This window comes from Xanthocytophaga flava (assembly GCF_030068545.1).
Taxonomy (GTDB): domain Bacteria; phylum Bacteroidota; class Bacteroidia; order Cytophagales; family 172606-1; genus Xanthocytophaga; species Xanthocytophaga flava.
Genome location: NZ_JASJOR010000031.1, coordinates 1 through 57,671, shown reverse-complemented (window position 1 = coordinate 57,671; position 57,671 = coordinate 1). Strand labels below are relative to the sequence as shown.

The window sequence follows — 57,671 nt, the reverse complement described above, 5'->3', positions numbered from 1 at the left end:
GGCAGGATATTGCGCCACAGATAGGACGAGGTTGGATTACCATGTTGAAAAACGATGGGATCTCCTTTTCCCTCATCAATGTAAGCCATTCGATAACCATTAATCTCAAGGTATTTTTTTTCAGCAAATGGCTGTTCGTGCGTTCTATTCAGAATCCTCAAGTCTCTCCCTTCGGGAGTGGATTTGCTATTTGCTTCTGCCGTATGCTTTTCCATACTATTAGTATTTGAGTTGTTTTTTAATAAAATACCTTCGTTTATAAATGCAACATTGAAGGTTGACTTAGCAAAGCTACGGCAGGAGCATGCGGCAAAAAATGAAATAAATTAATAAATTACGTTGAACTACTTCAACTTTTCTTCCGATCAGCCAAACTGCTGCTACCGGGTAAGGGCATGCAGATTGAATATTCCAAACAAATTCAGGTGTGCATTTTAGCTTTGGGCAAGCTTAGGGAGGCTAATCTAAAAGCAATTATTGCGTTGGGGAGCCCACAGAACAGGAAAGCGGTACAAATAGGTAGTTGTACCACTATATCGAATCCGAATGGCCTTAGCCTTTCTTTTTCAACTCCTCTACATCCTACATTTGATTAACACTCTTGAATTTGGTGACATAAATTCGGGATAAATCATGTTTGTATTTAAATTCATAAAGGATTTTAAAAATTTAATAGGTAGTATAAGACTTGTAAAAGTATGCAGTCTTCTGTCTGCATAAAACAGGAGAATAATTTGTCAATACTTGCAGATTTAAAGAGGCCTGGGTAGCTAAAAGGAAAGGTTAGTATGTGGAAACAAGCTAGAAAGCGGGAAGAAAGAGAGTAAATGTAGCCCCCTTACCTACTTCACTACTTGCCATGATTGTTCCGCCATGATTAGTGACTACTTTCTCACAGATAGCTAATCCAATTCCTGTTCCGCTGTAATCCTGTTTACTGTGTAAGCGCTGAAACATCTGAAAGATCCGTTCGGCATACTCAGGCTCAAATCCAATTCCATTGTCAGACACCTCAATCCGGTGATAGTGTTGAGGGTTTTGTTTGCCATGGCGGTTTATTCTACCTAAAATAGGTAAGTTCGAAGCCGAAATCAGCTGATACTTCACTTCTATGAAAGGGGCTACATTTGGGTTGTGAAACTTGAGTGCATTCGAAAGCAGATTCTGAAACAATTGTGCTAACTGGGAAGCATCCCCCTCAATAACGGGTAAAGAGTCCACCAGAATACGGGCTTTGGTTTCTTCCATGCGTAGTTCCAGCTCAACAAGAACTGAATTGATCACCTGATTTAAGGAAACAGGTTCGAAACTGTCTTTTTGAGTCGAGATTTTTGAGAAGGTAAGTAGATCTCTGATCAGAATCGACATCCGGTTAGCTGCCGATTGCATGCGTTGCAGGAATTGAATGCCTTCGCCTAACTGAGCACCATACTGGCTTTGCAGCAGATTGCCAAAGGATTGCACCTTTCGAAGGGGCTCTTGCAGATCATGGCTGGCAATCGCTGCAAACTGCTCCAGATTTTTATTGGAACGAGCCAGCAATTGATTGGCTTCCAAGAGATCTTCGTTGGAATTTTTCAAATCCGTTAGCAAGTGTTCCTGCTGTTGCTGCAGCTTTTTGACAGAAGTAAAGTCATGAAAGGTAACGAGCAAATCCTCATCGAGCTTCCTGGTCGATACATCCATCCAAACATCGAACTCTTCGGTCAGATAATTCTGTTCAAAACGGATCGGTTCTCCGGTATGCCATACCTGACAATACTTTTCAAATACACCATTGCTAAAATACACTGGAAAACATTCTCCATGAAGCCTGCCTATAAGTTGGTTTATATGACTGGAGGCATAGCTGGCAAGTGCTTTATTGACAGTTTTAAAACGGAAATCAATAATAGTGCCTGCCTGATTTGTTCCCATCTCAATATTTCCTTCCTGACTCCAAACCGGCTTGGCTAGAAAGATGCCGGTTTGGGTGCTATCAATGACAGTTTGCAACTGAACGGCTGAGGCTTCAAGTGAGAGCTTGTCACGCCTGCTTTCGGTAATATCAATAAAAGTCTGAACCAACCCGTTTTCGCCTAACGGAGCAATGGAAAGATGAAACCATCCCTGAAAAGCGTCTCTTTTGTAGTAAAATTCCGTTTGGGCAGCTTTACCACTTTCAAGCACCTGGCAGTTAATCTGGAAGAGTTCTGAATCAAGAATACCAGGAAAAACTGTTGAGTATTTTTTGCCTTCTGCTGCTTGCTGACTGATACCTAATATACGGCTAAAGGATTTATTAACTTTGATAATTTCAAAGTCAACCACTTCACCTTCAGTATTCTTTACGGCATGATAGGCAAAGATGCCATTTTGAGAGGCATCCAATATACTATCGAGCAACAGAGTCTGCTGCTGGTTGATTTGCTCTTGTAACTTGGTTTGGGAAATGTCAATATAATTGAGTAGATATCCATCTGCAAATTTAACAAAAGAATAGGCTATCCACTTTTTCAGATGGATAGAATAATATTCCAGGTATTGGTTTTTTCCCTGCTCGACAACCTGACAGCAAATGTCAAAAAAATGAGAAGTACCCTGACGCAATTCAATTAATTCTCTGACTGAATAGGTATAAAGTTCTTCTAATGTAAACCCTGTAATTTCGGAGCATTACCGATCTTCATTCTAAAATCAACTATTTCTCCTTTTGTATCCCGGACTGATTCATAAAGAGCAGCTCCATAAGGAGAATGTGCCATCAGATTATTCAAAAGCTCTGCCTGCTGTTCTTTTTCCATCTGAGCTTTTACCAGTTCGGTACGGTCACGGGTAATGCTTAAAACGCCATTATTAACCTTACTTCGCTGTACATTAAAATGCCGGTCCAACAAAGGACTGTGATAGGTAAACTCACTATGCTCTCCACTATTCCATACTTGCAAACACTGTTCAAAAATACGACTTCGGGAAACGGTGTCCATTAATGGTGTTTCCAATACAGAAGAATGCAATACCTGCTCCCTGTTTGCATTCAGAATGCGACAGGCGGCAGCATTGCAATAGGCTACCTGAAAATCAGTTATTATACGTAAATCGTTTCCTACAAGTATATTTGTTACACCAGCTGAGTCTGTGCTGTCAATGGATATGTTGAACTGGTGAACAGTCTGATTAGGAAAAGGCTTAGGTTGCGGATCACTATTCTGAGTGCTATTTAGGTCCGCATGGGAAGAAGTAGAAAGCATACCAGGCTGATCCTGCTTATTTCCATTCAACCCCGAAAAAACAGGTATAAACCAGACTACTGAATCAGGCTGATTATCAAAAAGCTGTGAAATTAATAATTCGTTTTGGTACTCGGAATACATCATCTTATCTTCGATCATTTTATCTTTGTTCATCACATGTAGTTATAAAATGGTAGAATAAGGTTTCCTTGAATGCAGTTTGATCTCAGACCACAGATCTCAGACCATAATTCAGATAAGAATAGGATAAGATACTATTAAAGCATCCGGCAACCCTGTTCTGAAGAAATAAACCGGGCAATAATAAAAAATCGTGCTCTTTATTGCTAAACTTCCCTGCCTGTTTGTTGCCCTATCATACTATCTTATCATGCTGCCTTATCCATTTTACCAGTATGTTTACCCCATACTGATAGCCATTCACTTAGCATTCAACCAATAAAACTATAACTTGTTCAAATCTTTTGATAAACAGGTCTGCAAAGAAACAGAATTACTATACTTTGTTTACTAATAGATAAATAAGTAAGATAGTATTTTACGAATAAAAATAAGGATAAGTTCCATCTATTAACATATCTTCTAGCAATGTATCTTCTGTGCTGTGTGCCTAGGATGAATGGGAGGATATTCTATACAGAGGGAGGATATTTTATACAGAGGCAAGACCTGGCGATACTAGTTTTTTTCAACAAAAGCTCTTATCTTCTCAACACTCATTCGATCGTTCAAACGCTCAGAATAATGAACCTGCTCAATAATGAGGCCTTCAGATAAAAGGAATTCAGCAGGCATTGTATTAAAAGCCCCTCCTTCAGCCATCGCATGTAATGGCACACCCAGAGAAGAGGCTTTAAAAGCTGTTTGTACAAAAGAAGAAATATGACTCATGGTTGCTTTATAGGTGGAAGGCTCGAGTCCATAGGCACTGTACCATCTTTTTTCAGGGTCAGAAATCAAAGGGATTGGGGAGATTTCTTTGTGGAAAATACTTTGTAACAAGATATTTTCTGGCGATTCAAAGAAAAAAATCATTTCAAGACATTTTTCGAGCAATTCTTCTCTTACTTTCAACAGTTTATGAACTCTAATATTACAAAACGGACATCCGGCATGTCGGAAAAAGCCAATAAATACTTTTTTATCCTTATACTCTTCCAGATCTATCATTCTTCCGTAAATATCTTTTAATCTAAATACAGGCTCAGAAAGACTTTGTATTAATTTCATTGACTTTTTAGTTTACATTATCTAAGTATTAATACTTAAATATACTTAGCAGGTAACTTAAGAATCAAAAGGTTAGATTAGTATAGCCGATCGGCATTGAAGATTAGCATAGGAGATTAACTATAAGTAGGAATCAAGTAGTGAATCGGAATCTGTCATTATGTAACCTGTCATTATGGAACTTACCACTTACAAAGCCTGAGCGTATCTGGTTGAAAAGTAGGAGTATAGTTTATAAGTCAGCATATAGCGCTATCGAAGGATCACACATATAAAAATATAGTGTAGAATCACACTTTTACTACAGGACATTCTACAGGTAAAAACAGCGTAAAGGTAGCTCCCTGTCCCTTCTGGCTTGAAGCAATAATAGCACCATGATGGTTAAGAACTACTTTCTGGCAAATGGCAAGTCCGATACCAGTCCCCTCATATTCGTTTTTACCGTGTAAGCGCTGGAATACCTGGAAGATCCGCTCGGCATACTCAGCTTCAAAACCAATCCCATTATCTGAAACTGCGATGAGGTGATAGAAATGCGAGCTGTGTGCTATTCGTAGGGAAACCGGAAGCTCTTCTTTTGTAACCTTTTGGTAGTGAATAGTAATATGAGGCGGTATATCCTTATGGGAGAATTTTAATGAATTACTCAACAGGTTGAGAAACAACTGTTCAAGTTGTGAACTATCGCCTGTTATTACAGGTAACGGATCAATCTGAATTTGGGCAGCAGTTTCTTCGATCCGAAGTTCGAGGTGCGTTAAGACATGGTTTAGTACTTGATCTAAAGCCACCCGGCCCTGTGGCTGTTGAGAAGCAGTTAACCTGGATAAAGTAAGCAGGTCTTTTATCAGCGTCGACATGCGATTGGCGGCTGATTGCATCCGTTCCAGAAGAGAGGTACCCTCACCTAATGCCTCACTGTATTTGATTTTGAGCGTATGAGCGAAAACCTGAATCTTGCGAAGTGGCTCCTGCAGGTCATGTGAGGCAACATAAGCAAAGCGTTCCAGTTCAGTATTGGAATAATGTAATCTTTCATTGGTAATAAGTAGTTCTTCATTGGTAGTTTGTAGTTCCTCATTGGTGTGAGCCAGTTGTTGATTGGTATGAGCCAGTTCGTCATTGGTCTGCTGAAGCTGCTCATTTAGGAGGGTAAGCTGGCTTTCATATCCCTCTCTTTTCTGAAGCAGATATTTTATCACCGTAAAGGTTAACAAGACAATGAGTACTTAGGATATAATAATCCAATAAATACTGTATTGTGCTTTTAAAATTGATTGGTCCAGCTCCCTGGTTCGTATACCGAGCAATCGATGTTCTTCCTGTTCAAAGATAAAAAGCAAACGTTTGATCAGATCCATTCTTTGTTTTCCCACTTTGGATTGATAAAACTCATTCATTTTTTCAGGGTGTGTATTGGTTAGTTCAATTCCTTGCACGGTAACCTCTATTTTTTTTTGAACAGCTTGCCGAATAGCCGGAATCCTGGCCTGCTGGGTAGGATTATCTCTTGTAAGACTTTCCAGTCTGATGATGGAATACTCCACCGAATCAATCCCTTGGAAGTAGGCTTCCAGATAGGTACTATCTTTCGTTAACGAGTATCCTCTCTGCCCGCTTTCAGCATCTTTGAGTAACGATAAAACAGTTTCAGTAGTTAATAGGACCTGATGGGTATGGTTGACCCATTTACTTTTATCAATAAGCAGTTGCATGCTTTGGTAAGCTAATAGTCCGGTTAGCAAAAGCACCAAGGCGCCTGTCAGGTAAGCTATAAAAAAAGTGATGCGAAGTTTTTGATCTTTCTGAGCCATAACCTTTGTAAAATTACCGCCTCCAATACCTTCTTTCAACCAAAACACGGGTAAGGAAGCCGTTATCATTGGGTCCCTGTTAAACCCATGCCATGTCAAACATCCATTTAAAGTGGTACATGTATGATAAGGATCAACTCCAATACAGTAATATGTTCACATGGATTGATAAGTAATACAAGCCTGTCTTTAAAATTCAAGTCTGGCTATTCACACATTACTATATTCAGCGTATCCGTTATTGATTGTACTCGTTTGACAAACTGCCTGAACCTGGTGCTTAGCCAAATGGACACTAAAAATTCACAAGGAAGGGGCGATTCTATTCTTTATTGTACACTAACATATCCATATTGTACACTAACGTATCAATAGTCAGTCAAACCAACTCGTCATACAACAGATTGCGTTCCTTCAATCTATAATCATGTTTTTTATCATAATCATGCTTCTATTACCGTTTTTATATGTTTGTGTAGAGCTAAACCGCCGGATTCCCAGGAAAAAGCCCGTATCAGTAAGTTAGTCAATGGAGATATGTTGATGAATCGCATGGAGACAATAGCATTAAATTCGAACAACCATTTTCTGATATTCGAAAAAAATCATTCCTTTATTTTTGAATTGGCTTCAAGTCCGATACCTTGGCCAAACGAGTATCCCTGAATCTGCTTTTTTTGGTGTGTAATCTCAATTTTGGTCTATAGGTCATTTAGAAAGCTAGAAAGCTTGATACCTTGGTTAAAATCACTCTAGCAAAGAGTTCTTTTTCGAGATCATGTTCTTTTTGTGGTAATGGGGATTGATACAAGCCTGCTGGTAATCGTTTTGTATTGTCCTGTTAACCGCTTCTTATCAGGCATACCGTTCAATACGTACGGTAGTGGTTGTATTTCCGCAAAAAATACCTCAATAGACCGACTATGTTTTTTCAATTGGTCTCACACAAAAAAATTATTCTTTCGTAAGCATATAATACGAGAATAGTATGGTAGTGGCATTTGATAATTGTTCAATCAATCCGTCACAAAGACTCTCTTTTGGAATTGGTTCTTGCCAGCAGATGGCTAAGGATACATGGCAGAATGGGTGGATTGGTTGCGTTTTTATTGACCCCGTATCCGTGTCCTTAAAGGACGAGGTGAGAATCGCTGCCCGGAATAGTTTCCGACAGCGATTCTGCATTGGAAATCAGGCCTTAACAGGCTGGGTAGCCGGTTCGAAAAACTTTTTAAGCAGCATCAGTGCCCGCGAGTCGGATTGAGCCTGCCCGGTCAGCAATTGTTTGAAGGTCTGCTTGTCCTGGCTGGTGATATCGGTCCTAAAGGCAAGCTCATTATGGGAAATGGCTTTTGTAGCCATATGCCAGCTTGGGAAAGCCCGCTCGGAAACAGGTCCATAGCAGATCATACGGACTTGCTCGTGTCGCGGGTCGGTTTTGATCTGGTCATACAGGCTCAGAATCGTCTTTGCATCCCCTTCCAGATACTGAATAAAGTTTGTTTCCGAATAGAGCAGTACCCCGGTTATGTCCAGGGGAGCATTGTTTTGCTGGCATGAGGCCACTATTTTTTCAATCTCGGCAGTGGTACAATTATTTTTTCGCGTGGAAACGTAAACCAATTGTGATAACATAAGAATGTAAAGGATATAAGTTTAAATAGATTAAAATTGTCAGTCAGGAAAACTGCAGGTAAAGACCACTACGGACAGAGAACAATGATAAAGAATGCAATCAGCATTGCATTCTTTTAGTTGAATACAGCAAACCAGCTATAGGTAACTATATATAGCTAGTAATAAGCGCAAGAGTAATTAGCCACAAGGAAAGAATAACCGCTGGCCGGGCACGGCGTTGTGACTGATCAGTATGCGGCTAACCAAGCACACGATAAAAGTTGTTCTAGCTTTGCAAGCGCATGTTTCCAAGGTATGCAAGAATAGTTCAGAAGCTAAAAGCTATCGATGATAGAAGCCTGGCGACGTAGTGGTCAAACCCCAAAAAAGCAACTACCTGGACTTCCCAAATTACTATTTGATCACTATTTTTTTAAATCTTTAGCCAAAGGAGAGGTTACTATAGTTCCTGACTCTTTAAAAATGTCACTTAACATAATCACATTTATAAAACTTAAATAGATTTCGTTCACAGGTTTCCATAATAAACTGGCCTGAAACCTCTAATATCCAGGTAGGATGATTCCATAGATATACCTGCTCTTTGCGCTCTGGAGACAGGTACGAATAGAAAATCACGCCCGGAAGAATTTCTGCTGGACTACTTTCTACTGGATTGTTCATTTACTTGTGCTGAATCAGAGATTTATAGGTGTTAATCATTTATTTATCTGTGTTAATCGTTTATCTGTGCAAATACGTACTGCCAAGGATAGCACCTTTGGCAAAAGTGGTGTTTAACGTATTTATTTCCTCTTGAGTAAATACAATATCCATCGCTGCTATATTCTCCACAAGGCGCGACTCATACTTACTAAAGGCATAATCGTATCTGATTGCTGATTGACTCAGGCAATTGCAAGCTGTGCCAGTGTACTACCTTTGGTATGGGATATTTGTTTTAAAACCTCCACTTTTTTCAGGTTATCAATCAGGTTTTCACCTTGAAAACGGGAGAAGTTCTGGCGGTAATCGTTTTCTGCAAGGGGAGCTTTCATCTGACCAGTGACCTTTATGAAAGATAGCTCCGAATTTTACGCTGATAAAGGCCTGATCCCGTCTTCCTTTAATGACTTTGCCTACCAGTAGTTCATTATGACCTGCTCCATAAAAATCTCCTGTGTTTAAAAATGTAATACCATAGTCAATGCTTTATGGATAGTCGCAATACTTTCGGTCTGATCCGGTGTGGGGCCACCCCAGATAGAAGACATACGCATACAACCTAAGCCAAGTTTAGATACGAATGGACCTTTTTGTCCCAATTGATTTTTTACCATGTTTTTCACCATATACCTTTTTTTAAGGTTACAAAGATCGAACGTGAAAACTTAACCCGGTTTCGTGTATAGCTCAGATATTTTTCTTCTATAGATCATTGTTGGTTGATCATCTTTGGTTACTCAACTCCGTTCACTGCAGCTTTGCTCTTATTGTGTTGTTTTTTCGAGTATAATCTTCTGTATTATTGGAATCTTTGCCCAGATTAAAATCACTTGCATATGCTTACCATTCCGATTGTAAACCTGTTCATTGTGAAAATCAATGGCTTTTTTATTAATAAGCATATTTAACAGCAAATATGCCTCCCACTTTCATTATCAATTTCTCCCGTTTTCCTTTTTTTCCCCTTTTGTTGCCATCTCACGGGAGAAATATTTAGCATATTAAATGTATTCGTTTTCTTTTGTTTTTTAACTTTATTTCACATATTTGGCCTACTAAACTCTGCACTATGCCAAAAAAGCAAAATATCTCCAATCAGACTGATCAATCCCTCACTCCTATTGAAAAAATTCTGGCAATCCAGGATAACAAACAGGATAAAAATCATTCGGTAGGCGATCAGCATCAGATCGATACCGTTCGCCTGACCGTTGAACTGGATGCTGACCTGGATTATTTCATCAAACAAATTGCCTGGTTTGATCGTAAGTTTGAAAAGGAGGTCATTAACCACATAGTTCGCGAATACAAACGCATTCATGGCTCAAAATATGAGCATATACAACTGACAAGCTATCAACCCAAAAGAGGAGCTGCCAGAGGCACGCGGAAAAAGAAAGAAGACTAAACTGCTGTAGAGTAAAACTTGTGGATCAGGCTTACTCATACCAGTTTCTTAATACTATGATTTCTACATCCCTAAGGGACAATGTGAATAGACAGAAAAGGCCTTTCAGGTCACCTTCCAAAGGTCTCTAACGTGTAATCTCTCCCAGTGTATTTACTACTGACATCATTACTAACGCACATAAAGCCGGAAGCTATACTTTATTACTGACGTTATACTCATCCAAAATTTGGCTATAAACCTCTGACAAGGCACACGCCAAAGCTCATTTAGTATAAATTCATAATGATTTTTTGATTCTACCTACCGCTTTTCTGATTTATTCTCCTAGAAAGCTTGCCTTACAGTAAAAAAGCTCTTTGCAGGCCAACTGACTATATCCTGGCTGACTCTCATGTTTTGTGTATAGTGTTAATGTGACATAGAGCCAACACCTCTCCCCTACCCTATTGTTTTCTTAATTTGTTTTGGATCCGTTTTGGCTAAATTGTTTGGTAAGATAGTCAAGCTCCTGCTGTTACGACCCTTATGCTGACTTAGCTGCTCCAATCTATAATCAGTACTTAGTTTGTCAGGTTACACTGTTAAGACTTTGTTTCAGATTTACCAAACCACTGATTGCAGTCTATAGATCGCCAGACACAAAATATTGACATTGAGTAGATAAACTCATTTATCTATCCTGCGGTGCAGATTGGTAATTATTAAATAGTATTATTTATTACACATAATTTTTAATTACTGTAAATCAATAACTTATATAATATAATATATTTTCATATATATAAAATACTTATAATAAATCCTTTTATAAAGATTTATTATAACTTCTAGCTATAGTAAATATTGTAGCTATAGTAAATATTGTAGAAACGTGAGTCATAATAATTCATACCTACTCAAGGTAACTTAATTGGTGAATTACTTTTGACTCATATTCAAAATTTTGTGAAATTTGCTATCTTCGTGTATTTTCTCCTAGTAGGTTCGTGGTTTTTCTCCTAGTATATTAATGGATATAGATCTGCTAATAGAGTTGATAAATCAATATAAAACTATCGTAAGGTAGTATATAGCCTTCTACGCTATATTTAATTGAGAATGATAATTCGAATTGATACTAGGAGAAAAACCACGAACCTTTATTCGGTAATAAAACAAGTTGAAGAACATAGAAAAAAGAGTCTGTAGACTTTAAGATCTATAATTAATTTCATAATTAAAGTAAAAAAAATATTCCAACCAGTTTGCATATTCTGATTTATATTACTAATAATTAATAGCTAGAACAACTGGGAGAAAAACCACGAGCCTACTAGGAGAAAATACACGAATAAATGGCTCATATTAAGAGCAATTATAGCATTAATACGAATGAAGGGTAAACAATCTCAGAACAGAGTGACAATATAACCAACTAGTAATCAAAATGTTAAATCAGGCAATTTTGTATAATATTTCTTTACTGAAGCAGTTTTATACCTTTTTTTCACTTATACAAATTTTTTCTGTTCGTGGAATCTCTCCCAGTAGCTTATTTTACAATATCATTTTACTAAGTGGATTAACGACTTTTTTGTTGATCTAAAACTCCTTTTCTTTTAAGTAGATTCTAATTTACTCATTTCAAGAAGGTTACAATATATATAATACCTCTCTCAACTTATTTATTCACCTATTTTCTATTTATAGGCATAAGGGGGGACGCTCGCAAAAAGGGGGGATTCTAAACCTAGTTAGATTTTTTCTTCAAATTTAAATATGACTTCGTGGTTTTTCTCCCAGTTGATATTCTTTTTTGTCCAAATAACCTTTTTGTTAAAACTAAGTTAGTCTAGTTTTTTTCTATTTTATCTAATTAAGACCGGTTAACTAACTGATAATTAATTACTTACCGTGTTGTTCTAGGAGAAAAACCACGAAGAAATAGGAGAAAAACCACGACCTGCTTATATATACTAGGAGAAAATACACGTTTAACTAGGAGAAAAACCACGAGTTGATTTATTAGACTGGGATAAATTCCACGAACTAGGAGGAAAACCACGAAATACTGGGAGAAAATACACGATGGTTTTGTTCTTTTTCCATCTCTTTAACCTAAAAGCTTTATTGTTTCGTGGATTCTCTCCCAGTAGAAGACAAGTAGACAAGCATACTATCTAAAATTTTATAATAAGAAGCTGTCTTAAAATATCTGGAAACAAAAAAAGGCATTGAAAAAAGTTGAATTTTGTCGTGACCAAACTCCAAAAAACAACTAGCCAGTATCTTCATCAAAGAAAAAATAAAAGAAGCTTTTACTTACTAAGGCTTGTTGGGAAATCTTACGAACGATAAACTTTGACAAACCATATTTGTTGTATATAGTTATATCATTAAATAGCTTAAGTGAATATCTCTATTATAGTACTAGACAATTTTGATTAGGTTGGATTTTTTAGGAGTAATCTGTTCTAAATAGGTTCTGAAAACACCTACTGATCCGACCTTCTCCTTGAGTCGATATAATCCATCTCGAAAGATAGACACAGCCCGATAGGTAGTTCCATTGGAATAGCGAATCTGACGAACGGTCTCCTTTTTCTGTTGTAAAATACCTTGTTGAATAGCTAAAATATAGACCACAATTACAAACGCAATCAGTAACCGAATTTTGTTTGTATCCTGAAAGGCGACTTGTTCCAGATTGAATCCGTTGGTCTTCGCCATATGCGGAAGCCATAAATGTTTGAAACAATATTCGATTTTCCATCGCTTGCGATAATACTGTTTTCCCACTCGTTTCTTTCGTAATGTATTGGTTAGCCAATAGACAAGTGACTCTTTTTCACTCTGATTCCTACTAGAATTCCTGCTTTGATTGCGATAAATTTCTAATCGATAGGAGTGCTCCCTTAAGGTAAACAGCTTATGTGCATAGCCTTTCTTGAGCGCTTTTTTTTCTAATTTTTCATAGGACTCTCCCTGTAAATCAATCCAGTTCTGGTAGATCCCTTTTCGTAAGCGAATCACAAAGTCAATCTGGTTTTTACTCAGAAAATCAAACCAGTCCTTGCCAATAAATTCCCGATCAGCCACTAATAGCTTGCCTTTCATATCAATGATAGCCAGGCTTTTACGCATGAAATTGATGCGTTCTTTCTCACTAAGTACACCTTTGTGGGTATAGATGCGAAAGTAAACTGGAACGGCTACTCCTTTTACCTCAACGGCTAAGACCAACACATGTAAGGGATATTGACCAATCTTCCATTCAGTAGAATCCAAAAAAAATGCTCGACTTTTCCCTTTACCAGACTTAATGCCCACACAAGCAAATCGATAAATAAGCGAGTAGATCCATAGCGCTCAAAAATGCGAAGCAAGCGTTTATAATGGGTATGACGCGATACATCTGTTTTTGCAGTCAGTAGAGAAAGTTCATCTTTGATTTTATACAAGCTTACACTACGAGCGGAAAGAATGCCACTTAAGAGCAATTCTACATTTTTTAGAGTAGATTTTGGGTATTTCCCTTTCAATCGACTAAGTTTGGATAATAGAGTCATCTGGAGTTTTTTGTTTGTTTGGTCACTGCAAATTTCTCCTTTTTGACTCTATTTTTTTACCCTTTTTATAATTTGTCTACTAGTATTTATCTCTATATGAAAATCATTACTTAGAATTTATATAAAGTAGTTGCTTGGAATGAATAAAACATGAACCCCGATGTTGATCAAATCAACTACATTGGCTCTACTGGAAACTTTTTGAGTAAACTATAGGCATATAAAAGATTACATCTTTTCATTCGAATTAGAGATAGCAGATGTTGTAAGATTTAAACAATTTCTGCAAAAAAAAGAGTACTGGGAATTTTTTGTTTTTATTTTTCCTAGTATTTCTTTACTTTAGCTCCATGGAACAGCAGTTAGAAATTTTTTCTGCCAAACCCAAGGAGGTTCGCCAGCATAATAATCTCATTTTTGCTCCTTTTGCCATGGGGAGTGTAGAAAGCAAAATCTTTATTTCGATGCTTGAGCGCATTAACCGGACAGATACTGAATTTCCTTTATGGCGCATACCACTTTCTGAAATTTTACCACGTAAGGATGGTGATAGTTATGAACATTTGAAAAAAGCTGCTGTTGCTTTAAAATCACAGGTGATTGATATTGCACCTGTTGATCCCATGAACCCAAACAGGAAGCGATTCCGTCTTCGTTCTATTGTTGATAAGTGTGACCATGATAGTGGTACGGGATTTCTTCTATGCCAATTTCACCCCGATGTAAAAGAATATCTACTTAATCTGATTGATAATTATACCCCTGCAGATTTAGCTACACTCAAAATGTTTAAAGATGAACGTACTGTACGTTTTTATTGGATGCTTCGTGCACGATTTCGCTACGAAGAATCACGTATGGCAAAAACCAGTACCGTTTCAGAGACAGTTAAGATCCAGATTACGGTTGAAGAATGTCGTAATTGTTTGCTTAAGGATATCAAGTCTTATCCCAATCCTAAAGATATTAAGCGTCATATTCTTGAAAAAGTTGTTAAGCCTGAGATTGATAAAACAGATTGTGCTTTTGAATTTGGTGACCCTGTCAAACAGGGAAATAAGACTTTAGCGTGGACATTTATCCGTCGAAGTGGTTCGGTAACTGTTTTGCCACTTGAGCCTTTACGAATTTCTGCAAAACTTATTGAAGCTTTGGAGGGAATGCCACTTGACAGTAAAGGTATACGCCGTATTTCAGATGCTTTATGTATGGATACAGATGGTTTTGAAGCCTCTGAGGCATTTGTATGGTTCTTATTACATAAACTAACTACCTCAAAGGATAAAGACAAGATAGCCTCTCCGGGTGGGCAGTTAATTCGGTGGATTGAAGATCGTAAATTCAAAACTGAATTTTTGAAAAAGACTAAAACCCCCTCCTCCCCTACCCCATCATCTGAAATTGTAACATATTCAGAAACAGAATTGATTGAGATGCATCAAAATGCAATGAAACGTAAACGTACTTCATTGGACTTTGCTTCCTGGGTTAAAGAAATTTATCTGGATAATGGATTTGAAAGACAAAAGATTGATAATGTTTGGTTTGTTGTCAAAGAAAAATAGAATTCTCTAAACGATACATAAGTCATTGAGTTTAACTTTTGGGCTATGTACTATATAAACTTTGCTTTCATTTATAGTCAAGTCTTGAAAAGTCTTAGATTGTCCGGCGATACATATCTATCCATAGATATACTGCTGCACTGATTCTTATCAAATTATCTACTGATTTCTCCTGAGAAACTGTATGTTCTCCCATCAAAATCTGTGCATTTTCCAGTACTGTAAGTAATCGTTTACGTACCAAACAAGTTAATGACTGATCCGGAGCCAAAGCAAAGCCACTGATGGTCTCACAAGCTACCCAGATAAGAGATCGCAAGGTGATAGGTGCATGGGCATCCGCTAGTGAAGGAGTAAGCTTCTCAATTTCTTCCAGTATAGCTATTAATGCCTTTTGGCTATCTAAAGTAGAAAGAGGGGTATGGGGTGTATTCATAGATTTTTACAGTTCAATATTCATACACACATCAGTATATAATTAGACAAGCAAAGCTAGACACTTACTCTATTTGTTGTCTTGCTCTTTCATTATTAAGTCTACCTCTTGTGTATTGTGAAATGTAAAAAATAATGCCATTATCATAATACACTTACGAATTATTCTATGAAACACAGGCTAATTTGTGATTATGGAATATAAATATATAACGTATTGATAATGATTGGATTGTCAAAAGTATATTCAATTAAGATAAAAGAACCTCCCATGAGTAATGCTCTTTTATTTTCGTTCTTGTTTTGAATAATCTTTTACAATGCAGTTTTTGTATGTTGTTGGATGACTGAATGTTATGTGTAGCCTTAATTACACACCTAACATTCACATGAGGTCAATCTTAGAGCTTCTTAATAGAACACAACCCAATAAGTGTATCCTCCATTCTCATGAAAAAAAACGGGGTAAATAATATATGGATAGATGTTCATATACAATCCGGCACAAAACTCGTTTCGTGCCGGATTGTATATTTATTGTTTTGATGAGTATTCATTCTTATTTTTCTTTAACAAGAAATACATCTAATTCCTGTAAAGCAATAGTAAAACCTTCCTGAAAGCCAAATTGTAATATACTTTCCAGATCTTCCAGTTTGTCGTAACTGATCTCAATAGTGACTTTTGTTGTATTATCTGCTTCAGTAAATGCATTTGTCCAAAGAGATCTGGGTAAACTTGTGTTTACTGTTCCTTGTTCATCACAGAATCCATCCTGCGCCGAAAATTTCTGGTAAGGAGTGATTTGTTTATAGTCAGTTCTTGCCCATTCTTTCTCTCCTTCGGGTCCAACCATCGCATACAACCAGTAGCCTCCTTCCTGAAATTCCATAGATTTTGTAACAGCTTTCCAAGGTTTGGGAGCCCACCACTGATCCAGTAATTTGCTGTCTGTCCACGCTGCCCACACTTTATTGAGTGGTGCATCAAATGTGCGTTTTACATGAATTTTATTCTGATCTTTGTCGACTGTAAAGTCCATCAAAAGCGCATTTTTCATAGATTATCAGATTTAATATTGAATAATACTTCTTCGAGCTGGGTAAAACGCTGATTTAGTAATGATTTAAATTGTTCAAATCCCATGTCCTGGATCTTTGCCGGGTTCACTAAATACTAGATTTCCGTACCTATTGCTTTTGTTCGAGTAATTCACATTCTGTCAGAATCTGAATATGTTTTATAATAGCCTGCCTGCTACTACTATCAAAATGCTCAATAATAGCATTAGGTGTTATTGCCTATACCGATAGTAAGAATAAAATAGCGGGCCTTGTTAGATCAGCAATGGCCTGGAAAATATCTCGGCTTATACTGTAAGTATATTTGCAACTAATTGATTGCGAACCAATAAAAGTAACCCATCGGTTGTAAGTGGAATTACAAAAAAAACTATAGATATCCAGTGAGGCTTACTAATAGAAAGAAACCATTAGGATACTTTTTATACACAGATTTTTCACCATTTGAAACATCTGAAGTATAGGTAATCGCATCATTTACCAGAATAGGCCGATACCCAATACCCAATCCTACTATAGTTGATGAGGCAATTCTATAGGATGAGTTAATTACTGGTTCAAGAGCTATGTAATTAACCTGTTCACTTTCAAAACTATGCTGTTTTCCATCATATTTCAGAAAGCCCCATCCTGTTAGTAATTGTATACTAGTGGAAAACCTTTGTTGTTGATAAATAGTATATTCTAGTTCAGCACCCACACAATTAATAAACAGTCGTGGCTGATCGCTGAATCCCGTTAAGGTAGCTTCTGCTTTAAATGAATTAAAATAGAAGGAATGGTAAATAGATAATGCAGCACTTAGTCGTGAATGAAATACTCTCCCTACTTTAATACCACTTAACATAGTATTATTACTTTGTAAATGAGTAAACCTGAGAGGCAAGGTTACAAAATACTTTTTGTTGCTTGATACAATAGTTTGTGCATGAAGAATAGACGAGATTGAAAAAAGCAGGAAAAATAATATGGTAGTATTTCTAAACATACTAAAGATAGAAATTTTGTGAAACATCCTTTCATAGTAAAACATAGAAAGCTATAGTTGTAGATATGATTCTGCCTAAAATATAAAAAGTGTAGATATAACACCCTATTTAGCAGGTAGATAATTCTCTTATTTTAGCATTTATCTGCAAAATAATTGTAGAGCATATTCCAGGCATTATATTTGGCTGCTACAGGCATTCATATACATCTTGTCATGGACCATCTACTTCTCTGTCATATTACCAAAAACGTCGCTCTTTCAGTTGAGGAATCGGAAAAGATTCTGAGCTATTTTAACTACCATGAATATGGCAAGAAAGAGCATCTGGTTCTGGAAGGTCAACCTTGCAAACAGTTGTATTTTGTCATAAAGGGTAGTTTACGCATGTATTTTACGGACGAGAAGGGCATGGAACAGACAATACAGTTTGCTATTGAAAACTGGTGGATGACTGATTTGATGGCTTTTCAACGAGGAGGATTATCAGAGTTTAGCATCCAGACTATTGAAAAAACACAGATTATGCAGATTCAGCAGGAGACACTGGAAAAACTCTTGCTGGAAGTGCCTCAACTGGAACGATACTTCAAAAACATTTACCAACGTGCCTATGCTGCGTCTCTTCTACGAGTCAAGTATCTGTTCACAATGTCCAAAGAAAAATTTTATGACTATTTCAGCAGCAAATATCCGGAGTTTATCCAGCGTATACCCCAAAAAATTCTCGCTTCCTTTCTGGGCTTTACTCCTGAATATCTAAGCGAACTACGCAAAAAGAAACATACGGAAAGAAGTAAAATTTTATAGCTCTATTCACTAATTTATTAACATTCTCACATTTTTTCAGTGAATCCCGTTTCTTAAACCAGCTTAAGTTTTTTTATCCATTGTCTCATGACCTTTGTCATGTAATCAAATCATTCACTTTATCACATCAAAACGATGGAAACACGGATAAAAATTCAGGAAGCTCAGCCTGCTGCATGGAAGGCTATGTATGGTTTAGAAACGTACCTGGCATCTACACAGGTAGCCAAAACACATAAGGAACTAATCAAAATTAGAGCTTCTCAAATCAACGGTTGTGCATTTTGTATAGATATGCATACTAAAGATGCACTTAAAAACGGAGAATCTGCTCAACGGATCTTTCTGCTGAATGCATGGAAAGAGGCAGATGTATTTACTGATGAGGAAAAAGTTATTCTGGCAATTGCTGAAGAGGTAACACTTATACATCAGCATGGCCTTACAGAAGAAACCTATCAGAAGGCAAAGGACCTCTTTGGTGAGAGTTACATTGCCCAGTTGATCATGGTTGTAGTCAGCATTAATGCCTGGAACCGTATTGCCGTGAGCACTCATCTGGCGATTCCACATTAATTACCAGTTTCAGTGGATATGGTCTTCTCTCTTTACCCTTGACCTCTAGGCCGAGGGTTTTTGTTTTAATTAAAACTGCGAAATTGAAGAAGATCAACAGCAGGATAAGATGAAGATCTAATGCTGTCAAGAGACGAATACTACTCAGCCCTCCCCTTCTGCCTTCCTGCTAGAACCTCATGACAAGACCACCCCATTTGGAGTGAATCTCTGGCAGATAGATTCTTTCAGATGAGCAAAAAATAGCTAAAAAGAGAGAAATCTAGGTGCTCTGACAAATTTGTCCCCTCCTATTGCCGAAAAACCTACCATTGGTTACTATATTAACTAGTACTTTTGAAACGTATTTCATTCCATTAACAAATCATAATTTCACAGCTCTGACCTTTATGAATAAATCAGTTTTTTTATTACTGGCAATCCTACTTGGTGGAGCAAAAATCTATACAAAAGAGTTATCTGAAAATCATACCCTACTTCTTACCTCCTCCCCTATCCTCTTATCACATACGAACCAGTTACATTTACAAAATGATACAACATGGCATCTTGTCTGGGCAGATGAATTTAATCAAAAAGGTGTGCCTAATCCAAAGAACTGGAAGTTTGAGCAGGGATTTGTTCGTAACCATGAGCTACAATGGTATCAACCCCAAAATGCACGTTGTGAGAAAGGAATGCTTATTATCGAAGCGCGGAAAGAGAACAAACCTAATCCTTACTATAAGGAGGGTAGCTTAGAGTGGAAAACTTGTCGCAAAATAATTGAATATAGTGCATCCAGTCTCAACACACTTGGACTTCATAGCTTTCAGTATGGACGTTTTGAAATGCGGGCTAAAATCGATACCCGTCCGGGTCTGTGGCCTGCTTTCTGGACGCTAGGTGTTGCAGGTGAGTGGCCATCCAATGGAGAAATAGACATTATGGAATATTATAGAAATATGTTACTTGCCAATGTAGCTTGGGGAACAGACAAGCGGTATAGTGCAAAATGGAGGACTACTAAAAAACAACTATCTACCTTTACAGATAACCATTGGGCTGAAAAGTTTCATGTCTGGCGTATGGATTGGGATGAGACTGCCATTCGCTTGTATGTTGACAATGAACTTCTCAATGAAGTACTCCTGACTGAAACCTTCAATGGAGATGGAAGTGGCAAAAACCCATTTCACCAACCCCATTATATTTTACTCAATCTTGCTCTGGGCGGTGACAATGGTGGAGACCCAACAGCAACTGTCTTTCCTGCTCGTTTTGAAGTGGATTATGTACGTGTATACCAGCATCCATAAAAGGAATAGGACACAGAATAGTTGATACTCTAATCTGTATCAGATAAATCGAGTTGATATCTATTCTTGACTCCTATTCCTCATAAAAATGTAAATACTCTTTTTGTTCAGGAGTAAGTTCCTGCCCTTTGTATAATTTAGACATAGCATAATAGATATCCCCTTCAATCCATACTCTATACAAAAATGATTCGAAATCAGGTGCACATTCACAAAGAAATGTATGGGAGCCTGCTTCTATCTCGCTTATCATTTTTTCTATATCCTCATCAACATCCACTTCAGGATGAGGTAAAAAAGTATGAGTATGTAAATGTTGAAACCAGGAATTTTTTGAAACAACTACTCTGTGTTTACCAAAACTATCAAAATGTAAATACCAAAGTAGGCAATACTGTGAGTCTGAATAAAAGTGTAATAAACATTCTCCCTCACGATCTTTTAGATCAATAAAACCGTTTTCATCCAATTCAAAGAAACAGTCCGTTGGGGAGTCAATAACATTCAACCATTCGGGATGCTGCATAGCTGTTATAAAAGAAGATGGCAATACTAATTTTCGCATAGATGCTTGTTGCTCAATAGTACTCCATTTCTTACTCCATTTTTCAAGGAAAGATTGTGGCAGTTCCTTGCTTTTTTTCCTACCTTTCTGCCAGGCAGCCATTTCAGGAGGGAGATTCAGATATCTGCGTTGAGGACTAGTGGCAATAGCTTGCAGCCATTGCAGCGAACCATCCAACTTTTCGGTATTTAATGGTGGTAATGCTTCATAATCAAAAGATTCATATGTGTTTTCAGTTGGACGAACAGATGGTAAGCCAAAAAAATACCACTTTTTTGAGAGTTGAGGGAATGGTGTCGCCATACTTTAAAACTGAGTAGCTATCAAATACTAACAAAACAGATGAAAATCAATCATATATAAACTTAACTCTACCAATTTTCTATTCTCCATTCTCTATCTATATCCTCCAGATCAACATAAGGATACTCATATTTCTCCATAAGGTCACTCATCGAAATTTCCTGATCATAAGAGTCTATAATCTGGCAAAGCACTTGATCAATAGTTGCAAGATGAGGCAGTATTTGTTTTTGAACCTCGGTCGCCAGTATGTGACTATACCAGTAACCAACAGATAATCCTTCCAACATACCTCCCCAAGGGTAAGTGACTTTATACATTTCCATTCGGAAACTTAATAATTTGCCATATAACCAACGAACCTCATAATGTTTGGGTAAACGCATATCTGTTTCGTTTAGCGATGTAAGCTCTTTTCGTACAACATCAATTGCCTGATCCATAAGAGGCAGATAAGCCTTTATATCTCTTTCTGCCAGAAATGTGTTTTTTGTAAAATAATGAAGAATGGCTATCCGCTTCATATTTTCAACTCGTTGATGCGCTAGTTTGTCATCTTCATCAGAAACTGTTAGTCTCAATTCTTTTGGACTAAAAATCTTATTTAGCCATACTCTAAAAGAATTATTATCTGAACTTTTTTCAGTTTGTACTAAATCATTTGATTCTGTCTCATTATCTGTTTTGTCCAAAGAAGGAACAATACCAAATGCCTTCAACATAGCTACAAGCTGTTGTTCGCGAAACTGGGCTGGACGAGCAGTCCCAAAGTTACATTGTACCCAGTTGCAATGATAATCGAGATATTTAAGTAACAAGTCCTGAGCAGTAACAATTTCACTCATGTAAGTTTAGATTAGGATGTTAAACAAAGCTATCAATACTAACATCTCCCCTTTTTTGTTAGCATTCTATATTAACTTATTTTATATTCATTTAATATGTCATTTATCCCTATTTAATCCTTATTCGATGAATAAATTAATGACAATTCTGTGTTAATACATTGTATTCATATAATCATGTACATGCAGTGAATAAGTATTCTATAAGTGTCTTGTTCTCTGCGCTATCCGCGTTTTAATGCATCCTTCTCTTCTTGACTTTATACTCATGCATTGACTTATTCTACATTTTTTCAATGTGTTATTTATGTGTATTTAATTTTAGTGTACTCAATGTAGTAATGTATATGTAATACACAGTTCACTTATACTCACTATTGTATTAATATAGATTGTGTGAATATTTTATTGTTAAATAATTGTTGACGCAATAAATAGTATACTAATAAACATTTATAGATTAATTATTATTTAAATACACGATGTTAAATTTAGTTATTCTATTAATGTAGAATATACATAAACTATTTAATTATTGTATATTAAGTGTTGTGTAAATGTTTAGTCTTTAAATGTTTATTAAGGTAATATTTTAATAAGTATTCCTTTATTGTTTATTTAATTATTGTATAAGTGTTTTATCTATATTTATTAATTGACTACTTAATAAATATAGATAAAATTATTGAATTATCTTTTAATGAATGTTTGAATATTGTATAATTACTAATTGTATATTGTGATATCTTTTATTGTTTGCATAGTTGTTTATTACTTGCTTAGTAAGTAAATGTTTATTTATTCAGTGTGTATGTAGTGTATCTATGTTGATTATGTATATATTTGCTGAATCTATATACTGCGCATGTGGATTTATTACATATTTGTTGCTTTATTGTAGATGTATTACTTGTATATGTAGAGCTTTTAAAAAAGCTGAATGAAGATTTAATGTATGCTCATGCTTTATTTATTTATAAACTGAATGTACAAAAGGTGCTTATAGAATCAGTAAATATTACTTGCTTTTATCTATATTGACTGAATAAGTATTAATTTACTATTTAATCTGTTGGTGTGTAATATGTATTGAGTGAATAAGCCTTGAAAGATTTGTACTTGAATACATGATAGAATATATATGTAAAACATGTTTATGTACTACTTGTACATTCTAAATTGAGAAGTCTATTTCTGTTAAGCCGTAAAAAGAAGTACTCAGAAGAGAAGGTACATTCAAAAGAAATGAAAAAAATAATATACAAGGATAACTAAACAATATAAACCACAACATCAGAATGAGAACCATAGCTGTTGCCAACATGAAGGGTGGGGTAGGGAAAACTACCACAACTTTGAACGTAGGTGCTGCCCTGCGTGATCTGGGTAAAAAGGTATTACTTATAGATGCCGATCCTCAGGCTAACCTGACCATTTCTTTTCGGTTAGAAACAAGTTTTTCTGAAAATAACCTAGCAAGCCTATTGTTGGGGTTACACTCGCTGAAAGAGGTGGTTGTTCCTGCATTGGGAATGGATTTGATTCCTGCTCATCCGATTATGGATAGTGTAATTTCAACTCTAAACGAAAAATCTTTGCGGGAATTATTGCTTTACAAAGCGTTAAAGCCTATCCGAGAGGCTAATGTGTATGATTATATTCTGATTGATTGTGGTCCTAACCTGGGAATTTATACCAAGAATGCGATGTCTACAGCTACGGATTTGTTGGTTCCTTATCAGACTGCCTATTTCTCATATGTTGGTATTTCTACACTGGACGAGTATCTGACAAAGATTCAACAGGAGGTTAATGAAAATATTGAGCTGTTGGGTATTGTTATTATTCAATACAATGCGAAAGAACGTAACAACACCAAGAAAGGATTTGCAGATGCTATCAGGGATAGTGCCTTGGGAGAAAAGGTTTTCTCTACGTATATCCGTACCTGTACGGCGTTGGGCGACTCCCCTATGAAAGGACAATCTATTTTTGAATATGATGGAAATTGTAACGGTGCTGTTGATTATTTATCCCTCACTAAAGAAATCCTGACTCGCCATGAATAAAAAAGATCTTATCTCTGAATCGCTTAAAAACACACCTTTGGCTACAAAAGGGAAGACACTGCTTGAATTGGCAGAAGAAGAAGAGAAATTAAATCGTGAAGCATTGATTGGATCATCTGTAGCTACTAAACCAACAGATGGGAAGGTACAAAATAGTGATGGGGGAGGGGAGAAGGCAATAGAAGATGTAAGCTCTGTCAAAAATACTGGGAAAAACACACCTTCGACTATATCAAAAAATAAGCCGGAGGCTGTGAAAGCTAAAGATGCTGAGGTAACTACAAAAGCCATCCCCAGAAAGGATACAAGTGTAAAGGATAATGTTGGAAAACAAGCGGTAGAGAGAAGCAACTATACTTTTTATCTTTCACAGGATGTAATGGAGCATCTACAACGGATGATCTATTGGGAAGGACTACGTCAGAAGAAGCAAGGTGCAAGTTATGTTGTCGAAAATCTGCTGATCCGTTTTATGAGTGATAAAAAAGATTATCCACCAATACCAGACTCAGGTCTAGAGCTTGAGTTCTAATGAAGTTTAGCTTTTTGGGATACACCCTAACATTCAATCCATTGGATGTTAGGGTGTAATCTGATACCTTATGGATTTATTATGGATTTATCACGAATAGCTTTAAATTCAGATCCTTGTTTCCACTCAGGCCATTTTTCATCCGAAGTTAAGCGTTTGCCTACTTCAAATAACAGTTGCAGATCACCAATGGCTCCTTCTAAATTCCATGTAGTTGCATCGTATTTATCCGAAGGGCGATGGTAGTGTTTTTTCGTATATTCATCTGCTTTCTGTTGTCCATACTCTTTGCCTTTATCAACTACATCGATACCATTATTGACATATAAAGCGGGTACACCTGCTTTGGCAAAATTAAAGTGGTCAGAACGATAATAATATCCCGATTCCGGATGCGTTTCAAATGATATCACGCGACCTTTTTTTTCGGCTGCTTCCTTAAGGTAATCTTCCAATTGAGACTGGTTACGTCCTACTATAACTATATCTTTAGTTTTCCCGTAGGAGTTAAGTACGTCCATGTTGATGTTAGCAACAGTTTTATTCAGTGGGTACACTGGATTTAATGCATAATAAGCTGAGCCCCATAAGCCCTGTTCTTCAGCTGTAACAGAAAGAAATACTACTGTTCGGGCCGGTTTATTGGCAAGACTCTTAAAACCTCTTGCCAACTCAAATAACCCTGCTGTTGCACTGGCATTATCCAGGGCACCATTGTAAATAGAATCACCTGTTTCATCAGGTTTACCAATACCCAGGTGATCCCAGTGAGCCGTATAGATAATATATTCATCGGGATGTTTAGCACCTGTAATCTTTGCGATTACGTTGTGTGATTTATTATAGGTTGCTTTTACCTTGATGCTGGTTGATAACTTCACTCCCAAAGGAACAGGTTTAAAGCCAGGTTTATTAGCTTGAGCATACAAGGTTGTATCTTTCCCTGCTGCTGAGAGCAGACGTTGAGCAGTTTGTTGCGTTACCCAGCCTACTGTTGAACAATATTTTTGTTCTTTTCCTCTGTCATCAAGGCGTAAGCGGGAACCATTCCAGTTATTTTGCACAACACTGAAAGGATAGCTAGCCCCTTTGGTATTGTGGATAATCAGACATCCTTTGGCACCTTGCCGGGCAGCTTCTTCAAATTTATATGTCCAGCGGCCATAATATGTCATCGTATCTCCTTTAAACAAGCTTTTGTCTACTCCAAAACCAGGATCATTCACCATGACCAGTACAATTTTGCCTTTGGCGTCCAGGCCTGCATAGTCATTCCAGTTATATTCGGGAGCTACTACACCATATCCTGCAAAAACTAATTCGTCTTTATTTAATGAAATCACCGAATCTGTTTTCTCGGTCCAGATCACATAGTCAGTAAAACCTTTCAGTTCAAAGCTTCCTTTAGTACCTTGTACCTGCATACCTGGCGCTGCTTCTGTAGCTATGTTAACCATTGGCACATCCTGTAAGTAACTATTGCCATTCCCTGGCTCTAAGCCCATAGAAGCAAATTTCTGCTCCAGAAACTGTACTGTTTTTGTTTCTCCGTCAGTAAAGGGTTTACGTCCCTGAAAGTCATCAGAGGCTAGTACACTGATATTTTTACCAAGACTATCTGCGCTGAAGGCTGATAGTCCATCTCCTCCTGTAGCGGATTCTGTTGTTTTCTGGCTGCAGCCAGTTAAAGCAAGAACTGCAACACAGCCTAAAATAAGAATTCGATAGTTCATATGTTATCAGAATTTGGTTAGGTGACACATATAATTGGTCGGAAAAATAAAAGATATTTTCTGATACGAATGTAGTTGTATCAAAATAGTATTAGTCTTTTGGTCTAATCTATTTGCTTTCAGAAGGTGCTGGTAGCTCCTTTTTTATAGAAACCGGAATGCCCAGATTGGGAGTGCCGTCTGCATTCCATGTGAATTTCTGCATACGAGGAGATCGTTTTCCTCCACAACCATCACCTGGATTGTCATTAGCATGATAGAGTATCCAATCTTCTTTTCCATCAGGAGAGGTAAAGAATGAATTATGTGCGGGGCTGTATACCCCATTTGCTACTGAAGTTGTGAATATAGGTTGAGGATGCTTTTTCCACTGATCCGGATTGAGTAAATCGTGGCCTTGTAGTTCTAGCAAACCCAGAGAATAGTGATCTGTCCAGCAACCACTAGCAGAGTAGACAATAAATACCTTGTCACCATGTTGAAGGAACTGGGGTCCTTCATTTACATATACTTCAGGGCCGCCTTGCCACCGTCTTTCCCACTCAAGGGTAGGGGAGGAGAGCTTTATCCGTTCTCCTTCCATAGTGTAGGGATTTTTCATCCTGGCTATATAGATATCTTGCTGGCCGTTTTTATCACCTTCCCATCCTGACCAGATCATATATAGCTGATTTTTGTAGGTGAAAACATCTCCATCAATAGCCCATTTATCAGAAGGAGTGGCAAGTTTGCCTTTAAATTTCCATTCTCCCTGAAAAGGATCTTCTGAACTGTTTTCTATCACATACATTCGGTGATTATTGTTATCTCCATCATCCGCTGCATAATAAACATACCACTTTCCATTTATGTGGTGTACTTCAGGCGCCCAGAGTTCTTTTGAATGTTTGGTGTTTTGAGGGGGTTGCCAGATAATTTTTGTTTCACCTTGCTTTAGGTTAGCTAGGTTTTTAGTTTTTCGTAATTGTAAACGGTCACCTCCTACGCTGTTTGAATAGTAGTAATACCCTTTATAATAGGTACTATAGGGGTCTGCTCCGGAGGGTAATAAAGGATTAGAAAAGGTTTGCTCCTGAGCTTTCAGGTTTGTCAGGTGTAAAAAATAAAATACTGTAGTGATTGTTAGCAAAAAATGTTTCATGAAGGAAGTGTTAAAAGTGTCTTCCCAAATTTAAATGTTTTTTGCTTTTTGAAAAGTAAAGGAGAAGTTACACTACTTGTTCAGCCTGTTTTAGAAGAGAATTTTCCGAGAAATTTTTGCAAACCTCTGCAAATAGATAGGAGAGAGGTTTGCAAAAAACGAAATCTCATGCTTACAATCTACATATCACCTATAAGAGTCACAATGGACTTTTTGGGAATTGTAATGGCTTGTCCGGCTGTTATGGTAGCCAATGGTTTAAGTGTTTCATCAGTTCCGGAGCCCGTCAGGTAGGGTTTCCATTTCTGAACACTGCCTCCTTCCGTTTGAGGTAGAATATTCGCATCACTGTTAGAGTTATTGACCAGGACAGTGATAAGTTGTTTTTCATCAGCAGAAACGTAGGAAGAAATCATAACACCATTTACATTGTTTACATCCCGGTTGTCAGAGGTGACCGTCACACGTTGTGAGCCAGGACGAATAAATCGGCTAAAATTGCCTAGTGCCCACATCAACCGGGTCTCTTCTACTTGTCCATCTGTTTTGTTTTTGGTGGCGTAGATCAGTCCGTCTTTATAGTCATAGGCTGTAACAGCCAGCCACCAATGCCAGGCCGATGCATTGGCTATTGCTAGATCATGATGTATCAAGCGTGCTACATACAGGGCAGGTGTCATACCCGTATCTTTACCAGATGGAGTTACTTCCTCCTGATCTCCCAGTAAACAATACTCACTTTGCCAGAATTCAAGGGGCACACTGGCTGTTGGAAAGGCAGCTGCAACTTTCTGGCGTACACTTTTTAAGGTTTCCGCTGGAGCTGATGTAAAGTAACTATGTCCAGATATAACTTTATCTACATGAGAGAGATTACCTACATATAAAGGTGACTGATTATTGAAAAACGTATAAATCTGTTCGCCACGAGTAGGCTTATCGGCTTTCTCATAGAGATAATTCAGTTTGGCTGCTTCTGCCAGTTTGATCTTTACTGAAAGGTTTTGTGTTGTCAATACAGAGTCAAGTATCTTCGTAATAGCCGTTATCTCTGTATTAGTGTAAGGAGTTCCTTCCTGTCCGTTGCCTGTCCAATCCCATTGAGGTTCATTGAATGGACTCAGATAAGTGAAAGGTAATCCATCACTGGAAAATTGTCGGGATACATCAGCTAGAAACTTAGCAAAAGCAAGATACTTTTCTGGTGCAATATTAGCCTGTTCTCCATTAGACGAAAATGCCTTGCCATTTTTTGTTAACTGGATAGGAGGACTATTGGTAAATCCTATAAACTGTTCTACGCCCCGCTGTTTAGCGGCCTGCATAAACCAACGTTGACCAGACTGTTTCGACCAGTCATAACTCATATCTGCTTTTAAAAAGCCTTCTGTTTGTCTCCATTCATCTGAAATATTATTCTGTGTCGCGCTTCCGGCTCCAATATTAAATCGCCAACAACTTAAACCAATTCCTTTGGGTTTGCCATTGGCATCATTTTCCATACTGAATAACCAATCCGCAACTTGTTCTTTTTTTGCCTGAGGCCAGTTGCCAATGAATTGACACGTCCACGCATCAGAAGCTCCAAAGTTACGGATGTACTGCTGCCGTTGATCCAGATGGATAATGACTGAATTTTTTATACTTGAGGTTTGTGGTTGTTTCTGATTGTGTATCGAACAACTCGCCAGAAATAAAGTAAAGGAAAACAAGCTTATAAGAGTCCACTGGGGTGTCTTTTTCAGAGATAATAAAGAGATATTCATAACCAGGTTTTAATTTAAAGCTTGTCAAGAGCTAGTTTATTTATGGGTTTGATTGGCATAAAGATATTTTCAGATGCTTCTTTGACTTATAAAGCTAGAGGTGAGTAGAGAGTTTCTTCTAGTATAACAATACCCTGCCCAGTCTTTTTGAAAATATATTTTGAATAAGAATGGGCAGGGTACTAAAAAATAAGCCTTTTCAGGTTATAGACAAGAATGAAGGATTATTTTAATCCTTCATTCTTTATAGTTTAGAATTAATAGTTGGGACTTTGCTGTAGCTTGCCGTTGGAAGCCTGAATTTCAGCAAGAGGGATTGGAAGCCAGTAGTGTTTCTCTTCAAACTTACGACCATCTAGGGCCACTTTGCGTGTATAGGCAAACGTACCATCCGCATTTTTGGTAATAGTAATTCCATAAGCAGGTTGATTCTCTGTATCCATCGCTATTTTCCATCTGCGCACATCATAGAAACGATGTTCTTCAAATGCCAGCTCAACCTGACGCTCTCTTTGAATAGCCGTACGCATAGCAGTTTGTGATAATCCTGTAGGCAGGTCAGGCATTCCCGCACGATTGCGGATTAGATTAATGGCCGAATATACAGAAGCATCTGGACCCACTGCTTCGTTTTGCGCTTCTGCATAGTTTAACAGAATCTCTGCATAACGTATATAAATCCAGGGTTGTGTTCCTGCAACATCCCAAGGATTGTCAATAGGTAGTTTTTCATCAATAAATTTCCGTAAATAATAGCCTGTTTTCGATGTGTTCCAGTTATCTTTTCCATCTTTGCTGTCTTTTCCACCTGGTGTAAAGGTCTCAACCTTACGATCCCGATAGGTAGCGCCATTGTACATAATGGTAGCATAAAAGCGAGGATCACGATCGGTATAAGGTGCTGATGCATGTGCACTATTATTCCAGTCAAAAGGCACCGCAGTGTTTTCATCTTCTACTACCTCATAGCTATCCACCAGGTTCTGGAGTGGCGTATTACCAGCCCAACCGCCATAACCGTTTGCTCCATTGGAGATTTCAAGACAAACATGTCGTGCTCCAATTGCATACAGCCTTTCGAAGATAATTTCATTGCTGGATGGAGTCAGGAATAGTGATTGGTAATTGTTATGTAGTGAATAAGATCCCAGATCCATAACATCTTTTGCTGCTTTGGCTGCTGTTTCCCAGGACGAAGCTCCGTAAAGAGGACTCGCTGCATACAGCAACAACCGGGATTTTAGTGCAAGAGCAGCACCTTTGGTGGCGCGACCCAATGGCCATGCAGAGGTGTTACCTGCCGGCAAATCTGCAGCGGCCTCTTCCAGTTGGGATACAGCATATGTAATTCCTTCAGTAATAGTACTTCTCTTAAAGAGCGATTCATCTGTAAGATTATCACTTAGGTAATATACTTTATCTCCCATCAAAACTACAGTTCCGTAATTTCGGATTAGGTCATGGTAACGGAATGCACGGATAAATTTTAATTCAGCAATCAGCATTTTTTTGCGGGATGCACTCATGGGAACATTTTCAATAATTTGAAGTGCATAGTTACATTCACGGATACTTCTGTAACTGCGTGACCATATGGTTCCTGCTATACCTGTTGCTTCTGGTGAGAGAAGACCCCGATGAATAGCCCATGTATTATCATCGCTATTGTAAATAGCCTCATCCGTAATTGATCCCCACAAGGCATATTCGAAACCTCTTCCAAAACCAGGATTTGTACCTTCTGCTTCCTTATCCTGTAGTTTAACTCCCATATAGCGGTTGATAACATAATCTTCGAATAAAGAAGAGTCAGAGGTGATGGCATCATCGGAGATTCTGTCTGTTGTGTTCACATCCAGAAAATCTTCCTTACAGCTACTGAGAAATACAGTCATGCAAACAATCAATGTCAGCCAGATGTATGTGTTTTTTATATTGCGTTTCATGTAGTACTAGTTTATTTTTTAACAGAGATCCTTAAATAGCTAATGGATGAGATGAAGTCCGGTCTTTTAAAGTTGGACATTGACTCCCAGGTTAATAATCCGTTGCTGAGGGTAGAATTGCCCACTTTCGCTGTTTCCTTCAGGATCGTAATCTTTTACTTTGGATAGGGTAAATACGTTAAATGCATTGGCATATACTTTAACCATACCCAAGCCTAGTTTGGTAACCAGTGGGTGAGGGAGAGTATATCCTATGGAAACGTTTTTCAGACGTATAAATGAAGCGTTGTTCAACCAGAAGTTATTAGCATATAAACCGCCATTCACTGAAGAGGACGCTCTGGTATCTACCCGCGGATAACTGCCATTTGGATTGGAAGGACTCCATCTGTTGTCAGCCCAGCTACTGTAGAAGTTACCTACATTCCCTGCTTCTGGCAATACATACTGACTAACTCTCGCCTGACCTGAAAACAGTAGGGACAGGTCAAAATTCTTCCAACCGGCATTCGCATTAAACCCATAGGTAATCTGTGGAATATTGCCATATTTAGTACGAACACGGTCATCAGCGGTGATTTTTCCATCATTGTTATAGTCCTGGATAATCAGGTCACCAACTTGTGCAACAGAAAGGTGAGGATATTTAGCCAGGTCAGCTTCTGAACGGAATATACCTACTGTATTGTAGAGCAGATAGGTGTTCAATGGACGTCCTGTTTGTTTTTGGTAATCTAATACGGAGCCTGCTTCATCAATGAATACAATCTCACTTTTAGCAAGTGCCATATTCGCAGAGACACCATACCAGAAGTTGCCTCTGTGCTGATAGCCTACTGTGGTTTCAAACCCTTGACTGTTTACCTTACCAATATTCTCTGAAGGTACCAATGAGCCGCCGTAAGGGTTCACAATACCTGTTACACCAGGTATAGAGGCATTGCGGGTAGCCAGAATATTGGAACGGTTTTGTTTAAAATAAATAAATTCCAGAGTGAAGTTACGTAGAAATGTAGCATTAAAGCCAATATCCGTTTTCTTAGCTGTTTCCCAGGTAATGGCTACATTGGCAAGTTTGGTTAGGTCGATACCGGCATGTTTGTCACTTCCAATAACATAGGTACTGTTAAAAGAATAGTTATTGAAATATTGAAACATATCAACGTTATCATTTCCTAATTGTCCATAAGAAGCTCTGATTTTTAGGTCATTAATAAACGAAACATTCTCTCTGAACCAGTCTTCTTCTGAAACACGCCATCCTGCTGAAATAGCCGGGAAGTATCCGTAACGGTTGCCTCTGGGGAAGGTAGAAGATCCATCAATACGCATCTGTACTTCTGCCAGGTATTTTTCTTTGAAGTTGTAGGCTATTCTACCAATGTAGCTTCTTCTGGCAAAGTTATAGCTCGATCCTGAGTTGTTTCTGTCAGTAGCCGCAGATCCACCCTGTGATAATTCTGGCGTTTGAACAGTTGGATAATTCAGGCGAGAGGCACCAAATGTTTCTTTATGTATTCTACTTTGTTCATACGCAACCAATGCATTAACAGAATGGTTACCAAATTGGCGTTGAAAATTAACCTTAAAATTGGCCGTATACATAGCCGTATTTTCCTGGCTTTGGGATAAAGTCGCTGCTCCGGATGATCCTCCTGTAATGGTAGACTGATATGTATTGGAAGTATTATTATAGGAGTACAGCGTATAAGGCTTGTTAAATGTTTTGGCAAAGTTCCAGGTCCTGTCTCCAGCATAAAATCCATCTACTGACAATCCTTTTACTTTTGGTATAGTGTAGCTGGCCTTAAGAATACCATTGAAAACGTATATTGGATTTACATTGGTACCACCAACATCAGTTACCATAACAACCGGATTGTTATTCTCTATTCCTGTAGATGGCAATCCATTAGGATAAGTAGCTATAGCAGTAGGATAAGCTCTGTAAATAGCACGGAAAATGTTACCTGCACTGGCTATAGGATATTGACGATCTTCCTGACGACCGGCAAGTGACAAGGATACTTTAAAATTTTCTGTTATATCTGCATCTATATTTGACCGGAAGTTATACTGATTGTATTTGGTAGCCCCTTTTTTATAGATCCCATCCTGATAGATTTTCCCCAGAGACAGGTAATACCGTATATTTTGTTGCCCACCAGATACAGACAGGTTATGTTGGTTCTGCAAAGAAACTTTTTTCAGTGTTTCTTTAGCCCAGTTTGTATTGGGATAATTGATAGGATCTGATCCATCCCGGAATTTTTGAATCTCTTCTTCACTGTAATGCTGAAACATACCACCTGATTTATTGTTATAGTAGTCTATTTCGTTCTGAATAGCAGCATAAGTGGCGGCATCTGCCATTTTAGGAAGACGGGTAGGAGAGGAGAATCCCTGATTATAACTATAGGAAATGGTTGGTTTGCCAGATTTTCCGCGTTTGGTAGTAACAAGAATAACACCATTGGCAGCACGACTGCCGTATACTGCCGCAGATGCATCTTTTAAGATAGATATACTTTCAATATCGTTAGGGTTGAGACGCTCAAGTCCACCAAGTTGTCCGGGAATACCATCAATAACTATCAGTACATCGTTATTTCCAGTTGTTGCTAACCCCCTGATTGTAAAGCTACTTCCATCATAGCCAGGCTCACCACCACGGTTACTGGCAACTATACCCGAAAATCGCCCAGCCAAGGTATTTGACACATTAGGCTGAGGGCTTTTAATCATATCTTCCCCTTTGATCTGTGAGATAGAACCTGTAAGGGTTTCTTTCTTTTGTTCACCATAGCCCACTACCACTACTTCCGACAGAGTTTGCAAGTCACGAGCCATGCTGACGGAAAGATTTGTCTGCTGTCCTACCGGTATTTCTTCCGTGGTAAAACCGATTGAGGAAAAAACAAGAATAACGTCAGAACCTGGTACGTCAATAGAAAAGTCACCAGTTGCATTTGTGGTAGTACCTTGTGTAGTACCTTTTATGATAACTGATACGCCAGGAATTTCTTCACCGGTTTCTGTACTCTTTACCTTACCCTGTATGCGCCTTCCTGATTGGGCTAAAATCGAATTAGAGCTTAGATACAGGATTAAGAACAGCAGCAATAGGGTGACTTGCTTCAATTTTTTAGGTAGATAATAAATCATACATGTGTTGATTAGGATGAATAAACAGACAGATAGCTATTTTAAGAAAAAGGCTATCTTGTAAGGGTTATATAAAATAGTGTATGGTTTCTCAACTTTTAAGTTATAGCCCGATGAGCCAGCTTTCTTATCTCTAAGAGGGTATCTTTTATTCTATTTGTCATTGTCTGTCTATTACTTCACCGATTCTGGAAAAAAGATGATACTACGTTTTTCAGGCAAGGATATCTGCTGGTAATGAAGATGAAAAACGGTGGTGCCAAAAAAGACAATTGGCCTCTTCTGACCCCACCTAACCCCTTAAACATTTCAAATGTCAGTGAAAATGATTGGTTGAACAGGGGGATAATTAACGAAAAAGAGGGGGTGTATGTGGATTTATAGTAAGATTTGGGGTAATCTGATAAAAATTACAACAGTTGTACTATATCAGGAGAAAAATAGGAGATTTTAAGAAGGTTTTGTAAGGATAAATTTTGAGGAATATCATGTTGACCGAAACTTAAACTATAAGACAGATAGATAACCATTATCTTTTTTTCTGGACTTCCAGGATTTTTCTATCTTGTTCACTATACGTTCATAGTGTCAATGGATTCTATTTGGCAGTAAGTAAAGTTTAAAAAGGACTTGAGATGGTCTGTTTGTTGACTTGTAATAACCTGTAGAAATAAGGGATAAGATTACAATTGAAAAATTATTTGAGAGATACTATCTGAATATACTCAGAGAATACTGAACAAGTACTACATTACATACTTTCTACAGGATAGTCTATGCATCCTGTAGAAAGCATGTGGTCCGCAACCACCTATTCCTGTTTGATAAACTCAGAAGGAGAGCAGCCAAACTCTTTGGCAAAACATTGTCTGAAGTATTTCAAATCCGTAAATCCTACCATATAAACTACCTCAAATACCTTGTATTGCCTGCTTTTTAACAGGCGAGCTGCTTCAGCCAACCGAAAAGAACGTACATATTCGTTGGGAGACAGTCCTGTGAGCATTTTAACTTTTTTATATACGAGTGAACGACTCATATTTAATACATCCGATAATTCTTCAATAGTAAACTCTGGATTATCCAGATTGGATTTCAGCATTTCGTTGATTGAATTCAGAAATTTCTCATCTAATGGATTAATTCCTTCATTTTTAGCCGGTCGTTCTGCCTGAATCCCTCCCGAAGCGAAGTGATTACGATAAAATCGCATAAGTCTTTGCTGAGAATCAATGAGGTTATGTACTGTCAGGCGCAAAATATCTGTACTGAATGGTTTAGTTAAATAGGCATCAGCCCCAATTTCCATACCTTCTTTATGACTGGATATACCTGAACGAGCTGTTAGTAAGATCACAGGAATATGGCTGGTACGTATATTCTCTTTTAACTTTCGACAAAGTTGAATTCCACTCATTTCTGGCATCATAATATCACTGATGATCAGGTCTGGGTGGCAGCTTAGTGCCAGATCATAGCCTTCTTTGCCATTTGGAGCTTCAAAAATTCGGTATTCCTTCTCAAAAAACTCCCTTAGAAAAAGCCGTATTTCCTCATCATCTTCTATGAGAAGTAGGCTGGGAAAACCTTTCTTTTTTCCAGGCAATTCTGAATCACTATAGAAGGAAGCCTGCCATAATGGATTCTGCCAGTGAGATTTGGGGCTGTCTTGAATCGAATCTTGTCTGTATAATATATCATCAAAATGCGTTTGCCCCTCTGATACATCAGGAACGGCTATTTCTTCGGGTCTGAAATGCTCCTTTCCTAGCGGAAGAGTGATGCGGAATGTAGAACCTGCGCCTTCCTGACTCTCTACATCTATTTCGCCATTGTGCAAATGGACCAGCTTCTTGGCTAGAGACAAACCAATACCTGAACTCATAGAGCCTGACGATTCTCCCTGATGGAACCAATCAAAAATTGCTTGCTGATGTTTTTTTGGTATTCCTATACCATCATCCTTGATTGAGATAAGGGCACAGTCTTCCGGATATTTTTCGTTAGTCTGAGCAGAGATGCCAATACTAATATGATTTCCTTTACCTATGTATTTGAAAGCATTGGATATCAGATTGTTTAATGCCATCTCCAATTTCTCTTTATCAAACCAGGCTAAAATAAATGGCTGTTCGGATTCAACCTGAAATAAGATATTCCGGTGTTGAGCCAATGGACGAAAGGTAGCTGCAATATCCTCTACAAAGCTTACCAGATTATCGGGTTTTACCTTCAGTACTACTTTTCCATTTTCCAGTTTGCGGTAATCAAGCAATTTATTAATCAGATCCAGCAATTTATGGGCATTGCGATGCATCATCTGGAGTTTGCGTCCCGTATGTGAGACTTGTGGCTCTTCGGCCATCATTTCCTCCAGCGGACCCAGCATCAAAGTAAGAGGCGTTTTGAACTCATGAGAAACCTCCGTGAAGAAAGTCAGTTTTTGTTGGACCAGACGACGTTCGTATCTACGTTGCTTTCGTTCAACAGTTAATCTTTTCTTAAGCTTGACCTCCCGCCTGATCACAGAAAAAACGATCCAGCCCACAGCTATTAGGAGCAGTATATAGAAAAAATACGCCAAAGGTGATTGCCAGAAAGCGGGCTTTACAGTGACAGAGATACTGGTAAAGTCTTCACTCCGAATATTGGCATTGGCGAATACTCTGACTTTAAAGACATAATCACCAGGTTTTAGATAACGATAGGTAGCTGTACGAGCATTGCCAACAAAGTTCCACTCTTTATCAAGCCCTTCCAGCATATAACTGTATTTGTTTTTTTCAGGGTAATTGTAATTGACACCTGCAAATTCAAATGTTAACAGATTCTGATCGTGCTCCAGAGTAATGTGTTTAGTTTGACTTATCGCCTTTTGTAGAATAGGATTGCCATCTAATGTATCACGTATATGAATGGGTTTGTTAAAAAGTGATAATCCAGTGATTAAGATGCGGGAGCATTGCGTATTTTCCTTTACCTGATCAGGATAAAACATATTCATTCCCTGGCTTCCCCCCATACACATATATCCTCCTACCTGATTATATAAGGCCGATCCGGGATTAAATTGTCCTTCCTGTAACCCATCGGATATATCATAGTTAAAAAACACATGCTGAGACCTGTCAAATTTTGATATACCCAGATTAGTGCTAACCCATATATTTTCGTCCTTATCACACAAAATAGAATAGATCGTATTATTAGCCAATCCATTCTTCTCACTATACCGTCTGAGTGTATTATGTTGAGGATCAAATACACATAATCCACTACCGCCTGTTCCCATCCATATTCTTCCGCTTCTGTCAGATTTAATGGCAAAGACAATATCACTTTTGATCTGTTCTTTTTCAGGAGAATCAGTGAAATAACGCTTGTATAAACGAGTAGATGGATTGTAAGAGTAAACGCCATCACCATAAAAGCCAATCCACAGATTGCCCTGCTGATCTTCTGTGATGGAACGTATATCGCCTTCTCGCAATGCTCCTCTAAAATAAGGAAGGTTGGAATAGGTTTTATTTTTTTCATCCAGCAAGCACAGACCTCCGCGATTGGTACCAATCCAGATGCGATTTCGTGAGTCCTGAAAAATTACCCGAATATCATTGCCTCCCTGTTTTAACGGATCCTCAGTCAGATACTGATAGTTTACAAAGGAATCGTTGGCTGGATTATATAAAAATATACCATGAGCATAAGACCCCAGCCATAAACGTCCCTGTGCATCCCAGAGAGCTGCTAGAATAGCATTGTCAGTAAGTTTACCAGCGCCTTTACCTGCTATAAAATGCTTTAGTGTACGGCCATATAAGTCAGTTTTATAGATGCCATCACCATCCGTACCCAGCCATAAGTTTCCTTCAGGGTCATAGCACATACCATAAAAAGGCACTTTTCTGGTAGTTGAACTAGTATACATGTTTTTTTCTACACGTACAAAATTTTCCTTACTGTTACTAACCAGATAAGTTCCATCCCCATAGGTTCCTATCCAGATATTTTTGTCTTTGTCTTCATAGATAGACTGAATCGTTAGTATGGAAATATCTGAAGAGCCAATAATCTTCATACTGATAAACTTACACTCTTCCAGTGGCCGCGTTTGAAGCTGACGTAAATCAAGCTGATAGATACCTGCTGCCAATGTGCCAATCCATAGGTTTTCTCCTGAGTCAATCAAAAGAGAATTTACAGGAATGGAAGCAATAGAAGTTTCAGGAGAGTCAAAGAAGAAAAATTTATTTTCAAGTCTTTTATACACAACCAACCCCACACTGGTACCTATCCAGATATTGCCTGCTTTATCTTCCTCAAAACAATATACATTGGCAGATTGGAATTTGGGAGTTGAAAGGGCTGAAATCTTTTTTATAACTTTTCCACCGCTTACCTGAAATACTTCCAGCCCCCCCTGTTGTGTCCCTACCCATAAAAGACCAAACTTATCTTCCAATAAGCTTATTGTTTTGGTATTTTGCAATTCCGGATAAGTTTCAGGAATATAGGGTGTGAATTTCTTGCTTTTCTTATCAAAAGAGGCAAAGCCTCCTCCATACCAGGCTATCCATAGGTTATGTGCACTCCCTTCCGTAATAAAGCTGACATCATTATATGCGTGTTGCCGATAGGTGCCAAAGTCGTGTTGATAGTGCAGAAAGGTTTCATGTGTTGCATCAAATTGTAACAACCCTTTTCGGGAAGAAATCCAGAGTGTGCCTTCGGAGTCTGTGAACAGACTTTGAATAAAGTTGTCTGCAATACTAATCTTTGAGTCCGGGTTATAGCGAAATACCCGAAAGGAATAGCCATCAAACTGATTTAATCCATCCTCAGTGGCAAACCACATACGTGACTGCTGATCCTGAGTGACGCTGTTTACTACTCCTTGTGAAAGTCCATTCTTACTAGTCCAGTGTCTTACAAGGTTTTTGGGATGAAACTGGGCACATACGCTTTGTAAAGCTATACAGAAAATAACTACTCTTATGCAAAATCTCCCCACCATATGTATTGCTATAGAAAATAGTCAATATTTTGTCTAAAAAATTCTATTATTTATGGTGCAAACATACACTTTCCAACGTATATTCAATAGAAGAAAGTAGATATTATAGAGGGAGGATTGAGTAAATCGTAGAGGGTTGGTGTATTTATATTAATTTTGTGTCATCAGGCATATAGTAAATAGCAAGAAAGTCTGTAGTGCAATTGTATATCTGACTACAGTTTTGACGGCTCTTGATATCTGCTTACTTATCGACTTCATAACCAGATTGGTTGTGTCGATTGAACTTTTTGCGTTTGTGTGAAGGTCTGGTCCCCCATTCAATATTTTCTATACCATCTGTGTTACTGGCTATCTGTAAAGCTCCCTGCAATTTAGAAAGCCTGGCCATATAACTACTTTGTAATGTACTATCAACTCCAATTTCATCAGGCAATTTATTTTCGAAAATTGTCTCTCTTGTTGGATCAGATGTTTTCTTACTTGTCGTGTCTAGAGCTATTTGAGTTTGATCTTTTGTTTTTGATTTGTGAGATTGAATATATAACTCTATTTCTTCAGAGCTGGCTAACTGACTGAGTTGTTGTTCAACATCGCCGGGTACATTTCCGTTCTGCAAAAGAATAGTTGTCAGTGTATCCAGATTCTGATAGAATTTCCACTTATGGGTATGCTCATTATACACTTTCTTAATAAGTTCAGAAGGCAAATCCAGTTCAGTTAACACTACACCATGTTCTTTGAGATATTCTGATCGTAAGCGAATTATTTGCTTTTTCAGACTTCTTTCCGATTTAGCGTCTGGTTGATTGACACTTTGTTTTACATTTTTTTTGTATGCATTTCTTCTCTCAAGAACACTATAGGGATCTCTGAGACGTATCCCTTTTTCAATGGAGCTCTCCAACATATTGAGATTACGATAAAATATGCGGCCAAAGTCCTGCTCTTTTCCTATTGATACAATACGATCAATAGATAAATAATCCTCTAGTTCATGTTTTGTAACAAAGGCTTGTACACGTTCACTTAGTTTCTCTGCTTTATAGACATCGTTAGGAAAATGTGTTTGTTGGGTATAGCCATACAATTGCTGAAAGTCACCAGCATTCTTCTCTTGCCACGACTTAATTGAAAAGCGGGTTTTTGCTCCTGTTGGTGTAAGATTTACTGTTTGTGCTTTGTCTCTTCGGGATACAATAATATGAATATGAGTCTGATCTCCTTTTTTACGTTCTCCTGATCGGGCTTTTCCTTCCCGAACCATCGGGTCTGAACCACTATAGTCTCGTTCACGATGAATGATAGCAAACCAGAGGACATCCGTGCTTACTACTCTCTGTCCACCAGCAAACGTAAAATTGGCTGCATAGTTTTCCATCACCTGACGGGTATATGCCTTTAGAGTTTGGCTATCACTACCAATATGCGATAATTCTGTTTGACTTGGAGCAATAATAAGAGAGTAAAACTTGCTGTCTTCCTTTTTAAGTCCATTTACATTTCCATCAATCTGAGCAATTACTTCTTGCTTTTGAATTTCATCTAAGTTCTGTGAAAAATAGGCTCCGGTTTCTCCTTGTTCTTTTGCCTCGTGCTCCATATAATTAACAAGGCGGGCAGCCGACCCCTTGTTATCATATACTGAGCCGCGTTTACTGGCCGCTTTACTGGTAGGCTTGCCATCTGATTGAGCTTTTAATATTTTACTGATCATAGCCAATACAAGTTAATCTTAACGAAAAATACCCAGCTACCCTTCATTATCTCTTATAACGCATAACTGTTATAGTTACCAGTTTATTTTTGATCTGATTCCATCTTTTTCATAAACTCACTTACATGTGTTTCCACAAAAGCCTGATTCTTTGCTTTAATCTCATCGATAGTTTCTGCTGACAGGTCACTCACATGCAACATAGTTGATGTAGATACATGTATCATCTGTTGAATCCGAAACAAAAGTACAATCATCTTTTCCATCTGCTCAAGCATTGTATCTACTGAGTGCTCAGCATTCTTCCCTTGCGTCAATACCTCCTTATATAAAGGTAATACATACTGTTCTTCCTGCTTTTGAAGAAAAGAGAAAATATGGTTACGCGTACGCACTACCTCCTTCGACACTTCTTCACTATGTAGCCGCTCACAGGGATTCATTCCATTTTTAACAAAATAAAGTAAAGCATTTTCTGTATACTCTTTCAGTGTTTTGATTCCTAACTCTTTTGCGTGTTGTTTACAACGTTTAAGAATGCTGGCGTTGATATTTATAGGTTTGATAATAGCCTCATCTTTTTCTTCTATGGAACTTTTACCCAAGACACTAGCTTGAGCCTGTTTATTTTTTTGACCATCTGTTTTACGGCGGGCCGGACGTTTAGGCGTTGAACTGGTTTTAGGTGGCTTCATAGTTTTTTAGATATACTCCTTATTTGTTAGTTTACAATCTGTTATACTCAATAATTATAGCAGAGGGATCATAAAAGTGTTGATGGGCAGGAACTAAATAAATGAATCGTTGTATTTTGTAGTATAAGGTTAAAAAAACAACAAATCTAAATGCTGATGAAACAAAAATAGGAAAATGTGCTTATTGTTATAGTGAAAATGGACTAGAAATGTTGCAATAATTACTGAAAGTATATTTACAGTAAATGACGAAAGAATAAGCAGAGAAGTTACAAAAGAAAAGGGGGGATGGGATCTCATCTTGAATTTCGATATACACTTGCTACTTTGAGTAATGTCCTGGATGTATGATAACTCTTACTCTTGAGATTAATTCCCCAAAACATATTGTTTGCAGTGAACTCTGCTCAAGAAATTTTTTGCAGTGAGTTATGCTCAGCAGAAAAAATGACCAGAATTATGCTCAAAAGCAAAAATGATTGGAGTTCTATCCAAAATAAAAAATGCAGTGAATTATATCCAATTTCTCTGTTATTCGAACGAATTCTCGTAAACTTATAAAAAAATAGTTTGCCTTGAATCAAGCGCAAAATAGAATTAAAGACTTACCTCTCTTTTCGCTTCTTTACTATCTTTACTCCCGGAAAAGACGATACTGATCAGGACACCTGCAAGAATACAGATGATACCGATGATCAGTTGAAGTGTCAGCAACTCATGAAATAAGAGTACACTAATCAAAACAGCTACTACGGGTTCCAGTGCTCCCAGAATGGCTGTAGGCGTTGATCCAATGTAGCGAATGGCGTATACCAGAGTGGTGATTGATATGACCGATGTCAACAAACCGAAGATCGCGATGTCGAGCAGTAGATTTACATTCGGTAATAGCAACGATTCCTTCCAAAGTAGTGACTTCAAAAGGTAATACATCGCAGAAAATAAAAGTGAAAAAAAAGTGGTTTTGACTCCGGAAGCCCTCACTTTGGATTTATTTACCTTTACGATATATAATGAATAGCAAAGTGCACTTGACAGGGCAATGGAAATACCTGTCAAGTTGATGTCAAACGCACTACCTTTGGTACTCAGGATATATACACCTGCCAGTGTGATAATGAGTGAGATTGCCGTAACGAAAGTGATGCGTTCTTTAAAGAAAATAGCCATGATCAAGGCTACAATGACTGGGTAAACAAATAGGATCGTAGAGGCTATCCCTGCAGAAAGATAATCGTAAGCCAAAAAAAGAAAGTCTGAACTCATGGCAAATAAACCTCCAAGCACCATGAACGTCATGAGTTCGCTTCGGTTAATTCTCAGGCTCTCTTTTGTATAGTTCAACAAAATTAGCAGAAAAAGGGCTGATATAGAGAATCTATAGAATAAGGCTACATTTAATGAAAAATGAATTTGCTTGATTGGTAAAATAAATAATGGTATCAGCCCATACGTGATGGCTGAGACAATGGCACATGCATAACCCTTCGCTTTCATTTAAACAGTTGTAGTTTACTAACCGATACCAGATGTAACCTTCATTTTAACTGACAAATTTATCTGTTTTTTGATGAAAGAAGTAGACTAAACGTAAAACTGACCAAGTATTTGTGGTTTAACAAACGTTTCCTTATTAACGACAAGTCCATAACTAACCCTGGCTTATTCTGGCAATGTATACAATAAGACAGCAAAAAAATGACATACACTACCTAGTAATACAAACAAATGCCAGATGGCATGATGAAACCGTAGTTTTTCCCACAAATAGAAAATAGTTCCCAGGCTATAGGATGCTCCTCCCGCCAGTAAAAAGTATAATCCGTTGACAGGTAGCGTGTTTATCAGTGGTTTTGCCGCAACTACAATCATCCATCCCATCATCAGGTATATGATAGTAGAGAGCACATTAAACTTATTGACAAAGAAAAGTTTAAAGACAATACCACCAAGGGCAAGCCCCCAGACAATTCCAAATAAACTCCATCCCCAGCCTCCTCGTAACAGTGTTAAGGTAAATGGAGTATACGAACCGGCAATCAGCAGATAGATTGCCGAATGGTCCATAACCCGAAAGATATTTTTGACTTTCTCAGATTGAAAGCTGTGGTAAAGTGTAGAAGCTAAGTATAACAATACCAGACAGGAGCCGAAAACTGCAAAGCTAACCACATGCCACACATCCCCTTTCAGACATGCAGCTACAATAAGAATGACCAATCCGGCAATGCTTAACAGGGTACCTATTCCGTGAGTAATTGAGTTGGCTATCTCTTCTATCACAGATTGGGTATAGGGTTGCTTATTTATTTTCATAGGATATTAATTTAGTATATTCCAGCACGCTGGAATATGTTAGGTTCTTACAAATACTTTTCCTGAAGCCAGCTCTTCTTTCAAATCACCGATTTTCTGGTCTGACAGCGATTGAAACAAAACATCCCGGTAGGGTTTTACTTGTGCATGTAATGGACACGGTTGCACGCCAGAACACTGATGCAGACCTAAGACACATTTCTGAAAAGCTCCTAATCCATCCACAGCCTCTACCACTTTTATGACAGGTATTGCCAGCGTTTGTTCAGTGATATAAAAGCCTCCATTAGGTCCTTTTACTGAGCTGAGAATGTCACGCCGTACAAGATCCTGCATAATTTTCCCAAGGAAAGGCTGAGGCACTTCCAATGCCTCAGCTATTTCTTTGATTCCGACTGTTTTCACTTCCATGTTTTTAAGGGCTACATATAAAATGCCCCTTATCGCATACCCAAATGTTTTAGATAACATACTCGTCTCTTGACTGAGGTTGATTTAGTAACTGATTTTCCAGCATCATACTCTTTGGAAATAAAATATTGTTTTCCAGATGCACATGTGTGTGTAAATCTTTTTCGAGTGCCTTTAATTTGTCAAAGGTGACACGGTAAGTAGTACAGGCATCTTCAGGCAATGTGAAATTCTGTGTTGTCTGACGTATCTCTTTCAAGAGATCACCTGCTGTCTCATGCTCTGCCTCCATCACTAGAATCGGATTGGCCGCAAACATACAATTGAGTTTACCGTTTTCCTTTTGCAAGGCTACTATTTTCTTAATATAGGGAAACAAAATGTTCTCTTCCTTCCATAAATGAGAAAGCAACTCATTTTTCAGGGATACGAATAAACTTTCCACTTGGGCAAGCTCCGGATGACGACTGCCATGTACCTGTACCAGTTTATGCAGATAGGCAGCAAGTTGAGGCAGTTCCTCTTGTAGATATTGATGATGCGTTTGCACAATATACTCAATCAGAAAATCCAACGGCCAATGCTGATATGCCTGCATAGGTATAGGCATGTTACTATCTCCAAGCTGATTAACTTCCTGAAGTACACTTTCAAAGTGAATGCCTTTTTGCGTACATACATCCGCAAGCAGTCTCTTTCCTCCGCAACAAAAGTCGATTCCATACTTATCAAATATGTCAGCTGTACGATAGTTAGTGGCTACGATTTCACCAATGGTCAGTAACTCAGGAGATTTCTCTATTGTTTCCATGTTATTATAAACGTAAAGTTAAGGAATAATAAAATACTTTAAAATCTTTTTCTCTTTCATTGTTGCAAATATGGAAGGCGTAAACTAGAATTGCAAAATAAAAGATAAAAAAGTATTTTATTCTTCAATAATGACAAATGTCAACTTTTTACTCAGCCATGATCATCTTTTTCCTTAAGCCAGCACCCTAATATTGCAGAGTAATATTACTCAACAAAAACAAGTACTAATACTTAGTAAATCATCCACTCTCTACAAACATACATCATGAAAAAGATAGCATTTGTGATACTAGTTGCCTTATGTATTGGGGCATGTTCGTCTGGAGCATCAGATAGTACTGAATCTTCTGAAGGTCAGGAGGCGCTGGAGAAAGCAATGAAAGATGGGGAAGCGAAAGAGGTACATGGCTCTCAGATAAGTGAAGCAGACATCAAACTTACCAATCCTTTAGACCAGGGAATGATAACCTCCGGACAAAGTATTTATGATACCAAGTGTAGTGCCTGCCACAAACTAACGGACGAAAAACTGGTAGGGCCTGGTTGGAAAGATGTGACCAAACGCCGTCAACCAGCCTGGATTATGAATATGATTACCAATGTAGAGATGATGCTGGAGAAAGACCCGGAAGCACAGAAGATGCTGGAGCAATGTTTGGTTCGCATGCCTAATCAAAATGTAACTCAAGCAGATGCCCGTAATCTTTTGGAATTTATGCGCCAGAATGATGGGGAAAAATAAGCAAATGTTACCCTCTCACTAATATAACACACGTAATTACAACACACGTATGAAAAAGAACAGAATTTGGTTGGTTGTTTTGGGGTTAGTTTCAGCAAGTGCCAGCATCCCCTTTCTAAATAGTTGTCACAAAGGTGGGTCAACAGCCTCGGCTGTAGGGGGAGATGCCGCGGCGAAAGTATATGTGGCACCTGGCAAATATGATGAGTTTTACAGTTTTGTTTCCGGTGGATTCAACGGTCAGATGAGTGTATACGGACTGCCTTCCGGACGGATGTTCCGTATTATTCCAGTTTTTTCGGTATTTCCTGAGAATGGATACGGGTATAGTGAAGAAACCAAACCCATGCTCAATACCTCTCATGGATTTGTGCCTTGGGATGATCTCCATCACATTGCCATGTCTGAAACCAAAGGCGAACAGGATGGACGATGGGCTTTTGGTAATGCTAACAATACTCCCCGTATTGGCCGCGTAGATCTTAAAACATTTCGTACTACTGAAATCATTGAAGTGCCTAACAGTGCCGGTAATCACTCTTCCCCATTTATTACCGAAAACTCTGAGTATGTAGTAGCCGGAACCCGATTCAGTGTACCTGTAGATGACAATGCGGATGTACCAATTGATTCCTACAAGAAAAATTTCCAGGGTTCTATCAGTTTTATAAAAGCCGATGAACCAGGTAAAATGGATATTGCGTTTCAACTGCGTTTACCTGGTGTAAACTTTGACCTTTCGCGCGCTGGAAAAGGCAAATCACATGGCTGGTTTTTCTTCTCTTGCTACAACTCTGAGCAAGCCAGTACCTTGCTGGAAGTAAATGCTTCACAAAAAGACAAAGACTTTATTCTGGCTATTAACTGGAAGAAAGCAGAAGAGTATGCCAAAGCTGGTCTGGGTAAAAAAGAGAAAGTGACATATGCTCACAACTATCTGGACGAAACAACCCATACAGCTACTTCCACCATCAAGAACGAGGTTTTGGTATTAGATTATCGTGATCCTGCATTGAAAGACTTGTTTTACTTCATTCCTTGTCCCAAATCACCGCATGGCTGTGATACTGACCCAACCGGTGAATACATTGTAGGGAGTGGTAAGCTGGCAGCTATTATTCCAGTGTTTTCCTTTACTAAAATCCAGAAAGCCATTGCAAATAAAACCTATGATGGTGACTTTGATGGTATTCCTGTGATCAACTATGAATCGGTGCTGCATGGAGAAGTACAGAAACCTGGCCTAGGACCGTTACACACTGAGTTTGACGGAAAAGGATTTGCCTATACCTCCTTCTTTGTTTCTTCTGAAATTGTAAAATGGAATATCGAAAAACTGGAAGTAGTAGATCGGGTGCCAACCTATTACTCTATCGGTCACTTATCTATTCCCGGTGGGCCAACTGCTAAGCCACACGGCAAGTATGTAATTGCTTACAACAAGATTACCAAAGATCGTTACCTGCCTACAGGGCCAGAGTTGACACAGTCGGCACAGCTATACGATATATCAGGAGAGAAAATGAAGCTGTTGCTTGACTTTCCGACTACTGGTGAACCTCACTATGCAGAAGCTATTCCGGCAGAGTTACTGGTAAAAAATTCGGTTAAAATCTTTAAAATAGAAGACAATAAACACCCCTATGTAGCCAAAGGCGAAAAAGAAACCAAAGTGACCCGTCAGGGCAATCAGGTGCATGTATATATGACAGCCATCCGTTCTCACCTGACTCCAGATAACATAGAAGGGGTAAAACTGGGTGATGAAGTATACTTCCATGTTACCAATCTGGAACAGGACTGGGATGTGCCTCATGGATTTGCGATCAAAGGGGCCAATAACGCCGAAATCCTGATTATGCCAGGGGAAACCTGTACCTTGAAATGGAAGCCAGATCGCATAGGCATGTTCCCATTCTATTGTACTGATTTCTGTTCGGCTTTACACCAGGAAATGCAAGGATATCTGCGAGTATCACCTGCCAACTCGAAAGTAGAACTCAGCTTTGGCACTGGTAAAAAAGCAGCAGAACCTACTGCCAGTACCAAATAAACTCACTCTCACTCACCATACCAGATACCGTAGACTTAAGATGCAACATTCGGTATCTGGTTTCTGAAACCACACATTGCAACAGAAAACAGTATGAAACCATTCTCTATTCTTCTCTGTATCCTGCTACTAGCCGGATCTTTGACAGGCTGCGATTCAAAACAGATTGCTACTAGTGAAGTAACTGAAGTTAGTGAGACTCAAGAAGCTGACCAAGGTGGACAGGCGTCTGTAAAAGATGACGAATCACAGAAAGATGTTGTCAAAGTTGCCATTGGCTCGCCTGATCACAGTACATTGGTCAAAGCTGTTCAGGCTGCTGACCTGGTCAATGTTTTATCCAATGCAGGACCGTTTACCGTTTTTGCGCCTACCAATGCGGCTTTTGAGAAACTTCCCTCAGGAACACTTGAGGAACTCACCAAGCCGGAAAACAAAGCTGATCTGCAGAATATTCTTCAATACCATGTCTACGTAGGAGCTCTCAATGCCGACCAACTCACTGATGGACAAACTCTCAATCAGGTGAATGGCGACAATATTACCATTCAGGTAAAAGAGGGTAAAATAATGGTGAATAATTCTGCAACCATAGTGGCATCTGTAAAAGCATCCAATGGTATGGTACATATCATGGATGGAGTGCTATTGCCACCAAAAAAATAAATCCGGAATTGTCTGAGCCTTGATTCAGTAAAGTGATCATAATCCAGAAAAGAAAGATCAGCTGAAAACGGTTAGCTGCTTAAAATCAATCAAGGTTCAGACTTATTTACTCAACACTATGAAGCCTGTTTCAACAGTTTGTCGCATTTTGGTAGCCGTTGCTTCCCTGTCGCTGGTGGTAACCTATTTTGTACCGGTATGGCGCATTGATTTGTCTGCTCCGCAATATCCGGAAGGACTTTCCATGCAAATCTGGCTTACCAAGCTGTCTGGAGATGTAGATATCATCAATGGATTAAATCACTATATTGGCATGGCAACACTACATGCTGAGTCGTTTCCCGAGTTTGCTTTTCTACCCTATATTGTTGCGTTTTACATAGCAACCGGACTACTCACTGCCCTTATAGGCAAACGTCCGTTCCTATTGGGGTATCTTATCCTTTTGCTGCTGGGAGCAATTGTGGCTTTAGGAGATTTTTACCGGTGGGGATACGAATACGGGCATAATCTAGACCCTAATGCGGCCATTCAGGTACCGGGCATGTCGTATCAGCCTCCTGTGATTGGTTTTAAAAATCTGCTGAACTTTGGCGCATGGTCAGTTCCCGATAGTGGGGGATGGGTTTTCATAATTGCAGGTATACTAATAGCTGGTGTGTATATCTATGAAGCTTTCTTTCAAAAAGAACACTCTCAGAAAGGGTTCGGGAAAATTGTAGCTCTGGTTAGTATCGTATGGTTTGTCTCTGGCTGCACAGTTGAATCTGAGCCTATCCAGTATGGGAAAGACAATTGTCATTTCTGCAAAATGGGAATGGCTGATACCAAGTTTGGAGCCGAAATTGTAACCAAAAAGGGAAAAGTATACAAGTTTGACGATGTCAATTGTATGCTCAACTACCAGGCAACTGGCGATTTGCCAGCAGCAGAGATTGCCTTGCAACTGGTGGCTGATTTTGCCAATCCAAAAACCTTGATTCCAGTTGAAGGTGCCTTCTTTCTCGCTGGCTCTGAGATTCATAGTCCTATGAACAGCCAGGTGGCTGCATTTCAAAGTGAGCAATCCCTTCAAAAAGCCAGTCAGAATCTACCTGGTGAAGTACTAGACTGGCTGCAAGTAAGCAAAAAGTTTAAAAAATGAAGATCTACTGAGAAAAAACAGATCTGTGAACAACATATTGTCTTCTCAAACATCCCGATTTACATGCTACGCTTCTTCTTTTTTTTCCTGATTTCGCTGCCTGTATGGTCACACCAGTGGAATGTGTTCCCTAAAGGGCAATTCACATCCATTCATCAGGTAGTCGCATTGGCTCAAGCAGCCGATACGATTTGGATTCATAAAGGAGTATATCGAGAAGGTAAAAACTTAGTTATAAACAAACCTCTCACCCTGATTGGTATTGGCTATCCAACGCTGGATGGCGAAAAAAAATACCAGCCTCTCACTATTCGTGCTGATCAGGTTACTGTACAGGGTATACGTATTGTCTATTCAGGTAGAGGCAGTCTGGAAGATCTGGCGGGGATCAAAATCGTTGGAAGCAAAAAAGTAACTATTCGCTATAACCGACTAGAGAATAATTTTTTTGGGATTTATCTACAAGGGGCTAGCTATTGTGAGGTAATTGGCAATGTAATCAGCAGTCATTACAAGAGTGAACAAAACTCTGGTAATGGTATCCATGCCTGGAAAAGCGACCACATTCATATAGACAGCAACCAAACCCAGGGGCATCGGGATGGAATATATTTTGAGTTTGTGACAGACTCAAAAATCGAAAATAACCTGAGTGAAAAAAACATCCGGTATGGACTACACTTTATGTTTTCTCACCAGGATACCTATCTCAATAACCGCTTTCGCAACAATGGTGCTGGGGTTGCAGTAATGTATTCGAGAGGGGTAACCATGAAACAAAATCATTTTGAGAAAAACTGGGGTAGTGCTGCTTACGGATTACTCCTGAAAGACATTTCTGATAGCCACATTCAACACAACACTTTTTTTGAAAACACGGTAGGGATTTTTATGGAAGGAATCAGCCGATGTCAGGTACAGCAGAATCAGTTTCAAAACAATGGATGGGCTGCACGGATTCAGGCTAGCTGCAACGATAACACATTTACACAAAACAATTTTCAGGGCAACTCTTTTGACATTGCCACCAACGGGACGATGGTGCTTAATACATTTAACCAAAACTATTGGGACAAATACGAAGGCTATGACCTCAATGGGGATCGTCTGGGAGATGTCCCCTATCATCCAGTCAGTCTGTATGCTCTTATTGTTGAACAAATGCCGCATTCGATAATGCTATATCGCAGCTTTATGGTTTCACTCATTGAAAAAGCAGAAAAAGCAATTCCAAGTCTGACACCCGAAAACCTGATTGATAATCAACCCCTGATGAAGCCACTACCAATTGCTGTTCAATCCCAAAACCGCAGACAGAAATGATACAGACACACGCATTGAATAAGACCTTTGGCAAACTAAAAGCTCTGGACAATCTAAGCATCGACTTACAAGCTGGCAGTGCTATCTCGCTAATTGGACCAAATGGCTCAGGCAAAACCACCTTTCTGAAATGCCTGCTGGGAATGGTTATTCCTGACAGTGGTCAGATTCTGTTTCAAAATAAGGACATTGCCAAAGATTACACATACCGCAGTCAGATTGGCTATATGCCTCAGATTGGGCGGTATCCTGATTATCTGACCATCCGGCAACTGATAGAGATGATGAAAGACATTCGCAAAGGGATGTATAGCCAACTCGATGAAGAACTGATTCATGCCTTTGCACTGGAGAGCTTATTTGAGAAGCAAATGCGTACGTTATCAGGTGGCACACGCCAAAAAGTAAGTGCCTGTCTGGCATTTCTGTTTAATCCTCCCGTTCTGATTCTGGATGAACCTACTGCCGGACTCGATCCGCTCGCCGCTGAGATTCTCAAAGAGAAAATTCAGCACGAAAAGCGCAAAGGCAAACTGATACTCATAACCTCACACATTTTCAGCGATTTGGAAGAACTGACCACTGACGTAATGTATCTGATGGATGGCAAGGTGCAATTCTATAAGACACTACAGGAATTGAAGGCCGAAACCAGAGAAGACAAACTAAGCCGGATACTGGCCAGGGTGATGAGCCGGGAGACTGGAGACGGACAACAGCTAAAACCATTCACTCAAAGCATTCATCAGCAACGTGTAATTATGTAAGACTCGTCTTACAATTGCTTGGTCAGACACTCCTTTTTAACTACAAAAACACAGGTTTTATGCATAGTAAAATCATTAAATATGTCCTCTACGATATTTTGCGCAATAAAATTGTCATTGCCTATACATTGTTTCTGTTTGCCGTTTCTCTGAGTCTGTTTCAGCTGGAGGACAATCCATCGAAAGCTGTTCTGAGTTTGTTAAACATCATTCTTATTGTAGTTCCTCTGGTGAGCGTTGTTTTCTCCACTATTCATTTTTACAATTCCTATGAGTTTATCGAATTACTGGTAGCCCAACCTCTTCCTCGTAACAAAATTCTACTCAGTGAATATGGCGGACTAGCCATTGCTTTTTCACTAGCCTTCTATGTAGGTGTAGGTTTGCCGATTCTTTTTTTCAGTCCCAACTCAACAGGCTTTATGCTGCTGCTGGCTGGCGTTATTCTAAGTCTGGTTTTTGTCTCTCTGGCATTTCTGGCCGCAGTCATTACGCGCGACAAAGCCAAAGGTATCGGTATGGCGCTGATGGTATGGTTTTACTTTGCCTTGTTGTATGATGGGTTGGTGCTTTTTATTCTGTTTGCTTTTCGGGATTATCCACTTGAAAAAACGACCATTGCACTTGCCTGCCTGAATCCAGTTGATCTGGGGCGTATTTTGATACTGTTAAAAATGGATGTTTCAGCTCTGATGGGGTATACAGGGGCAGTATATCAGCAAGTGTTGGGTAATCAGGGAGGTATCCTGGGGGCAACAGGCATTATGTTGCTTTGGGTAGTAATGCCACTGGGAATAGCTGTGTCTGTATTTGCTAAGAAAGATTTGTGATCATCACGTTTCCAACTAGCTGCAAATAAACAACAAGAGCCTTGACTATGAAAACATCTTTCGCCGTTTATTCTGCTTTGGCTATACTGCCATTGGCCTTGTTATCTTTACTAACAGGAATTGTTGGAGGATGGTATCGGCTAGGATGGTATATTCCTATAAGTGATTCTGCCGGACATCATGGATTAATCATGGTGGGAAGTTTTTTCGGTACATTGATATTACTGGAGAAGACGGCTGTTTTGCCTCAGAAAAAAGTCCTCTTACTACCTTTCGTCAATGGATTAAGCCTTGTGTTTTTCCTAGCCGGATACCCTTCATCTGCAATGCTATGTTTGCTGGTAGGTGCTACAAGTCTTATCGGCGTCTGTTTTTATTTTGCACAAAAGTATCCTTCTGATCATGCTACCTTGCAACTTGCAGGATCATTGTTGCTGGCTGCTGGCCATCTATTACTGTCCCTAAAATGGCTCTATCCGTTGGCAGTTCCCTACTGGATAGGATTCCTGCTTTGTACGATCACCTCTGAGCGACTCGAACTTACCAAATTTTTACCAGTAAGAGTCTTTCAGAAGAATCTTTTATGGGCTGCACTGGCAATCCTGTTTATAGGCATTCTGGCTCCGTTTCATATCTGGGGACAAAGCATTTTAGCAATTGGAATGGCAGGTATAGGTCTATGGCTTTTAAAATATGATATGGTCACTATTGCTATACGCAAATCCGGGATTCACCGCTATAGTGGCATACTACTCGGTACAGGATACATATGGCTGGTGATCAGCGGTATTCTAACCGGTCTGGCAACTGATATTCCTTTTTACTATGATGCACTATTGCATACTTTTTTTGTTGGTTTTGTTTTCAATATGATTTTTGCCCATGCACCAATTATACTTCCCTCCGTTCTGGGATGGATAGTAAAACTCTATTCACCTGTATTATATATTTGGGCTATATTCCTGCAAGTATCGTTAATCGTACGAATTATGGCAGATATAAATGGCTGGATTTCGTGGCGATTATCGGCAGGAATGATCAATGGAATAACTATCATCGGATTTTTTCTCACGATACTTGTACTCAGTATTCAAACCCGATCACGAATAAGAAAGTCTCTGACTGTGACCAGGGGCTAATATCATCTACCATTAGCCATTTGTTGTACTTTTATCGTATCTCATCTATTTTTTACTTTTGAGGTTTTAGAGGTTGTCTAAAATTAGTATTAGGTGCTGTAAAGGCATTTTTTCTGCCCATCGTTGGTGTTATCACCAACGAGTTGTTTCCCCTCATGCAAGTTGGTGTTATCACCAACTTGGGGATTGAACCTCTGTTTTCTTCCCTCTCAACTCTTGCCTGTCATCCAATTCTTTCTTGTCCTTCTGGAAGAATATTCCTATCTGTCATTTACTGTATGTTTTGGTATTGCTTTAACTTTGAAACAAACAGCTTGATATACGGAAAAGGGGGGACAATAATGTGTACAAAATGATCTTTTTCATGACTTTATGAAAAAAGTTGCGAAAGTTGTAAACGTTCATTAGCTATTCAGCGTACATTGCTGCTAATCGTAAATTAGTTTTCAGATCAATTCCAAAAACTTACCTAAATGGTTGATTGAAAAACTGACGAAGCAAGTAGAGCATGTGGCAAAACATCACAATCTGCTTACTTTGGATGGAAACACAACCTATCTTTTAGGATTGAATTGAAAGGATTTACTGGGATTTTTTATTTAACCACTATAAAACAACTTATTATGGCCTTGTACGATGAAATCTTTGAGAACAACCGCAAATGGGTTTTAGAAAAAAAAGCCAGTCAAAACGATTTTTTTGAACACCTCTCAAAAGGACAATCTCCCGAAATCCTTTACATAGGTTGTAGCGACAGCCGCGTTACTGCCGAGGAATTGACCGGAACTCAGCCTGGGCAAATGTTTGTTCATCGCAATATTGCCAACCTGGTTCCAAACAACGACAACAGTTCGCAATCGGTTGTTGCTTATGCAGTGGAATACCTAAAGGTGAAACACATTGTTGTCTGCGGTCATTATTTCTGTGGTGGAGTGAAAGCAGCTATGGAAAGCAAGGATTTGGGTGTGCTCAATGCCTGGCTTCGTAATATTCGGGATGTGTATCGGTTGCACAAAGATGAACTCAATGCCATTGAAGATCCTGATCAACGTTACAATCGACTTGTTGAAATTAATGTGGAAGAGCAATGCATCAATGTGCTAAAAATGGCAGTGGTTCAAAAATCGTATCTGAAGAACCAATACCCACAAATTCACGGCTGGGTCTTTGATGTCTCTACCGGCCGACTGATTGATCTGAAATTCGATTTACCTAAAGTGCTTGCTTCCATTCAGGAAATCTATGATCTGACTCAGGAAGTCTAATCTTCCGTTTTATTAGTTATACAATCAGATCCGTCATGTTTTCCGATCAGTTATGTTATTAAACCGGCCGATTTCCATTGGGTATTTCATTAATTTAATCAAATATGATATACTTGTCATTTTTGCTTATAGCAGTCTTTCGCTGATTGTTCATCATTACAAGTATCTCCATGCAGTATCGATTCCTATTTCAATAGCGGCAATCATTGGCACACTTATATCGCTCTTGCTTGCTTTTCGAACATCGCAATCGTATGAACGTTGGTGGGAAGCACGCATTATCTGGGGAAGCATTGTAAATGACAGCCGTACATTGATTCGTCAGTTCAGGCAGTTTCTTCCTGATGATGACTTAGCACAGGCACAGATAGATCAACACATAGTCAGTTTTAAAGACCGACAGATTATATGGGTCTATGCATTAGGAGAGTCACTGCGAAGACTACCTTTTTCCAGTCAGGTAACTGCTTATCTGGACAAGCATAACCTTTTGGATAAAGTGAAACTGCCAAGCAGTAACATCCCTAACTTGCTGTTGGAAAAGCATTCGGAAGAGTTGAGGCACGTATGCAATCGCTACAAAATAGACGCTAACAAGCAGGTTCAACTTGACTCAACCCTAGCCAGATTGACGGATGCAATGGGTAAGTGCGAACGGATTAAAAACACCGTTTTTCCGAAATCCTATAGTGTACTGATTCACTTTATTATTTATGTTTTCCTGACTGCATTACCCTTTGGGTTGGAAGAAGTGGGTGATGTACCCGAAATGGTTCTAACCATGCTGATTCCACTGCTTTTTATCATGATAGAAAAGACAGCGATTCTCTTGCAGGACCCTTTTGAGAACCGACCTACCGATACACCAATGACGACCATTGCACTAACCATCGAAAACAACCTTAATCAGATAACAGGAAACGAGGAAGCTTCAAAACGACCAGTTGAGAATGACAAGTATTACAGTATGTAATTAGTTGTTAGATAAGTTCTCCTTGCCTGTCAGATGAGATAGAATACCCTGTTTTTGAGTGAAAGCAAGGTGCTTTCTGGTAACTACAGATACACTACAACATCCGATCTATGTTGTAGTGTATCTTCAGAACCCTGATAGGTTAGACAAGATGCTAAGATTTATTAAATGAAAAATAGGTCACATGTGTCCAGTACACAGATAACACACTTGAGTCTTTTTGTAACTCAGTTAACCATGATGCATTTTTAAAATCAAATAAATTGCTGGGTTTTTTATCCAGAATCTCATCTATGTCAACTGAAATGGAAACAATTTCTTTATAAAGTGACTCATTCTGTTTTTCAATTGGCTCAATATCTGCTATCAAATCAAAAACTTCTCCACCTTCCAAAAAAAACAATTCCTGTTCTTTTTCTTTATATTTTTCAAAGAAAGCCATTGTTTCTTGCTTAAATCCTGCTAGTGCTTCTGTATTCAGATTTGTCTGGGTTTGTAGGTAAGTTAAAAAATAGTAGAATTTTCTTAGCCCTTTGTCAAAATCACCCTTTATCCCTATTGGGTGCTCATAGTCCCATATTTTTGAATCAGCCAATTGCGTGTTACAGCCCAAAATTATTTTATAAAACAACGGAATTTCACTTCTCCATTCCGATAGATCTCGTAGTTGGGTCAATTCTTTGTTTGCACTATATAGATATGCTCTGTTTGCCATATTGTTTTTTAACTGGTGTCTGACTCATAAATAGACAAACCTTTTGGTTTGATGAAAACAAAGCTAAAAAGTATTGTTTGCTTTCCATACAAATGCAAAATTGCTGTAGCGATTAATATGACAGACTTTTCATTTGAGATCGCAACAGAAAGATCATGTGGATAGTAGTATCTGATCCGCTAAGTCAGCAGGAAAGAGATGAAGCAAAGATAGTATGATACTCGAATAACATAAGTAGTAGGATAGATTGATAACTATGAATAGTATCTTATCCAACTATTTATAGTTATCGATTCATAAAAAATTAATAAATTTTTATTTGATTCTTGTTACTGATATGAAATATTTCTTATTCTTTTTTATGATTTTCTATAGTCAGATTCAAGCTCTACCTTTACAATACTCTGTTTCCGTAAAAGAAGAAAAAGAAACTGTTTTAGTAAAGTTATATTTTAAAAATACCTCTTCTCGAAAAATAGTAATTCCTATCAGTTCATGGTATTATTTTGACTTAGGGAATGCTAAATATAAACAATTGCTACCTTATAGTCTCAATTATCGTATGCGCCCGACGAACTACATATTGTTAGTGAGGATAATTCGTTTATAGTTTTGTGGAAATAGATCGGTTAGATTTTTATGGTTGGTACAAGAGATATTTTCCAGAGTATACTTCAACCATACAAA

The 57,671-nt window shown here is 38.5% G+C and carries 47 protein-coding genes (1 of these 47 running past the window's edge); 17 read left to right on the top strand and 30 right to left on the bottom strand.

What is annotated here, in order from left to right; translation table 11 throughout:
- The 10 genes from QNI15_RS31230 to QNI15_RS31185 all read right to left on the bottom strand — a co-directional run.
- Nucleotides 1-215 carry the beginning of a haloalkane dehalogenase gene (locus tag QNI15_RS31230; RefSeq protein WP_314035622.1) on the bottom strand. 718 nt of this gene lie to the left of the window's left edge, so 215 of the gene's 933 nt are visible here — the first part of the coding sequence; the start codon lies at nucleotides 213-215; its stop codon lies off the left edge, out of view.
- 586 nt (nucleotides 216-801) lie between these two features.
- Nucleotides 802-2,589, bottom strand: a complete 1,788-nt coding sequence (locus QNI15_RS31225; protein ID WP_314035620.1) for a PAS domain-containing sensor histidine kinase — start codon at nucleotides 2,587-2,589, stop codon at nucleotides 802-804.
- 38 nt (nucleotides 2,590-2,627) lie between these two features.
- Nucleotides 2,628-3,386 carry a PAS domain-containing protein gene (locus QNI15_RS31220; RefSeq protein WP_313994795.1) on the bottom strand — a complete coding sequence of 253 codons (759 nt, stop codon included), beginning with the start codon at nucleotides 3,384-3,386 and terminating at the stop codon, nucleotides 2,628-2,630.
- 525 nt (nucleotides 3,387-3,911) lie between these two features.
- The gene (locus QNI15_RS31215) at nucleotides 3,912-4,463 is read right to left on the bottom strand and encodes a redoxin domain-containing protein (protein ID WP_313994792.1); all 552 of its coding nucleotides are present in this window, start codon (nucleotides 4,461-4,463) and stop codon (nucleotides 3,912-3,914) included.
- 290 nt (nucleotides 4,464-4,753) lie between these two features.
- Complete coding sequence (locus QNI15_RS31210) at nucleotides 4,754-5,683, bottom strand: sensor histidine kinase (RefSeq protein WP_314035618.1); 930 nt, start codon at nucleotides 5,681-5,683, stop codon at nucleotides 4,754-4,756.
- 12 nt (nucleotides 5,684-5,695) lie between these two features.
- Nucleotides 5,696-6,349 carry a CHASE3 domain-containing protein gene (locus QNI15_RS31205; protein ID WP_314035616.1) on the bottom strand — a complete coding sequence of 218 codons (654 nt, stop codon included), beginning with the start codon at nucleotides 6,347-6,349 and terminating at the stop codon, nucleotides 5,696-5,698.
- Between the two features lie 1,122 nt (nucleotides 6,350-7,471).
- Nucleotides 7,472-7,915 carry a BLUF domain-containing protein gene (locus QNI15_RS31200; protein ID WP_313994786.1) on the bottom strand — a complete coding sequence of 148 codons (444 nt, stop codon included), beginning with the start codon at nucleotides 7,913-7,915 and terminating at the stop codon, nucleotides 7,472-7,474.
- 890 nt (nucleotides 7,916-8,805) lie between these two features.
- Complete coding sequence (locus QNI15_RS31195; RefSeq protein ID WP_313994780.1) at nucleotides 8,806-8,955, bottom strand: hypothetical protein; 150 nt, start codon at nucleotides 8,953-8,955, stop codon at nucleotides 8,806-8,808.
- On the bottom strand, nucleotides 8,897-9,043 hold the full coding sequence (locus QNI15_RS31190; protein WP_390902230.1) for a hypothetical protein: 147 nt from the start codon (nucleotides 9,041-9,043) through the stop codon (nucleotides 8,897-8,899). The genes QNI15_RS31195 and QNI15_RS31190 overlap by 59 nt, the downstream gene beginning before the upstream one ends.
- Nucleotides 9,044-9,081: 38 nt before the next feature.
- Nucleotides 9,082-9,237: a hypothetical protein gene (locus QNI15_RS31185; protein WP_314035614.1), complete on the bottom strand. Its 156-nt coding sequence runs from the start codon at nucleotides 9,235-9,237 to the stop codon at nucleotides 9,082-9,084.
- A gap of 455 nt (nucleotides 9,238-9,692) precedes the next feature.
- On the opposite strand from QNI15_RS31185, the gene QNI15_RS31180 reads away from it, so the two are divergent.
- On the top strand, nucleotides 9,693-10,031 hold the full coding sequence (locus QNI15_RS31180; protein ID WP_313994774.1) for a hypothetical protein: 339 nt from the start codon (nucleotides 9,693-9,695) through the stop codon (nucleotides 10,029-10,031).
- A gap of 2,412 nt (nucleotides 10,032-12,443) precedes the next feature.
- On the opposite strand, the gene QNI15_RS31175 is transcribed toward QNI15_RS31180, so the two are convergent.
- Both QNI15_RS31175 and QNI15_RS31170 read right to left on the bottom strand, forming a co-directional pair.
- Nucleotides 12,444-13,301, bottom strand: a complete 858-nt coding sequence (locus QNI15_RS31175) for a transposase (RefSeq protein ID WP_314035612.1) — start codon at nucleotides 13,299-13,301, stop codon at nucleotides 12,444-12,446.
- Complete coding sequence (locus QNI15_RS31170; protein ID WP_313994765.1) at nucleotides 13,247-13,582, bottom strand: hypothetical protein; 336 nt, start codon at nucleotides 13,580-13,582, stop codon at nucleotides 13,247-13,249. Before QNI15_RS31170 ends, QNI15_RS31175 begins: the two co-directional genes overlap by 55 nt.
- Before the next feature lie 350 nt (nucleotides 13,583-13,932).
- Between QNI15_RS31170 and QNI15_RS31165 the strand changes: the two genes are divergently transcribed.
- Complete coding sequence (locus tag QNI15_RS31165) at nucleotides 13,933-15,147, top strand: replication initiation protein (RefSeq protein WP_313994762.1); 1,215 nt, start codon at nucleotides 13,933-13,935, stop codon at nucleotides 15,145-15,147.
- A gap of 94 nt (nucleotides 15,148-15,241) precedes the next feature.
- Here QNI15_RS31165 and QNI15_RS31160 read toward each other — a convergent pair whose 3' ends face one another.
- From QNI15_RS31160 to QNI15_RS31150, 3 genes are all read right to left on the bottom strand, one after another.
- Nucleotides 15,242-15,583 carry a hypothetical protein gene (locus QNI15_RS31160; protein WP_313994759.1) on the bottom strand — a complete coding sequence of 114 codons (342 nt, stop codon included), beginning with the start codon at nucleotides 15,581-15,583 and terminating at the stop codon, nucleotides 15,242-15,244.
- Between the two features lie 558 nt (nucleotides 15,584-16,141).
- Nucleotides 16,142-16,642, bottom strand: a complete 501-nt coding sequence (locus QNI15_RS31155) for an SRPBCC family protein (protein ID WP_314035611.1) — start codon at nucleotides 16,640-16,642, stop codon at nucleotides 16,142-16,144.
- 392 nt (nucleotides 16,643-17,034) lie between these two features.
- Nucleotides 17,035-17,511 (bottom strand): hypothetical protein, encoded by a 477-nt coding sequence (locus QNI15_RS31150; protein ID WP_314035609.1) that lies wholly within the window; start codon nucleotides 17,509-17,511, stop codon nucleotides 17,035-17,037.
- 357 nt (nucleotides 17,512-17,868) lie between these two features.
- Here QNI15_RS31150 and QNI15_RS31145 point away from each other — a divergent pair, with 357 nt between their 5' ends.
- From QNI15_RS31145 to QNI15_RS31135, 3 genes are all read left to right on the top strand, one after another.
- Nucleotides 17,869-18,462: a Crp/Fnr family transcriptional regulator gene (locus QNI15_RS31145; RefSeq protein ID WP_313994750.1), complete on the top strand. Its 594-nt coding sequence runs from the start codon at nucleotides 17,869-17,871 to the stop codon at nucleotides 18,460-18,462.
- 135 nt (nucleotides 18,463-18,597) lie between these two features.
- A complete protein-coding gene (locus QNI15_RS31140) occupies nucleotides 18,598-19,038 on the top strand; it encodes a carboxymuconolactone decarboxylase family protein (protein ID WP_313994747.1) in 441 nt (146 codons plus the stop codon).
- A 389-nt stretch (nucleotides 19,039-19,427) separates the two neighbouring features.
- Nucleotides 19,428-20,336: a glycoside hydrolase family 16 protein gene (locus QNI15_RS31135; RefSeq protein ID WP_313994744.1), complete on the top strand. Its 909-nt coding sequence runs from the start codon at nucleotides 19,428-19,430 to the stop codon at nucleotides 20,334-20,336.
- Nucleotides 20,337-20,409: 73 nt separating this feature from the next.
- Here the strand turns inward: QNI15_RS31135 and QNI15_RS31130 are convergent, their stop codons facing one another.
- Nucleotides 20,410-21,204: a hypothetical protein gene (locus tag QNI15_RS31130; protein ID WP_314035607.1), complete on the bottom strand. Its 795-nt coding sequence runs from the start codon at nucleotides 21,202-21,204 to the stop codon at nucleotides 20,410-20,412.
- A gap of 68 nt (nucleotides 21,205-21,272) precedes the next feature.
- Nucleotides 21,273-22,049, bottom strand: a complete 777-nt coding sequence (locus QNI15_RS31125; RefSeq protein WP_314035605.1) for a hypothetical protein — start codon at nucleotides 22,047-22,049, stop codon at nucleotides 21,273-21,275.
- Between the two features lie 1,298 nt (nucleotides 22,050-23,347).
- Between QNI15_RS31125 and QNI15_RS31120 the strand changes: the two genes are divergently transcribed.
- Both QNI15_RS31120 and QNI15_RS31115 read left to right on the top strand, forming a co-directional pair.
- The gene (locus QNI15_RS31120; protein ID WP_313981910.1) at nucleotides 23,348-24,118 is read left to right on the top strand and encodes a ParA family protein; all 771 of its coding nucleotides are present in this window, start codon (nucleotides 23,348-23,350) and stop codon (nucleotides 24,116-24,118) included.
- A complete protein-coding gene (locus QNI15_RS31115) occupies nucleotides 24,111-24,650 on the top strand; it encodes a hypothetical protein (protein WP_314035603.1) in 540 nt (179 codons plus the stop codon). Before QNI15_RS31120 ends, QNI15_RS31115 begins: the two co-directional genes overlap by 8 nt.
- 68 nt (nucleotides 24,651-24,718) lie before the next feature.
- Here QNI15_RS31115 and QNI15_RS31110 read toward each other — a convergent pair whose 3' ends face one another.
- The 12 genes from QNI15_RS31110 to ric form a co-directional block, all read right to left on the bottom strand.
- Nucleotides 24,719-26,383, bottom strand: coding sequence for a M28 family metallopeptidase (locus QNI15_RS31110; RefSeq protein ID WP_314035601.1), 1,665 nt, complete (start codon nucleotides 26,381-26,383; stop codon nucleotides 24,719-24,721).
- A gap of 109 nt (nucleotides 26,384-26,492) precedes the next feature.
- Nucleotides 26,493-27,524 carry a glycoside hydrolase family 43 protein gene (locus tag QNI15_RS31105; RefSeq protein WP_314035599.1) on the bottom strand — a complete coding sequence of 344 codons (1,032 nt, stop codon included), beginning with the start codon at nucleotides 27,522-27,524 and terminating at the stop codon, nucleotides 26,493-26,495.
- A gap of 179 nt (nucleotides 27,525-27,703) precedes the next feature.
- Complete coding sequence (locus tag QNI15_RS31100) at nucleotides 27,704-29,290, bottom strand: glycoside hydrolase (protein ID WP_313994726.1); 1,587 nt, start codon at nucleotides 29,288-29,290, stop codon at nucleotides 27,704-27,706.
- A 257-nt stretch (nucleotides 29,291-29,547) separates the two neighbouring features.
- Entirely contained in the window at nucleotides 29,548-31,236 is a 1,689-nt protein-coding gene (locus QNI15_RS31095; protein ID WP_314035597.1) for a RagB/SusD family nutrient uptake outer membrane protein, read from the bottom strand.
- A 66-nt stretch (nucleotides 31,237-31,302) separates the two neighbouring features.
- Entirely contained in the window at nucleotides 31,303-34,401 is a 3,099-nt protein-coding gene (locus QNI15_RS31090) for a SusC/RagA family TonB-linked outer membrane protein (RefSeq protein WP_314035595.1), read from the bottom strand.
- Between the two features lie 811 nt (nucleotides 34,402-35,212).
- Nucleotides 35,213-39,415, bottom strand: coding sequence for a hybrid sensor histidine kinase/response regulator transcription factor (locus QNI15_RS31085; protein WP_314035592.1), 4,203 nt, complete (start codon nucleotides 39,413-39,415; stop codon nucleotides 35,213-35,215).
- Nucleotides 39,416-39,659: 244 nt separating this feature from the next.
- Nucleotides 39,660-41,132 (bottom strand): DUF5712 family protein, encoded by a 1,473-nt coding sequence (locus QNI15_RS31080; protein ID WP_314035590.1) that lies wholly within the window; start codon nucleotides 41,130-41,132, stop codon nucleotides 39,660-39,662.
- An 83-nt stretch (nucleotides 41,133-41,215) separates the two neighbouring features.
- The gene (locus QNI15_RS31075) at nucleotides 41,216-41,827 is read right to left on the bottom strand and encodes a BfmA/BtgA family mobilization protein (protein WP_314035588.1); all 612 of its coding nucleotides are present in this window, start codon (nucleotides 41,825-41,827) and stop codon (nucleotides 41,216-41,218) included.
- Between the two features lie 597 nt (nucleotides 41,828-42,424).
- Entirely contained in the window at nucleotides 42,425-43,324 is a 900-nt protein-coding gene (locus tag QNI15_RS31070) for a DMT family transporter (RefSeq protein ID WP_314035586.1), read from the bottom strand.
- Nucleotides 43,325-43,489: 165 nt separating this feature from the next.
- On the bottom strand, nucleotides 43,490-44,143 hold the full coding sequence (trhA, locus tag QNI15_RS31065; RefSeq protein WP_313994708.1) for a PAQR family membrane homeostasis protein TrhA: 654 nt from the start codon (nucleotides 44,141-44,143) through the stop codon (nucleotides 43,490-43,492).
- Between the two features lie 39 nt (nucleotides 44,144-44,182).
- The gene (locus tag QNI15_RS31060) at nucleotides 44,183-44,554 is read right to left on the bottom strand and encodes an RrF2 family transcriptional regulator (protein ID WP_314035584.1); all 372 of its coding nucleotides are present in this window, start codon (nucleotides 44,552-44,554) and stop codon (nucleotides 44,183-44,185) included.
- A 49-nt stretch (nucleotides 44,555-44,603) separates the two neighbouring features.
- Entirely contained in the window at nucleotides 44,604-45,365 is a 762-nt protein-coding gene (ric, locus tag QNI15_RS31055; protein ID WP_313994702.1) for an iron-sulfur cluster repair di-iron protein, read from the bottom strand.
- A gap of 267 nt (nucleotides 45,366-45,632) precedes the next feature.
- Between ric and QNI15_RS31050 the strand changes: the two genes are divergently transcribed.
- The 10 genes from QNI15_RS31050 (at nucleotide 45,633) to QNI15_RS31005 (ending at nucleotide 56,269) form a co-directional block, all read left to right on the top strand.
- Complete coding sequence (locus tag QNI15_RS31050) at nucleotides 45,633-46,109, top strand: c-type cytochrome (RefSeq protein ID WP_314035582.1); 477 nt, start codon at nucleotides 45,633-45,635, stop codon at nucleotides 46,107-46,109.
- Between the two features lie 49 nt (nucleotides 46,110-46,158).
- A complete protein-coding gene (gene nosZ / locus QNI15_RS31045; protein WP_314035580.1) occupies nucleotides 46,159-48,162 on the top strand; it encodes a Sec-dependent nitrous-oxide reductase in 2,004 nt (667 codons plus the stop codon).
- A 93-nt stretch (nucleotides 48,163-48,255) separates the two neighbouring features.
- Nucleotides 48,256-48,828, top strand: a complete 573-nt coding sequence (locus tag QNI15_RS31040) for a fasciclin domain-containing protein (RefSeq protein WP_314035578.1) — start codon at nucleotides 48,256-48,258, stop codon at nucleotides 48,826-48,828.
- A gap of 118 nt (nucleotides 48,829-48,946) precedes the next feature.
- Nucleotides 48,947-49,972, top strand: a complete 1,026-nt coding sequence (locus QNI15_RS31035; protein WP_314035576.1) for a nitrous oxide reductase accessory protein NosL — start codon at nucleotides 48,947-48,949, stop codon at nucleotides 49,970-49,972.
- Between the two features lie 63 nt (nucleotides 49,973-50,035).
- Complete coding sequence (locus QNI15_RS31030) at nucleotides 50,036-51,295, top strand: nitrous oxide reductase family maturation protein NosD (RefSeq protein WP_314035573.1); 1,260 nt, start codon at nucleotides 50,036-50,038, stop codon at nucleotides 51,293-51,295.
- Nucleotides 51,292-52,062 carry an ABC transporter ATP-binding protein gene (locus QNI15_RS31025; protein ID WP_314035571.1) on the top strand — a complete coding sequence of 257 codons (771 nt, stop codon included), beginning with the start codon at nucleotides 51,292-51,294 and terminating at the stop codon, nucleotides 52,060-52,062. Before QNI15_RS31030 ends, QNI15_RS31025 begins: the two co-directional genes overlap by 4 nt.
- A 59-nt stretch (nucleotides 52,063-52,121) precedes the next feature.
- Nucleotides 52,122-52,892, top strand: a complete 771-nt coding sequence (locus tag QNI15_RS31020; protein WP_314035569.1) for an ABC transporter permease subunit — start codon at nucleotides 52,122-52,124, stop codon at nucleotides 52,890-52,892.
- A 47-nt stretch (nucleotides 52,893-52,939) separates the two neighbouring features.
- Nucleotides 52,940-54,031 (top strand): hypothetical protein, encoded by a 1,092-nt coding sequence (locus tag QNI15_RS31015; RefSeq protein WP_314035567.1) that lies wholly within the window; start codon nucleotides 52,940-52,942, stop codon nucleotides 54,029-54,031.
- A 623-nt stretch (nucleotides 54,032-54,654) separates the two neighbouring features.
- Nucleotides 54,655-55,296, top strand: a complete 642-nt coding sequence (locus QNI15_RS31010) for a carbonic anhydrase (protein ID WP_313994680.1) — start codon at nucleotides 54,655-54,657, stop codon at nucleotides 55,294-55,296.
- 52 nt (nucleotides 55,297-55,348) lie between these two features.
- Nucleotides 55,349-56,269, top strand: coding sequence for a bestrophin family protein (locus QNI15_RS31005; RefSeq protein WP_314035565.1), 921 nt, complete (start codon nucleotides 55,349-55,351; stop codon nucleotides 56,267-56,269).
- A gap of 154 nt (nucleotides 56,270-56,423) precedes the next feature.
- Here the strand turns inward: QNI15_RS31005 and QNI15_RS31000 are convergent, their stop codons facing one another.
- Nucleotides 56,424-56,984 carry a DUF7822 domain-containing protein gene (locus QNI15_RS31000; RefSeq protein WP_314035563.1) on the bottom strand — a complete coding sequence of 187 codons (561 nt, stop codon included), beginning with the start codon at nucleotides 56,982-56,984 and terminating at the stop codon, nucleotides 56,424-56,426.
- Nucleotides 56,985-57,671: the final 687 nt, after the last annotated feature.

Bases quoted from the DNA above. Each gene is read 5' to 3' on its own strand.
- QNI15_RS31220 (WP_313994795.1), bottom strand. From the start codon at position 3,386: ATGAACAAAGATAAAATGATCGAAGATAAGATGATGTATTCCGAGTAC.
- QNI15_RS31215 (WP_313994792.1), bottom strand. From the start codon at position 4,463: ATGAAATTAATACAAAGTCTTTCTGAGCCTGTATTTAGATTAAAAGAT.
- QNI15_RS31205 (WP_314035616.1), bottom strand. From the start codon at position 6,349: ATGATAACGGCTTCCTTACCCGTGTTTTGGTTGAAAGAAGGTATTGGA.
- QNI15_RS31200 (WP_313994786.1), bottom strand. From the start codon at position 7,915: ATGTTATCACAATTGGTTTACGTTTCCACGCGAAAAAATAATTGTACC.
- QNI15_RS31195 (WP_313994780.1), bottom strand. From the start codon at position 8,955: ATGAAAGCTCCCCTTGCAGAAAACGATTACCGCCAGAACTTCTCCCGT.
- QNI15_RS31185 (WP_314035614.1), bottom strand. From the start codon at position 9,237: ATGGTAAAAAATCAATTGGGACAAAAAGGTCCATTCGTATCTAAACTT.
- QNI15_RS31180 (WP_313994774.1), top strand. From the start codon at position 9,693: ATGCCAAAAAAGCAAAATATCTCCAATCAGACTGATCAATCCCTCACT.
- QNI15_RS31170 (WP_313994765.1), bottom strand. From the start codon at position 13,582: ATGACTCTATTATCCAAACTTAGTCGATTGAAAGGGAAATACCCAAAA.
- QNI15_RS31165 (WP_313994762.1), top strand. From the start codon at position 13,933: ATGGAACAGCAGTTAGAAATTTTTTCTGCCAAACCCAAGGAGGTTCGC.
- QNI15_RS31160 (WP_313994759.1), bottom strand. From the start codon at position 15,583: ATGAATACACCCCATACCCCTCTTTCTACTTTAGATAGCCAAAAGGCA.
- QNI15_RS31155 (WP_314035611.1), bottom strand. From the start codon at position 16,642: ATGAAAAATGCGCTTTTGATGGACTTTACAGTCGACAAAGATCAGAAT.
- QNI15_RS31150 (WP_314035609.1), bottom strand. From the start codon at position 17,511: ATGTTAAGTGGTATTAAAGTAGGGAGAGTATTTCATTCACGACTAAGT.
- QNI15_RS31145 (WP_313994750.1), top strand. From the start codon at position 17,869: ATGGACCATCTACTTCTCTGTCATATTACCAAAAACGTCGCTCTTTCA.
- QNI15_RS31140 (WP_313994747.1), top strand. From the start codon at position 18,598: ATGGAAACACGGATAAAAATTCAGGAAGCTCAGCCTGCTGCATGGAAG.
- QNI15_RS31135 (WP_313994744.1), top strand. From the start codon at position 19,428: ATGAATAAATCAGTTTTTTTATTACTGGCAATCCTACTTGGTGGAGCA.
- QNI15_RS31130 (WP_314035607.1), bottom strand. From the start codon at position 21,204: ATGGCGACACCATTCCCTCAACTCTCAAAAAAGTGGTATTTTTTTGGC.
- QNI15_RS31125 (WP_314035605.1), bottom strand. From the start codon at position 22,049: ATGAGTGAAATTGTTACTGCTCAGGACTTGTTACTTAAATATCTCGAT.
- QNI15_RS31120 (WP_313981910.1), top strand. From the start codon at position 23,348: ATGAGAACCATAGCTGTTGCCAACATGAAGGGTGGGGTAGGGAAAACT.
- QNI15_RS31115 (WP_314035603.1), top strand. From the start codon at position 24,111: ATGAATAAAAAAGATCTTATCTCTGAATCGCTTAAAAACACACCTTTG.
- QNI15_RS31110 (WP_314035601.1), bottom strand. From the start codon at position 26,383: ATGAACTATCGAATTCTTATTTTAGGCTGTGTTGCAGTTCTTGCTTTA.
- QNI15_RS31105 (WP_314035599.1), bottom strand. From the start codon at position 27,524: ATGAAACATTTTTTGCTAACAATCACTACAGTATTTTATTTTTTACAC.
- QNI15_RS31100 (WP_313994726.1), bottom strand. From the start codon at position 29,290: ATGAATATCTCTTTATTATCTCTGAAAAAGACACCCCAGTGGACTCTT.
- QNI15_RS31095 (WP_314035597.1), bottom strand. From the start codon at position 31,236: ATGAAACGCAATATAAAAAACACATACATCTGGCTGACATTGATTGTT.
- QNI15_RS31090 (WP_314035595.1), bottom strand. From the start codon at position 34,401: ATGATTTATTATCTACCTAAAAAATTGAAGCAAGTCACCCTATTGCTG.
- QNI15_RS31085 (WP_314035592.1), bottom strand. From the start codon at position 39,415: ATGGTGGGGAGATTTTGCATAAGAGTAGTTATTTTCTGTATAGCTTTA.
- QNI15_RS31080 (WP_314035590.1), bottom strand. From the start codon at position 41,132: ATGATCAGTAAAATATTAAAAGCTCAATCAGATGGCAAGCCTACCAGT.
- QNI15_RS31075 (WP_314035588.1), bottom strand. From the start codon at position 41,827: ATGAAGCCACCTAAAACCAGTTCAACGCCTAAACGTCCGGCCCGCCGT.
- QNI15_RS31070 (WP_314035586.1), bottom strand. From the start codon at position 43,324: ATGAAAGCGAAGGGTTATGCATGTGCCATTGTCTCAGCCATCACGTAT.
- trhA (WP_313994708.1), bottom strand. From the start codon at position 44,143: ATGAAAATAAATAAGCAACCCTATACCCAATCTGTGATAGAAGAGATA.
- QNI15_RS31060 (WP_314035584.1), bottom strand. From the start codon at position 44,554: ATGGAAGTGAAAACAGTCGGAATCAAAGAAATAGCTGAGGCATTGGAA.
- ric (WP_313994702.1), bottom strand. From the start codon at position 45,365: ATGGAAACAATAGAGAAATCTCCTGAGTTACTGACCATTGGTGAAATC.
- QNI15_RS31050 (WP_314035582.1), top strand. From the start codon at position 45,633: ATGAAAAAGATAGCATTTGTGATACTAGTTGCCTTATGTATTGGGGCA.
- nosZ (WP_314035580.1), top strand. From the start codon at position 46,159: ATGAAAAAGAACAGAATTTGGTTGGTTGTTTTGGGGTTAGTTTCAGCA.
- QNI15_RS31040 (WP_314035578.1), top strand. From the start codon at position 48,256: ATGAAACCATTCTCTATTCTTCTCTGTATCCTGCTACTAGCCGGATCT.
- QNI15_RS31035 (WP_314035576.1), top strand. From the start codon at position 48,947: ATGAAGCCTGTTTCAACAGTTTGTCGCATTTTGGTAGCCGTTGCTTCC.
- QNI15_RS31030 (WP_314035573.1), top strand. From the start codon at position 50,036: ATGCTACGCTTCTTCTTTTTTTTCCTGATTTCGCTGCCTGTATGGTCA.
- QNI15_RS31025 (WP_314035571.1), top strand. From the start codon at position 51,292: ATGATACAGACACACGCATTGAATAAGACCTTTGGCAAACTAAAAGCT.
- QNI15_RS31020 (WP_314035569.1), top strand. From the start codon at position 52,122: ATGCATAGTAAAATCATTAAATATGTCCTCTACGATATTTTGCGCAAT.
- QNI15_RS31015 (WP_314035567.1), top strand. From the start codon at position 52,940: ATGAAAACATCTTTCGCCGTTTATTCTGCTTTGGCTATACTGCCATTG.
- QNI15_RS31010 (WP_313994680.1), top strand. From the start codon at position 54,655: ATGGCCTTGTACGATGAAATCTTTGAGAACAACCGCAAATGGGTTTTA.
- QNI15_RS31005 (WP_314035565.1), top strand. From the start codon at position 55,349: ATGTTATTAAACCGGCCGATTTCCATTGGGTATTTCATTAATTTAATC.
- QNI15_RS31000 (WP_314035563.1), bottom strand. From the start codon at position 56,984: ATGGCAAACAGAGCATATCTATATAGTGCAAACAAAGAATTGACCCAA.